Raw genomic sequence first — 57,671 nt, 5'->3', positions numbered from 1 at the left:
GGGTCTGGAGCCGGACAGCCGCTTAAGCTGCCAGGCCGCGGTGACCGATGAAGATCTGGTCGTGGAGTTCCCACGCTATACTATCAACCACGCACGCGAGCATTGATATGGGACTGAAGTGGACCGACAGCCGCGAGATCGGCGAAGCGCTGTACGACGCGAACCCGGATCTCGATCCGAAGACCGTGCGATTCACCGATATGCATCAGTGGATCTGCGATCTGGAAGATTTTGACGACGATCCAAACGCATCCAATGAAAAAATTCTGGAGGCGATTCTGTTAGTCTGGTTAGATGAAGCAGAGTAAATCACTTAACGGGCTGCCTTCTGGCGGCCCGTTTGCTAATAAGGATAAATAAAATGACCGAAGCGATGAAGATTACGCTCACCACGCAGCCAGCCGACGCGCGCTGGGGCGAGAAAGCCACCTGGAGCATCAATAACGACGGTATTACCCTGCACCTTACCGGCAAAGATGATTTAGGGCTGATCCAGCGCGCCGCGCGTAAAATTGACGGCCTGGGCATTAAGCATGTGTCTCTGGAAGGTGAAGGCTGGGACACCGACCGCAGCTGGGCGTTCTGGGCCGGTTACAAAGGCCCGAAAGGAACCCGCAAAGTTGAGTGGGCCAGCCTCGACGAAGCCGGGCAGAAAGAGCTTGAAAGCCGCCTGCAAATCATCGACTGGGTGCGCGATACCATCAACGCCCCGGCGGAAGAGTTAGGCCCGGAGCAGCTGGCGCAGCGCGCCGTTGACCTGCTGTCCGGCGTGGCGGGCGACAGCATGTCCTACCGCATCACCAAAGGTGAAGATCTGCGCGAGCAGAACTATATGGGCATCCACACCGTGGGCCGCGGTTCTGAGCGTCCTCCTGTGCTGCTGGCGCTGGACTACAACCCAACCGGCGATAAAGCCGCGCCGGTATTTGCCTGCCTGGTCGGTAAAGGCATCACCTTCGACACCGGCGGCTACAGCCTGAAGCAGAGCGCGTTCATGGACTCCATGAAGTCCGACATGGGTGGCGCGGCAACGATTACCGGCGCGCTGGCGTTCGCCATCACCCGCGGTCTTAAAAAGCGCGTGAAGCTGTACCTGTGCTGCGCGGACAACATGGTAAGCGGTAACGCCTTCAAGCTGGGCGACATCATTCGCTACCGCAACGGTAAAAACGTCGAAGTGATGAACACCGACGCCGAAGGCCGCCTGGTTCTGGCCGATGGCCTGATCGACGCGTCAGCCCAGAAGCCGGAGCTCATTATCGACATGGCAACCCTGACCGGTGCGGCGAAGACTGCCCTGGGTAACGACTACCATGCGCTGTTCAGCTTCGACGACAGGCTGGCCGCTCGCCTGCTGGCAAGCGCCGCGGCGGAAAACGAGCCGTTCTGGCGCCTGCCGCTGGCCGAGTTCCACCGCAGCCAGCTGCCGTCTAACTTTGCCGAGCTGAACAACACCGCAAGCGCGGCGTACCCGGCGGGGGCAAGCACCGCAGCAGGCTTCCTGTCCCACTTCGTCGAGAACTATCAGGAAGGCTGGCTGCACATCGACTGCTCCGCAACGTACCGTAAGGCGGCGGTTGAGCAGTGGTCCGCGGGCGCGACCGGTCTGGGCGTGCGTACCGTGGCGAACCTGCTGACGGCTGAGTAATTATTGGCCCCTCACCCCGGCCCTCTCCCCACAGGGGAGAGGGTGTTCAAATTCCCTCTCCCCTTTGGGGAGAGGGTTAGGGTGAGGGGAAAATGCATTATCTGGAACTGTTATGTCCGAAACCAAAAATGAATTAGAAACTCTGCTGGAGCAGGCGGCTACCGAGCCTGCCCACCGTCCGGCATTTTTCCGCACGCTGCTGGAATCCACCGTCTGGGTGCCGGGCACGGCGGCGGAAGGCGAGCAGGTTGTCGAAGACAGCGCGCTGGATCTGCTCCACTGGGAGAAGGACGACGGCACTTCGGTGATCCCGTTCTTTACCTCGCTGGAAGCGTTACAGGAAGCGGTCGAAGAGGAACAGGCGTTCGTGGTGATGCCGGTGCGCACGCTGTTCGAAATGACGCTGGGGCAGACGCTGTTCCTCAACGCGAAGCTGCCGACAGGAAAAGAGTTCACCCCGCGCGAAATCAGCCATCTGATTGGCGAAGAGGGTAACCCGCTCAGCACCCAGGAGGTGCTGGAAGGGGGCGAAACGCTGCTGCTCTCTGAAGTGGCCGAACCGCCCGCGCAGATGATTGACTCCCTGACCACGCTGTTTAAAACCATCAAGCCGGTAAAGCGCGCGTTTCTCTGCTCCATCAAAGAGCAGGCTGACGAACAGCCGGTGCTGCTGATTGGTATTGAAGCGGACGGGGATATCGACGACATCATTCAGGCGGCGGGAAGCGTTGCTACCGACACGCTGCCGGGCGATGAGCCCATTGATATCTGTCAGGTCAAGAAAGGCGAGAAGGGCATCAGCCACTTTATTACCGAGCACATTACTCCGTTCTACGAGCGTCGCTGGGGTGGCTTCCTCCGCGATCTCAAAACCAACCGCATTATCTGATTACAGCGGGGTGAGTTTCACCCCGTTGCTTCCAGCAGCAGTAAATCCATCAGCAGGACCAGATTCGACTCAAACGACGTCACGCCTGCGGCTTCGGCAGCGAAGTGTACCGCCTCGTCATACAGCGCGAAATGCAGATCCGCCATGCCCGCCAGCGTATTGGCGGAGGCACGGGTAAAGGCGACGACCGTCATACCCACGTTTTTGGCGATCCGCGCTTTATCCAGCACCTGCTCCGTTTCACCGCTGCGGGAGACGGCAATAAATACCTGATAGCGTGCGGCGTTGCTGAGGAAAATATTCCGGCTGTCCCCCGGCCCGGAGATAAACGCCGTTTTACCCAGCACCTGCAGTTTCTTGGTCAGGTACTCGGCAAAAAGATAGGAAAAACCGGCGCCGTAGAGAAAAAAGCTCTCTTTCTGGCGCAGCAGGCTGGAAAACTGCTGGCGTTTCTTCTGCGTAACCCACTGAAAGGTTTGCTGATAGTTGGCGATAAACTGATTAAAAAGCGCCGGTAATTCTGCATGCTGCTCGGGCTGTACGGCGATATGCGGCGTGTCTGTAAGCAGCTGCTTGCAGTGCCAGATGAACTCGCTGAAGCCGCTGAATCCCAGCTTCTGGCACAGCCGCATAATGGTCGCGGTGGAGACAAACGTCGCCTGCGCCAGCTCGCGCACCGTGATGTTGCCCACCAGCAGCGGATGCTCCGTGAGGTGGGCGAGAACGCGATACTCCGCGCGGGTCAGGGACGCCCCGCGCGTTAACAGCGTGGCCAGGCGGTTATCCATTATTTCGCCGGTTCAACCGGCAGATCCTCTCGCGCACCCCATTCGCTCCAGGCGCCGTCGTACAGCGTGACGTCATTCACGCCCAGAGTCGCCAGCGCAAGGATCGCCACGCAGGCCGTCACGCCGGAACCGCAGCTGGCGATGATCGGACGATGCAAATCAACACCCGCACGGTCAAAAATTGCCTTTAGCTCGTCGGTGGTTTTCAGCTCCCCCTCGAACACCAGATCGCCCCACGGCACGTTCAGCGCGCCCGGAATATGGCCACGCTTCAGGCCCGGACGCGGTTCATCCGCTTCGGCGTTAAAACGTGGCGCAGGGCGGGCGTCGACGATTTGCGCTGTTCTTTCGTGGCTAACAACCAGAACGTCAGTCAGTCGCTTCACCACCTGCGCGTCAAACGTCGCGTCGAAATCGCCTTCCGGCAGCGTCACGTCACCCTGCTGGAGCGGCAGCGCATCGCGCTTCCAGCCCGCAAGGCCGCCTGCCAGAATCGAAACGTTTTCCACGCCGAAAGTTTTCAGCATCCACCACGCGCGCGGTGCCGAGAAGAGGTTACCTTCATCGTAAACAACAAGGTGTTTATCTTTGCTGACGCCAAGTTCGCGCATCGCGACGGAAAACGCTTCCGGGCGTGGCAACATGTGCGGCAGGGGAGAGGTGTGATCGGAAAGGGCTTCGATATCAAAAAATACCGCGCCGGGCAGATGTCCGGCACGGTATTCACCGGGAACGTCACGATGCTCCTGGCCCGGAGGAGCCATGCGCGCGTCAATAATCTGGACTTCCGGATCGTCGCCGTGCTCAATCAGCCAGTCGGCGGCGACAAAATATGAGGTGGACATGGGTTGCCTCCATTCTTTTCCGTAAAAAAGAATTGTCGGTGTTTTTTCTGACACCGACAAGCAAACCGCGTTCAACTCGCGAGCAAGCCCCTATTTTTTCACCGTTTCGCCGTCCTGCCAGGCTTTTTGCAGCGCAGGCCAGTAGTCGCGGTTGGCTTCAATCATGTCATCCAGAATCGCTTTCGCGTGCGCCATGGTCGGCACGGTACGGTTCAGGGTAAAGGCCTGCAGCGCTTTCTCATAGCTGCCTTCGATGGTTGCCTCCACCAGCAGCTGTTCAGACGCGAGCTGCTGTTGCAGGAGGGTCTGATAGAACAGCGGCACCTTGCCCACGCGGACGGGCTCCGGTCCTTCGGAGGTGATATAGGCGGGCACTTCCACTACCGCGTCGTACGGCAGATTGGTTATCGCGCCGCGGTTTTCCACCATCACCAGATGGCGGCTCCGCAGGTTAAAGGCCAGCGAGCAGGCGACATCGACGATAAACTCACCGTGGACGCCTACGTGGAAGGCATCCGGTAAAATCCCGGTGCGCTTGTACTCTTCCGCGGCGGCGAAAAGTTTTTTCTCACGCCCGTTCATCACTTCGTTGGCGCGGGTGTACTCCGGGTCCTGATGCTCCACAATCTGGTTCGGCATCAGGTAGTACTGCAAATACGGGTTCGGCAGGTACTCCGGGAAGTTATCCATAATCGGCTTGATGTTGCGCCAGGTTTTCACCCACGACGGATCAGAATGCTGCGGATCCGTTTTGGCGGCATCTTCCGTCAGCAGGCCAAACTTCGCGATATGCTTACGCAGCTCCGGCAGCCTGTCTACGCCGTCCACCAGCACGCGGGTAAACCAGCCGAAGTGATTCAGACCAAAGTAGTCCACCTCCAGCTTGCGGCGATCCACGCCCAGAATGGCGCCCATATTACGCATCGCGGCAACCGGCATATCGCAGATGTTCAGCACGCGCGCATTCGGGCGCAGACGACGTACGCCTTCAGCGACGATAGCCGCCGGGTTGGAGTAGTTAACGATCCACGCTTTCTCATGCGCGTAGCGATCCACCAGATCGATAAGCTCCACCATCGGCAGGATCGTACGCAGCCCGTACGCCAGCCCGCCGGGGCCGCAGGTTTCCTGGCCAACCACGCCGTGACGCAGCGGGATCTTCTCATCCTGCTCGCGCATCCTGTACTGACCAACGCGCATCTGGGCAAACACAAAATGCGCGCCGCTGAAGGCCACTTCCGGGTCGCTGGTGACGGTGAATTTGATGCTCTGGCTGTGGTCGCGAATAACCTTTTCCACCACCGGCGCAATAGTGTCCTGACGCGCCTCGTCGATGTCATAAAGGCGAATCTCCGCCAGCGGGAAATCCTGCAGGCGCACCATCAGGCTTTTCACAATACCCGGCGTATAGGTGCTGCCGCCGCCGGCAATGGACAGAATGAATGGGGGTGTAAACATCTTTAGCTCCTTTCAGAGAAACGTCTCAACGGCTTCTCGCATTTTTTTGACATGCAGCCCGTAGACCACCTGAACGTTGTTGCCTTGTTTGATAACCCCTTTCGCGCCGGTCGCTTTCAGGCGCGGTTCGTCGATGATGGCGACGTCCTTCACCGTGACGCGTAAGCGGGTGTAGCAGTTATCAACGACTTCAATATTTTCCCGGCCGCCCAGACCCACCACGATGGATTCGCCCAGCCCGTCGTTATTCCCCTTCGCCTGGTACTCCTGCTTGCTGTAAAGGCGCGTCTCCTGCTCCTCATCTTCACGGCCCGGCGTTTTCATGCTGAAGCGCAGGATCAGGAAGCGGAACACCACGAAGTAAAGGGCGAACATAATCAGTCCGACCACGATGTACATCGGCCAGTTGGACTTCTCCGTGCCGAGCGGCAGGTTGTAGAGAATGAAGTCGATAACCCCGTTGGCACCGATGGCGTGAACGCCGAACAGGGAGAACAGCATCATGCCGATGCCGGTCAGCACCGCATGCACCACGAACAGCAGCGGGGCGACAAACAGGAAGGAGAACTCAATCGGCTCGGTGACGCCCACCAGCAGCGAGGTTAACGCCGCCGGGATCAGAATGGCTTTCGCAATGGCTTTACGCTCCGGCTTTGCGGTCATGTACATCGCCAGCGCGGCGGCAGGCAGGCCGAACATTTTACTGATGCCGCGCGCGTCCCACACTACGGTGCTGCTCAGCTGCTTCACGTCCGGGCAGGCCATCTCGGCGAAGTAAATGTTGCGCGCGCCCTGGTAAACCGTGCCGCACACCTCCTGCGTACCGCCCAGTTCGGTATAGAGGAACGGGGTGTAGACCAGATGATGCAGGCCCGTCGGCACCAGGATGCGCTCAAGGAAGCCGTAGATCGCCACGCCGAACGGACCGGAGCCTTTGATCGCCAGCGCCAGCGCGCTAATGCCGTGCTGAGCGTACGGCCACAGCTCACTCATCACCACGCCGAGCAGCATTGAGACGGGCAGCATCACAATGGCAACAAAGCAGTGGCCGGAATAGATCGCCATCGCGCCGTTAAACTGCACGCCGGAGTATTTGTTGTACAGATAACCGGAGAGCGCCCCGGTCAGGATCCCGGCGAACACGCCCATCTCCAGTACCTGAACGCCAAGCACCATGCTTTGACCCGCGGCTTTCATCTGGTCAGCTGGAGCCAGTTCACCCTGAAGCTTTAGCGTCACGTTCATGGCGTTGATAAACACCACAAAGGTCACCAGCCCAATCAGTGCCGCGTAGCCTTTGTCCCGCGTGGCCAGGCCAATGGGGATCCCGACGGCAAACACCAGCGCCAGGTTAACCAGCACCGACACGGCAGATTTGGCGATCAGCTGGCCAACATTCTGGATCAGCGGATGGCCGAGAAACGGCAGGTACTCGGCCAGATTACCGTTGCCCAGCACATTGCCAAAGGCGATAAACAGACCGACGATAGGTAAGATAAGTACCGGTCCGTAAAGTGATTTACCGAAATTTTGTAGGGCGTTCACGGCTCGTTTCATGGCTTTCTCTCTTATTGAACCGCGCACTCGGCGTGCGTCATGGTCATAAAACTAGCAGGCCCGGAAGGATCTTATCCAGCTATCTTCTTGTTTTAAAAACAAATGACGTGAAAGGTAACATGTTACGTTAAGGGCTGTGATCGTGGTTCCAACACCGTATGGCAGGGTGATGTCATTCTGCGAGGCGCTTTCCACAATACTAAATTGGACTTTTTGTATTAACGAAACTTGCGGATAATACTTATCCGGACGACGACCAACAGGCCTCACAGGCCAGAGACTAAGGATGAAACCGTTTCGCTTAGCCGCGATCTCTCTCGCGCTGCTCACCACGTTTACGCTTGTCGGCTGCGATAACAGCGACGACAAAACACAGGCTGCTGCGCCCGCAGCGTCAACCGCTTCAGAAAAGAAAGCACCGGAAAAACCGGACCCAAAAACGCTGGCTGCGCTGGCTGCACAGAGCCAGGGTAAGGCGCTGACGCTGCTGGATGCCTCAGAGGTACAGCTTGACGGCGCTGCGACGCTGGTGCTGACCTTTTCGGTGCCGCTGAAGCCCGATCAGGACTTCGCCAAAACCGTGCACGTGGTGGATAAGAAAAGCGGCAAGGTGGACGGTGCCTGGGAGCTGGCGCCCAATCTGAAAGAGCTGCGCCTGCGCCACCTGGAACCAAATCGTAACCTGGTCGTCACCGTCGAACGTGGTCTTGAGGCGCTGAACAGCGCGACGTTTGGCATTGATTATGAAAAAGCTATCACCACCCGGGATGTTGAACCGACGGTCGGATTTGCCAGCCGCGGTTCGCTGCTGCCGGGCAGCGTGGTGGAAGGGCTGCCGGTGATGGCGCTTAACGTTAACAGCGTGGACGTGAACTTCTACCGCATTAAGCCGGAGTCGCTGGCCTCGTTTGTCAGCCAGTGGGAGTACCGGAACTCACTGACCAACTGGGAGTCCGACACGCTGCTGAAGATGGCGGAACTGGTCTATACCGGCCGCTTTGACCTTAACCCGGCGCGCAACACCCGCGAGAAACTGCTGCTGCCGCTGAAGGATATTAAGCCGCTCCAGCAGTCGGGCGTTTACATAGCCGTCATGAATCAGGCCGGGCACTACAACTACAGCAATGCCGCGACGCTTTTCACCTTAAGTGATATTGGGCTCTCCGCCCACCGCTATCATAACCGCCTGGACATCTTCACCCAGAGCCTGGAAAACGGTGCGGCGCAGTCAGGCGTTGCCCTTACCCTTCTGAACGATAAAGGCCAGACCCTGGCCGAGGCGAACAGCGACGCGGACGGTCATGCGAAGCTGGAGACGGATAAAGAAGCTGCGCTGATCCTCGCCAGCAAAGACGGGCAGACCACGCTGCTCGATCTCAAACTTCCGGCGCTCGACCTGGCGGAGTTTGATATCGCCGGCAAGCCGGGTTATAGCAAACAATTCTTTATGTTTGGCCCGCGCGATCTCTATCGTCCGGGTGAAACGGTGCTCCTCAACGGCCTGCTGCGCGACAGCGACGGAAAACCGCTTCCCGATCAGCCTGTGAAGCTTGACGTATTGCGCCCGGACGGTCAGGTGGCGCGCACGGTTGTTGTGCAGCCCGAGAACGGACTTTACCGCTTCAACTACCCGCTTGATAGCGGCGCGCAGACCGGCATGTGGCATGTTCGCGCGAATACGGGAGACAACCAGCAGCGCATGTGGGATTTCCAAGTTGAAGATTTCATGCCTGAACGCATGGCGCTGAATCTGACGGGGCAAAAAACACCGGTTTCTCCACGGGATGACGTGGACTTTAACGTAGTGGGCTATTACCTGTATGGCGCACCGGCTAACGGCAACGCCCTGCAAGGCCAGCTTTTCCTGCGCCCGCTGCGTGAGGCGGTAACTGCGCTGCCGGGATTCCAGTTCGGTGATATTGCGGAAGAGAACCTGAGCCGTAGCCTGGACGAAGTGCAGCTTACGCTTGATGAGCAGGGGCGCGGACAGGTGACCACTGAAAGCCAGTGGAAAGAGGTGCACTCGCCGCTGCAGCTGATTTTGCAGGCCAGTCTGCTTGAGTCGGGCGGTCGCCCGGTGACGCGTCGCGCCGAGCAGGCTATCTGGCCGGCGGCCACGCTACCGGGGATCCGTCCTCAGTTCGCCAGTAAGGCCGTTTACGATTACCGTACCGATACCACCGTCAATCAGCCGATTGTCGATGAAAACGGCAACGCCAGCTTTGACATCGTTTATGCCGATGCCGGCGGGGCGAAAAAAGCGGTGTCCGGTTTGCAGGTGCGCCTGATCCGCGAGCGCCGGGACTATTTCTGGAACTGGTCAGAGAGTGAGGGCTGGCAGTCGCAGTTTGACCAGAAAGATCTTGTTGAGGGCGAGCAGGAACTTAACCTCAAGGCTGATGAAACCGGTAAAGTCACTTTCCCGGTGGAGTGGGGCTCATACCGTCTGGAAGTGAAAGCGCCTGATGACATGGTCAGCAGCGTGCGCTTCTGGGCAGGCTACAGCTGGCAGGATAACAGCGACGGCACGGGGGCGGTGCGCCCTGACCGCGTGACGATGAAGCTTGATAAGCCAGCTTATCAGCCTGGCGATACCATCAACCTGCATATTGCCGCACCGGCCGCGGGCAAAGGCTATGCCATGATTGAATCCAGCGAAGGGCCGCTGTGGTGGAAAGAGATCGACGTCCCGGCAAACGGTCTGGATCTCTCCATTCCAGTGGATAAAGCCTGGAAGCGTCACGATCTGTACCTCAGCACGCTGGTGGTACGTCCCGGCGATAAGTCCAAATCCGCCACGCCAAAGCGCGCGGTCGGGCTGCTGCATCTGCCAATGGGTGACGAAAATCGCCGCCTGAACATTGCGCTTGATAATCCGCAGAAAATGCGTCCTAACCAGACGCTTTCTGTGAAAGTGAAAGCCAGCGTGAAGGAGGGCGCGGCACCACAGAAGGTGAACGTGCTGGTTTCGGCTGTTGATAGCGGCGTGCTGAACATTACCGACTACGTTACGCCGGATCCGTGGGAAGCCTTCTTCGGACAGAAGCGTTATGGCGCGGATATTTACGATATCTACGGCCAGGTCATTGAAGGCCAGGGGCGCATGGCCGCACTGCGCTTCGGCGGTGACGGCGATGAGCTGAAGCGTGGCGGTAAGCCACCGGTTAATCACGTCACTATTATTGCCCAGCAGGCGCAGCCGGTTACGCTGGATGCTAACGGTGAAGGCACCGTTACGTTGCCGATTGGTGATTTCAACGGCGAGCTGCGTCTGATGGCGCAGGCGTGGACGGAAGACGATTTCGGCAGCAGCGAGAGCAAGATCGTTGTAGCCGCGCCAGTCATTACCGAACTTAACACGCCGCGTTTCCTGGCAAGCGGTGACACCTCCCGCCTGACGCTGGACCTGACTAACCTCACCGATCGGCCGCAAACGCTGAACGTCACGCTAACCTCAACCGGCAAGCTGTCGCTGGAAGGCGCTCAGCCAGCGCCTGTTCAGCTACCGCCTGGCGCACGCAGCACCCTGTTTATTCCGGTGCGGGCGCTGGAAGGATACGGTGATGGCGAAATTACCGCTCAGATTGCCGGGCTACAGCTTCCGGGCGAGACGTATACTCCCCAGCAGAAGAGCTGGAAAATTGGCGTGCGCCCCGCATTCCCGGCGCAAACGGTGAATACGGGCACGATGCTCAACCCTGGCGAATCCTGGACTGCCCCAGCGCAGCACATTGCCGGTTTCTCTCCTGCGACGCTACAGGGGCAGCTGCTGCTCAGCGGAAAAGCGCCACTGAACCTGGCGCGCTACATCCGTGAGCTGCAGGCTTATCCGTACGGGTGTCTGGAGCAAACCACCAGCGGCCTCTTCCCGTCGCTATACACCAATTCCGCGCAGCTCAAGGCTCTCGGCATTAAGGGGGATACTGACGACAAGCGCCGTGCGGCTATCGATCTCGGTATCTCCCGCCTGCTGCAAATGCAGCGTGACGACGGGGGGTTTGCGCTCTGGGATAAAAACGGTCCGGAAGAGTACTGGCTGACCGCGTACGTTACTGACTTCCTCGTGCGCGCAGGGGAACAGGGCTATAGCGTTCCTGCCGATGCGGTAAATAAGGCGAATAACCGCCTGCTGCGTTACTTACAGGATCCGGGCATGATGTCTGTCCGCTACAGCGACAACGCTGAGGCCAGTAAGTTTGCCGTACAGGCTTATGCCTCGCTGGTTCTGGCGCGTCAGCAAAAAGCGCCGCTCGGCGCGCTGCGTGAAGTCTGGGAGCGCCACGCTCAGGCTGCTTCCGGGCTGCCGCTGATGCAGCTGGGGATGGCCCTGAAGCTGATGGGAGATGCACCGCGCAGCCAGCAGGCGCTGGATCTGGCTATCAAAACGCCGCGTACTGACAGCCGAAGCTGGATGGCGGATTACGGTAGCCAGCTTCGCGATAATGCCCTGATGCTCTCCCTTCTGGAAGAGTACAAGCTGCTGCCGGATGCGCAAAATACACTGCTGAACGCCTTGTCGCAGGAAGCCTTTAGCCAGCGCTGGCTCTCAACCCAGGAAAGCAACGCCCTGTTCATGGCCGGACGTTCGCTGCAAACGCTCTCCGGAGCATGGCAGGCGACCACGAGCCTCTCTGAGCAGGCACAAAGTAGTGACAAACCGCGGGTAGAAAACCTGAACGGCGCCCAGCTTAGCGCGCTGCAGGTAACCAATACCGGCACTACGCCGCTGTGGGTTCGTCTGGACAGTACGGGGTATCCGGAGTATGCGCCTCAGCGAACCTCTAACGTATTGCAGATTGAACGCCACGTTCTGGCGACAGACGGCAGCAGCAAGTCACTCTCTTCCCTGAAGAGTGGTGAGCTGGTGCTGGTGTGGCTTGAAGTGAAGGCCAGCCAGAACGTGCCGGATGCGCTGGTGGTGGATCTGCTCCCGGCAGGTCTGGAACTTGAAAACCAGAATCTGGCGAGCAGCAGCGCCAGCCTCCAGGACAGCGGCAGCGAAGTGCAGAATCTGCTGAATCAGATGCAGCAGTCTGATATCCAGCATATGGAATTCCGCGACGACCGCTTTGTGGCCGCTGTGCCGGTCAATGAAGGTCAGCCGGTTACGCTGGTGTACCTGGCCCGAGCCGTCACGCCGGGAACCTACCAGGTGCCGGTTCCGATGGTGGAATCCATGTACGTTCCGCAGTGGCGGGCAACAGGGGCGGCCAGTGGCCCGCTGATCGTTGTTCCTTAAGATGCTGCCAGAACGACTGATACGCTCCCGCTGGCTATGGCTGGCGGGAGCGCTTTTCGTTTCAGTGGCGCTGATTGTCGCTGCCGACCGCCTGTGGCCGCTGCCTCTGAAAGAGGTTAACCCCTCGCGCGTGGTTGTGGATGAGCAGGGCGTACCGCTGTGGCGTTTTGCCGACAGCGAGGGCATCTGGCGCTATCCGGTTACCATTGAGGAGGTTTCACCGCGCTATCTGGAGGCCCTGATCCAGTATGAAGACCGCTGGTTCTGGGAGCATCCGGGCGTCAATCCGCTCTCTGTACTGCGCGCTGCCTGGCAGGATCTTACCTCCGGGAGAGTCGTTTCTGGCGGAAGCACGCTTACCATGCAGGTGGCGCGCCTTCTGGATCCGCATCCGCGCACTTTTGGCGGTAAAATTCGTCAGCTGTGGCGGGCAATGCAGCTGGAGTGGCATCTCTCCAAGCGTGAAATTCTCACGCTGTATCTCAACCGGGCCCCGTTTGGCGGCACCCTGCAGGGAGTGGGGGCAGCAAGCTGGACCTACCTTGGAAAGCCGCCATCACGGCTGAGCTATTCCGACGCGGCGCTGCTGGCGGTGCTGCCGCAGGCACCAAGCCGCCTGCGCCCGGACCGCTGGCCGGAACGCGCGGAGGCGGCGCGTAACAAAGTCCTCGACCGCATGATGGCTCAGGGCGTCTGGTCAGAAAAGCAGGTGAAAGAGTCCCGGGAAGAACCGGTGTGGCTGGCTCCCCGCCAGATGCCGCAGCTGGCACCGCTCTTTTCGCGCATGATGCTCGGTAAAAGCCGCGAGACAAAAATAGCCACCACGCTTGATGCCACGCTGCAGCGACAGCTTGAAGAGCTGGCGATGAACTGGAAGTCTCGCCTGCCTGCCCGCAGTTCGCTGGCAATGATCGTGGTAGATCACACGGATATGAAAGTGCGCGGCTGGGTCGGCTCGGTGGATATCAACGATGACAGCCGTTTTAGCCACGTGGATATGGTCAATGCAATTCGATCCCCGGGATCGGTTCTCAAGCCCTTCGTCTACGGCATGGCGCTGGACGATGGGCTGATCCATCCTGCCTCCTTGCTTCAGGATGTGCCAAGAAAAACCGGGGATTATCGCCCCGGCAACTTTGACAGCGGCTTTCATGGGCCGGTCAGCATGAGTGAAGCCCTCGTACGCTCCCTCAATCTGCCTGCGGTGCAGGTGCTGGAGGCGTACGGCCCTAAACGTTTTGCCGGGATGCTGGGCAATGCGGGGTTACCGCTGATTCTCCCGGCGGGCGCGCAGCCCAACCTCACCCTGATTCTGGGGGGCGCGGGCGCACGTCTGGCTGATATAGCCGCCGCGTATAGCGCCTTTGCAAGGCAGGGTAAGGCCGGAAGGCTGCGTTTACAGCCGGGCGATCCGCTAGTTGAACGTCCGCTGTTGTCGCAGGGCGCTGCGTGGATTATTCGTCGCATTCTCGCCGGAGAAGCTCAGCCCCTGCCGGACAGCGCGCTGCCGCAGGTTGCGCCGCTGGCGTGGAAAACCGGCACCAGCTACGGCTACCGGGATGCCTGGGCCATTGGGCTTAACGCCCGGTATGTCATTGGTATCTGGACCGGACGCCCGGACGGCACGCCCGTCGCGGGGCAGTTTGGTTTCGCCAGCGCGGTTCCGCTACTGAATCAGGTGAATAACCTGCTTCAGTCTCGTTCTATGGTGGATGAGGCTCGTCTGCCGCGCGATCCGCGTCCTGCCAGCGTGGGGCGGGGTGTGATTTGCTGGCCGGGCGGCCAGTCGCTGCCGGAAGGGAGCGAAAACTGTCGGCGTCGTCTGTCAACCTGGCTGCTTGAAGACAGTGAACCGCCTACGCTGCTATTGCCGGAGCAGGAGGGAATTCGCGGGATCCGTTTCCCGGTCTGGCTGAATAAAGACGGTCAACGCGTTGCGGCGGATTGCCCGGATGCGACAGAAAAAGTGCTGGATGTCTGGCCGTTGCCGCTGGAGCCATGGCTGCCCGTTGCCGAAAGACGTGCCGCTCGTCTTCCTGCCCGTTCAACGGTTTGCCCGCCGCTGGATAATCATAATTCGGCACCGCTGATGTTATCAGGCGTCAGAGAAGGAGCGGTAATTAAGCGCCTTCCGGGCGAGAAAAATATGACGCTCTTCGTTTCAACCAGCGGTGGAGAAGGGCAGCGCTGGTGGTTTTTAAACGGTGAACCGCTGGAGGGACGGCAGAGGAATTATTCACTGCAATTATATTTGCCGGGTAATTATCAATTAATTGTAATGGATGAAACAGGGCAAACGGCGACGGTGAATTTTGAATTAGATCGTTAAGCGTTACCCCTGAAGGGTTAGCTTGATAATTATCAATATTCATTCCTGAAAAAAAACGAGAATGCGTTTTTATTCTAAGGAATGAGCAATGAAAAAAAATAAAAATCCGGGAGAGGGGCTTATTCCCGCCTTATCCCGACGTCACTTTATTCAGGCAGGATCGGCGCTGGCCGCCCTGCCGTTTGTCGCCACAACCGGCAAAGCACGTGCCCAGGGCCCGGCAAAGACCAGCGCCGCGCCTGAAGAGAAAGTCGTGCAAACCTGTAGTACGTTTGACTGCGGCGGCAAGTGTGATATTCGTGCGCACGTTAGTGAAGGCGTTGTCACGCGAATTTCCACCCGCCCGGATGATGCCCTTGATCCGCAGATGCCGGTTATGCGCGCCTGCGTTCGCGGTCGCGCTTATCGGAAATTCGTTTATCACCCGGATCGGCTTAAATATCCCATGAAACGCGTAGGTAAACGTGGCGAAGGAAAATTCGAGCGTATTACCTGGGATGAAGCCACCACGCTTATTGCGGAGCGGTTAAAAACCATTACGCAACAATACGGCCCCGCCTCGCGCTATGTGCATGTGGGCACCGCAGTTTCCGGCGGCACGTTTTCTGGCGATAAGATGGTTCGTCGCCTGCTTAACCTAACCGGCGGTTATCTCGAAAGCTATCACTCGGTCAGCATGGGCAACACGGCGGCGGCAACGCCGTATACCTATGGCACTGCCGCCAGCGGCAGCTCGCTGGACACGCTGCAGGACACCAGGCTGGTCATCCTCTGGGGGCACAACCCGACAGAGACGATCTTTGGCCACAGTAACCACTATTTCCAGAAGATGAAGCAAAACGGCACCCGCTTTATCGTTGTCGATCCGCGCTATTCGGACACGGTTTCCTCCCTTGCCGATCAATGGATCCCGCTGCTTCCTTCAACCGATAACGCCCTGATGGACGCCATGATGTACGTGATCGTCACGGAGAACCTGCACGATCGCGATTTCCTTCAGCGCTATACCCTGGGCTTTGACGAAGACGCCATGCCAGAGGGCGTTCCGGCGAATGAATCCCTGATGGCTTACCTTAGCGGTGCAAAAGATGGCGTGGCGAAAACGCCGGAGTGGGCAGAGAAAATCACCCACGTGCCGGCGCAGACCATTCGTCAGCTGGCGCGCGACTACGCAACCACCAAACCCGCCGCGCTGATCCAGGGCTGGGGGCCGCAGCGCCATAACTGCGGCGAACGCACCGCGCGCGGCTCGACGATACTGGCAACGCTGACGGGTAACGTTGGGGTGAAAGGCGGCTGGGCGGCTGGCTATGGCGGCTGCGCAAACCGGAAATTTGCGGCAGGTCCAGAGATGCCGGATAACCCGGTAAAAGCCAAAATATCGGTAATGAACTGGGTGCAGGCGGCCGATGATGCTTCCAAAGTAACGGCAGAAGTCGGCCTGAAGGATGCGGATAAGCTCGACAGCAATATCCGCATCCTGTTCTCGCTGGCGGGCAACTATCTGGCTAACCAGAACCCGGATCTTCATCAGGCGGTCCGCGTGCTGGAAGATGAGTCAAAAATTGAATTTATCGTCGCAAGCGATCTGTTTATGACGCCGAGCGCCAGATATGCCGATCTTCTCCTGCCGGAAACCAGCTTTATGGAGCGCTGGAATATCGGTGAAACCTGGGGCACGGCAAGCTATCTGATCCTGTCTGAGAAGCTGATTGAACCTGAGTTTGAGCGCCGCTCAGATTACGACTGGCTGCGGGAAGTCGCTGCTAAGCTTGGCGTCGAACCCGAATTCAGCGAAGGCCGTGACGAAAAAGCGTGGATTGAACACATCTGGGAGCAGACGCGGCTGTCCATGCCGGACGAAAGCCTGCCGGACTTCGCGACGCTACAGAAAACGCGTCAGCATCTCTTCAAAAGCGCGCCGTTCGTCGCTTTTGAGGACAACATCCGCGATCCGCAAAATCATCCGTTCCCGACGCCTTCCGGAAAAATTGAGATCTTCTCGAAGCGCCTGTACGACATGCATCACCCGGAAATCCCGGCGCTGTCGCACTACGTTCCCGCCCATGAGGGCCCGGAAGACGCGCTGGCGAAAACCTTCCCGCTCCAGCTGATCACCTGGAAAGGGAAAAACCGCGCCAACTCTACCCAGTACGCCAACCCGTGGCTGATTGAAGTCCAGCAGCAAAAGCTGTGGATTAACCCGCAGGATGCGCAAAAGCGCGGTATTGCGCAGGGAGATACCGTGCGCATTCACAACGCGCGCGGCATTTGTGAGGTCCTGGCGGAGGTCACGCCGCGCATTATTCCCGGCGTTGTTGCCATGCAGGCAGGCGCCTGGTGGCAGCCGGACGAGCGGGGCATTGATAAAGGCGGCTGCGCGAACGTGCTCAGTTCAGCCCGTATTACCGCACTTGCGAAAGGAAATTCCCATCAAACCATGCTGGTGGAGGTAGCGAAAGCATGAGTCAGTTCAAACACTACGCGCCGGTGAGCGACAAGCAGCTGGGTTTCTTTATCGACTCATCCCGCTGCTCGGGCTGCAAGGCCTGCCAGGTGGCGTGCAAAGATAAAAACAACCTTGAGGTCGGGCGTCGTTTTCGTCGCGTGTACGAAGTCAACGGCGGGAATTTCATCCCGACCGGCCAGGGCGGGGTCAGCAATAACGTTTTTGCCTACACGCTCTCTGTCTCCTGCAACCACTGCGCGGATCCTATCTGCACCAAAAACTGTCCGACCACCGCAATGCACAAGCGTCCTGGCGACGGCATCGTGCGTGTCGATACGGACAAGTGCGTCGGCTGCGGATACTGTGCGTGGTCATGCCCCTATGGCGCGCCACAGCTCAACGAGCAGACCGGGCAGATGTCAAAATGCGATTTTTGCGTGGATCTGCAGGCAAAAGGCGAACAGCCTGTCTGCGTGGCAACCTGTCCCCTCGAAGCGATCAAATTCGGGCCGATTGATGAGCTTCGGGCGAAATACGGTGCGGTCTGTGACGTGAAGGGCTTGCCTGATTCCTCCATCACAAAACCGAACCTGGTGATCAAAGCACATCAGGGCGCAGAGAAAGAGGGGAAACGTCATGCATGAGTTACCGCTGTTGATTTTTACGCTGTTCCTTCAGGGGTCGGTAGGCGTTACGCTCTGGCTGGCGTTCGGGGGCGCGCATGGTTCGCCGCGTAGCGCGCTGCTGCCTGCTGCCGGGGCGTTCGTGCTGGCCTGCCTGGGGCTGCTCGCCTCGGCGCTGCACATGGGTTATCCGCTGAATGCCCTTAACGCGCTGCGCCACGTATCCAGCTCCTGGCTGAGCCGCGAGATTGTCTTTGCCAGCCTTTATCTTGCGGCGCTTGGTCTTGCGACGCTGCTGATGTTCGCGAAAAAGCCGGGCTGGAAGCCGCTTCTGGCAGTGGCGGGGCTTGTCGGGCTGGTGGATGTCTTCTGCATGGCGCAGATTTATATGCATGCGTCCGTGGTGACCTGGCAGCACGTAAATACGCTGGTGCTGTTTATTGGCTCGGTGGGCATTATCGGCTCAGCCTGCATGGCCGCTGGAACGCCTTCCCGGGCGACCCTGCGTGCGGCAGTTGCGATCGTTACGCTGCTGGTGCTTGTGCGTCTGCTGATGCAGCCCGTCTGGCTGGCTGACATTACTGCCGTGGATAACACCGTGGTGACGTTCCCGCACGCTCCGTTACGGATGCTGGAGCAGCTGCGCACGCTGCATCTGCTGAGTTGGTGCGTTTCCGTTGCCGGCGTGCTGTGCTTTGCCGCGGGCGGTCTGAAGGCAGCACGTGGTACTGTGCTGGTCGGAAGCGCGTTGCTGATTGTGGGTGAACTGATGCTGCGCTTCGTTTTCTTCAGTATTGGCTGATGGGCGGATTAACGCTTATCCCGGCGATGGACGTGACGCACGCGTGCGTTCGTCGCCGCTTTCGCCACGCCTCCTGCCGCGCCTGTACGGACGCTTGTCCCGCGCAGGCGTTCTCCGTTACGGACGCGGGCGTCCTGATTGATGACAGCCGCTGTATTGAATGTGGCGACTGCCTGTTTGTCTGTCCTGCCGGGGCCATTACCGGCATCATGCCGCGAAAGCGCTTTTTGCGTGGAGATACGCTTGTCGGGCCGTTTACTGAGCGCGCGCCCGGCGTGAATGAGCTGCTGCTCTGGCACGCGCAATACCGCGTTCGTTTTATCAGTATTGAAGCAGAGCGTTACCCTGAATGGCTGCTGGCGCTTGCCCGGCTTAATCTTGCGCTTCGCCGACGCGGTGAGGCGGCGTGGACGTTCAGGGTTATCCCGCGCAACGAGGTTAATCTCGCCCGTCGTGCGCTGATGCACGTTCCCCGTGAGGACGTTCAATCCTGTAGCGTAATGCCCGGCCTGCGTGAGCTGCGAAGGGCTTTTCCCGCGTTTAGCGAGGCAGAGATAACGCTCGATGCCGGAAAGTGCGTGCTGTGCGGGGCATGCTGGCGAAGCTGCCAGGAAAAGGCGATTCGCTTTGAGAACGCCGTGCTGAAGGTGGAATCCGGGCATTGCACCGGTTGCGGGGGGTGTGAAGCGGTTTGCCAGCATGGGGCGATAAACGTGACGCAAGCAGAGGGAACTGCAAAAACCGTTGCCAGGCCCGCATATGAGGCGGTTTGCCGGTCGTGCCACCGCCAGTTCTGGTCATTTACGCCTGATGAAAAGCAGTGCCCGCTCTGTTTTCACCATCATTACGGGATGCGAAATCAGGCCTGTTGCTAATCTTCGTCTCATTTTAAAAAAATGTTATGCATAACCATAGGCAATGGCGCTATTGCTCTTTATAATCCGCGCCACACCATACTCAGGTATGCAAAAACAACAGAACATTTCACAGAGGTTATCAATGGCTATTGAACGTACTTTTTCCATCATCAAACCAAACGCGGTGGCAAAAAACGTTATTGGCAGCATCTTCTCTCGCTTTGAATCAGCAGGGTTTAAGATCGTTGGCACCAAAATGCTGCATCTGACCGTTGAACAGGCTCGCGGTTTCTACGCCGAGCACGAAGGTCGCCCATTCTTTGACGGTCTGGTTGAGTTCATGACTTCTGGCCCAATCGTTGTTTCCGTACTGGAAGGCGAAAATGCGGTACAGCGTCACCGCGACCTGCTGGGTGCAACCAACCCGGACAACGCGCTGGCAGGCACTCTGCGCGCCGACTACGCTGACAGCTTCACCGAGAACGGCACCCACGGTTCCGACTCCGTTGAATCTGCTGCACGCGAAATCGCGTTCTTCTTCGCAGAAGGCGAAGTGTGCCCTCGCACTCGCTAATAATTTCGTAAATGCCGCGTGCAAACGTGGCATCCCTGCGCCAGACTTTGTACAATGCAACGCCCCGGACGAGCAGACCGCTTACCGGGGCGTTTCTTTTCAACCCACCAAGGGCCACAACGTGTAACAACGAGGCCGGAAAACATTATGTCTGAATTAGTGAATACCTCCGAAGTCGCCATTCCTGCGGTTCCCAATAAAAATGGAAAAATTAACCTGCTGGACCTGAACCGTCAGCAGATGCGCGAGTTCTTTAAAGAGATGGGCGAGAAGCCGTTTCGTGCCGACCAGGTCATGAAATGGATGTACCACTATTGCAGCGACAACTTTGATGATATGACGGACATCAACAAGGTGCTGCGCAATAAGCTCAAAGAAGTCGCGGAAATCCGCGCGCCGGAAGTAGTGGAAGAGCAGCGCTCGTCGGATGGCACCATTAAATGGGCCATTGCGGTGGGCGATCAGCGCGTTGAAACCGTGTATATCCCGGAAGACGATCGCGCCACGCTGTGCGTCTCTTCTCAGGTGGGCTGTGCGCTGGAGTGCAAATTCTGCTCCACGGCGCAGCAGGGCTTTAACCGTAACCTGCGGGTGTCGGAAATTATCGGCCAGGTATGGCGCGCCGCGAAAATCGTGGGCGCGGCAAAAGTGACCGGTACGCGTCCAATCACCAACGTGGTTATGATGGGGATGGGCGAACCGCTGCTGAACCTGACCAACGTGGTGCCGGCGATGGAAATCATGCTCGACGATTTCGGTTTTGGCCTGTCCAAGCGCCGCGTAACGCTCTCTACTTCAGGCGTGGTTCCCGCGCTGGACAAGCTGGGTGATATGATTGACGTCGCGCTGGCGATCTCCCTTCACGCGCCAAACGATGCGATTCGTGACGAAATTGTGCCGATCAACAAAAAGTACAATATCGAAACCTTCCTGGCCGGCGTGCGTCGCTACCTGGAGAAATCCAACGCTAACCAGGGCCGCGTGACCATCGAATACGTGATGCTGGATCATGTTAACGACGGCACCGAGCATGCTCATGAGCTGGCTGAACTGCTGAAAGATACGCCATGTAAGATCAACCTGATCCCATGGAACCCGTTCCCGGGCGCGCCGTATGGCCGCAGCTCGAACAGCCGTATCGATCGTTTCTCCAAGGTGCTGATGGAGTATGGCTTCACCACTATCGTGCGTAAAACCCGTGGTGATGATATTGATGCCGCCTGTGGCCAGCTGGCGGGTGACGTTATTGACCGTACCAAACGTACGCTGCGTAAGCGCATGCAGGGTGAGTCAATCGCGGTTAAAACCGTTTGATTATTATGCAGACACGGCGCGTTTTTTGCGCCGTGAAGCATAAATTTACTGAATAATCAGTCACAATCATCACGATTGATTAATAATTACGGTGCGTTTCATACGACTTTCGGGCAGTATGTAACGACGTAACAACAGTTTAGCGCGAAGGCCTGCCAGCGCTGTCATCTGCGGCCCGACAGTCTTATACTGTTTGTTCAAGGTTAACTGACCTGAAGTTTCGCGGTGCGGGTGGCATTGTGACTCACCGGCACCTGAACCCTTATTTTCACGTACCAGTAGTTGTAGCGAATGAATACTGAAGCCACTCACGATCAAAATGCAGCACTCTCCACTGGCGTTCGTCTTCGCAACGCCCGTGAACAACTCGGACTCAGCCAGCAAGCCGTTGCAGAACGCCTGTGCCTGAAGGTTTCCACCGTTCGCGATATTGAAGAAGATAAGGCACCAGCCGATCTGGCTTCAACGTTTCTGCGCGGTTATATCCGTTCTTACGCCAAACTGGTTCATATTCCTGAAGACGAATTACTGCCGATGATGGAGAAGCAGGCGCCCGTGCGTGCTGCAAAAGTTGCGCCTATGCAAAGCTTCTCTCTGGGTAAACGTCGTAAAAAACGCGATGGCTGGCTGATGAGCTTTACCTGGCTGGTCCTGTTCGTGGTTGTGGGCCTGACGGGCGCATGGTGGTGGCAAAACCACAAAGCGCAGCAGGAAGAGATCACCACCATGGCCGATCAGTCCTCCGCTGAGCTTAATCAAACCAACGGTGCGCAAAGCGTGCCGCTGAGCACGGAAGGGGCTGCATCTTCCAGTGAACCTCAGACGGCGGCAACGAACGCGCCTGCAAGCGAACCTGCTCCAGCGCCAGAGGCGACGGCTAACGCCGCGCCAGCGACCCAGGCACAGGATCAGAACGCGGTAGTGTCACCTTCCCAGGCAAATGTTGATACTGCACCTGCGGCAACGGCAGCTGCGGAAAATCCTGCGGCGACGCTGCCAACGGACCCGGCCGGCACGGCGGCACCTGCCGTTGACCCGAATGCGCTGGTGATGAACTTTACGGCGGATTGCTGGCTGGAAGTCACTGACGCAACGGGTAAAAAACTTTTCAGCGGCCTGCAGCGTAAAGATGGCACGTTAAATCTAACGGGGCAGGCACCCTACAAGCTTAAAATCGGCGCACCGGCAGCGGTACAGATCCAGTATCAAGGAAAACCTGTCGATCTGAGCCGCTTTATCAGAACTAACCAGGTTGCGCGTCTTACCGTTAATGCCGAACAATCAGCAGCACAGTAACAGACGGGCAATGCGGGAGATTTTACATGCATAACCAGGCTCCTATTCAACGTAGAAAATCAAAACGGATTTACGTTGGGAACGTGCCAATCGGCGATGGGGCGCCTATCGCCGTCCAGTCGATGACCAACACGCGCACCACGGATGTGGAAGCAACGGTCAATCAAATCAAAGCATTAGAACGCGTAGGCGCGGACATCGTCCGCGTCTCCGTCCCGACCATGGATGCCGCTGAAGCGTTCAAACTGATCAAGCAGCAGGTGAACGTGCCGCTGGTTGCCGATATTCACTTCGACTACCGTATCGCGCTTAAGGTCGCTGAATACGGCGTCGATTGCCTGCGTATCAACCCAGGCAACATCGGCAACGAAGAGCGTATTCGCATGGTTGTTGACTGCGCCCGCGACAAAAACATTCCAATTCGTATCGGCGTTAATGCCGGTTCGCTGGAAAAAGATCTGCAAGAAAAGTACGGTGAGCCAACGCCGCAGGCGCTGCTTGAATCCGCGATGCGTCACGTCGATCATCTGGATCGTCTTAACTTCGAGCAGTTCAAAGTGAGCGTGAAAGCCTCCGACGTTTTCCTTGCCGTTGAATCCTATCGGCTGCTGGCAAAACAGATCGATCAGCCGCTGCACCTCGGGATCACCGAAGCGGGCGGTCTGCGCAGCGGTTCGGTGAAGTCCGCCATTGGTCTTGGCCTGCTGCTTTCTGAAGGCATTGGCGACACGTTACGCGTCTCTCTGGCCGCCGATCCGGTGGAGGAGATCAAGGTAGGTTTCGATATCCTGAAATCACTGCGCATCCGCGCGCGCGGGATTAACTTCATTGCCTGCCCAACCTGTTCACGTCAGGAATTTGACGTGATTGGTACCGTGAATGCTCTGGAGCAGCGCCTGGAAGACATCATCACCCCGATGGACGTTTCCATCATTGGTTGCGTGGTAAACGGACCGGGTGAAGCGCTGGTGTCAACGCTGGGCGTTACCGGCGGTAACAAGAAAAGTGGTCTCTATGAAGATGGCGTTCGTAAAGATCGTCTGGATAATAGCGACATGATCGACCAGCTCGAAGCCCGTATTCGCGCTAAAGCGACGATGATGGATGAAGCGCAGCGCATCAGCGTTCAGCAGGTTGAAAAATAACGTGATGGGAAGCAGGCTGCTTCCCATGTATGATTGAGCCCATTCTTTGGGTTCTTTTTTGTATATAGAAAGAGAATAAACGTGGCAAAAAACATTCAAGCCATCCGCGGCATGAACGATTATCTGCCTGGCGAAACCGCCATCTGGCAGCGCATTGAAGGCACACTGAAGCAGGTGCTCGGCAGCTACGGTTACAGCGAAATTCGTTTGCCGATTGTAGAGCAGACCCCGTTATTCAAACGCGCGATCGGCGAAGTGACCGACGTGGTTGAAAAAGAGATGTATACCTTTGAGGACCGCAACGGCGACAGCCTGACCCTGCGTCCTGAAGGGACGGCGGGTTGCGTGCGCGCCGGCATCGAACATGGTCTCCTGTACAATCAGGAGCAGCGCCTGTGGTATATCGGCCCGATGTTCCGCCACGAACGTCCGCAGAAGGGCCGCTATCGTCAGTTCAACCAGCTGGGTGTGGAAGTGTTTGGTCTGCAAGGGCCGGATATCGACGCCGAGCTGATTATGCTGACAGCCCGCTGGTGGCGCGCGCTCGGTATTTCTGAGCACGTCTCCCTGGAGCTCAACTCTATCGGTTCGCTGGAAGCGCGTGCTAACTACCGCGATGCGCTGGTGGCATTCCTGGAAGCGCACAAAGAGAAGCTGGACGAAGACTGCAAGCGTCGTATGTACAGCAACCCGCTGCGCGTGCTCGATTCCAAAAACCCTGACGTGCAGGCGCTGCTGAACGATGCGCCTGCGCTGGGCGATTACCTGGACGATGATTCTCGCGAACACTTTGCCGGCCTGTGCAGGCTGCTGGAAGCGGCGGGCATCGCCTATACCGTTAACCAGCGTCTGGTGCGCGGTCTGGACTACTACAACCGTACCGTGTTTGAGTGGGTCACCACCAGCCTCGGTTCGCAGGGCACCGTTTGTGCCGGCGGCCGTTACGACGGTCTGGTTGAGCAGCTTGGTGGTCGTGCGGCACCAGCCGTTGGCTTCGCGATGGGCCTTGAGCGACTTGTTTTGCTGGTTCAGGCAGTTAATCCGGAATTTAAAGCCGATTCTGTTGTCGATATATACCTGGTGGCTTCAGGTGCGGATACGCAGCCTGCGGCGATGCAGCTTGCCGAACGCCTGCGTGATGCATTGCCGGACGTTAAGCTGATGACCAACCATGGCGGCGGCAACTTTAAAAAACAGTTTGCTCGTGCCGATAAGTGGGGCGCACGTATCGCACTGGTGCTGGGCGAGTCCGAAGTGGCTAACGGCGAGGTGGTGGTAAAAGACCTGCGCTCTGGTGAGCAAACTACGGTAACGCAGGACGGCGTTGCGGCGCACTTGCGCACTCTATTGGGCTAAGGAGAAGGACTGCGTGGAAATTTACGAGAACGAACACGACCAGGTTGATGCGGTTAAACGCTTCTTTGTTGAAAACGGCAAAGCGCTGGTTGTTGGGGTTATTTTAGGTGTAGGTGCGCTGGTTGGCTGGCGTTACTGGAACAATCATCAGGCTGACTCTGCTCGCGGTTCGTCCCTGAACTACGAAAATACCGTTAGCGCAATCCGTGCCGATCGGCCGCAAACGCTGACGGCGGCGGAGAAATTTGCCGCTGACAACAAAAATACCTACGGTGCGCTGGCCGCGCTGGAAGTGGCCCAGCAGTATGTTGATAAGAACGAACTGGACAAAGCCGCTGCGCAACTGTCTCAGGGGCTTGCTGCTGCCAGTGATGAAAACCTGAAAGCGGTAATTAATCTGCGTCTGGCTCGTATCCAGGTTCAGCAGAATAAAGCCGACGACGCGCTGAAAACGCTTGATACCATTAAAGGCGAAGGCTTTGCCGCCATCGTTGCCGATCTGCGCGGTGAAGCACTGCTGAGCAAGGGTGATAAAGCGGGCGCGCGTAAAGCGTGGCAAGCTGGCGTGGATAGTAAAGCTTCACCTGCGCTGAGCGAAATGATGCAGATGAAAATAAATAATTTGTCCGTCTGAGAGGGACCCAATGCAATTGCGTAAATTACTTCTGCCAGGACTGCTTTCTGTTACGTTATTGAGCGGTTGTTCATTGTTCAGTGGCGAAGAAGACGTTGTCAAAATGTCCCCGCTGCCGACGGTTGAAAACCAGTTTACCCCATCTACCGCGTGGGACGTTTCCGTGGGTAACGGTATCGGTGACTTCTACTCCAACCTGCACCCGGCGTTTGCTGACGGCGTGGTCTATGCGGCCGATCGCAAAGGCACCGTTAAAGCGCTGAACGCTGGTGATGGAAAAGAAGTCTGGTCCGTCAACCTGGCGGAAAAAGACGGCTGGTTCTCCCATAAGCCTGCGCTGCTTTCTGGCGGCCTGACCGTAGCCGGTGGTCACGTGTATGTGGGCAGCGAAAAAGCGCAGGTTTACGCGCTGAATGCCAGCGACGGCAGCGTTGCATGGCAGACTACCGTTGCCGGTGAATCCTTATCTCGTCCGGTTGTCAGCGACGGTCTGGTGCTCATCCATACCAGCAACGGCCAGCTTCAGGCGCTGAACGAAGCGGATGGTCTGGTAAAATGGACCGTTAACCTGGATATGCCAGCGCTCTCTCTGCGCGGTGAATCTGCGCCGGCAACGGCGTTTGGTGCTGCCATTGTGGGCGGCGATAACGGCCGCGTGAGTGCAGTCCTGATGCAGCAGGGCCAGATGATTTGGCAGCAGCGCATCTCTCAGGCGACAGGCTCCACTGAAATCGACCGACTGAGCGACGTAGACACGACGCCAGTTATCGTTGACGGTGTGGTTTACGCGCTGGCGTATAACGGCAACCTGACCGCGCTGGATTTGCGCAGCGGCCAGATCATGTGGAAACGTGAGCTGGGCTCCGTGAACGATTTCATCGTGGAAGGCAACCGCATTTATATGGTCGATCAGAACGACCGTCTGCTGGCGCTGAGCACCGAAGGTGGCGTTACGCTGTGGACGCAGAGCGATCTGCTGCACCGTCTGCTGACCGCACCGGCACTGTATAACGGCAGCCTGGTGGTGGGCGACAGCGAAGGCTATATGCACTGGGTCGATCCAGAGAACGGCCGCTTCGTGGCGCAGCAGAAAGTGGACGGCTCAGGCTTCCTGACGGATCCGGTTGTTGCTGACGGCAAGCTGCTGATTCAGGCAAAAGACGGCACGCTGTACGCGATCACGCGTTAATTACACGGCGGTTGTAGTATACTAAACGGCTCCTGTTCACTCAGGAGCCGTTTTGACATTTTTAAAAACGCTGCGAAAGCGACGTTATTTTGAATTTTATGAGGCTTCAAACATGGTACCTGTGGTCGCGCTTGTCGGGCGCCCTAACGTTGGAAAATCCACTCTTTTTAACCGTTTAACACGCACCCGTGATGCGCTGGTTGCGGATTTCCCGGGGCTGACGCGTGACCGTAAGTACGGTCGTGCAGAGGTGGAAGGACGCGAGTTCATCTGTATTGATACCGGCGGTATCGACGGTACGGAAGACGGCGTAGAAACCCGCATGGCAGAGCAGTCTCTGCTGGCGATCGAAGAGGCGGACGTGGTTCTGTTTATGGTAGATGCTCGCGCTGGCCTGATGCCTGCGGACTCTGCTATTGCCAAACATCTGCGTTCACGCGAAAAGCCAACCTTCCTGGTGGCGAACAAAACTGACGGTATTGATGCCGATCAGGCCGTTGCGGATTTCTGGTCTTTAGGCCTTGGCGATATTTACCCAATTGCGGCTTCGCATGGCCGCGGCGTCACCAGCCTGCTGGAAACCGTTCTGCTGCCGTGGGTTGACGAAGTGAACCCGCCGGAAGAGGTGGATGAAGACGCAGAATACTGGGCGCAGTTCGAAGCCGGTGAAGAGGGCGAGGAAGAGCCGGAAGACGACTTTAACCCGCAGGATCTGCCCATTAAGCTGGCTATCGTTGGCCGTCCAAACGTAGGTAAGTCTACGCTTACTAACCGTATTCTGGGTGAAGAGCGCGTGGTGGTCTACGACATGCCGGGCACCACCCGTGACAGTATCTACATCCCCATGCAGCGCGATGAACGTGAGTACGTACTTATCGACACCGCGGGCGTGCGTAAGCGCGGGAAAATCACCGACGTGGTGGAAAAATTCTCGGTTATCAAAACTCTGCAGGCGATTGAAGACGCCAACGTGGTGCTGCTAGTGATCGACGCACGTGAAGGTATCTCCGATCAGGATCTCTCTCTGCTCGGCTTTATCCTCAATAGCGGACGCTCGCTGGTTATCGTCGTCAACAAGTGGGACGGCCTGAGCAATGAAGTGCGCGAGCAGGTGAAAGAGACGCTGGACTTCCGTCTGGGCTTCATCGACTTTGCCCGCGTTCACTTCATCTCTGCCCTGCACGGCAGCGGCGTAGGTAACCTGTTTGAATCCGTACGTGAAGCCTATGACAGCTCTACCCGTCGTCAGAGCACCGCTATGCTGACCCGTATCATGAATATGGCAGCAGAAGATCACCAGCCACCGCTGGTGCGCGGCCGTCGCGTGAAGCTGAAATACGCCCACGCCGGTGGTTACAACCCGCCAATCGTGGTGATCCACGGCAACCAGGTGAAAGATCTGCCGGATTCCTACAAACGCTACCTGATGAACTACTTCCGTAAGTCGCTGGACGTGATGGGGACCCCTATCCGTATTCAGTTTAAGGAAGGGGAAAACCCGTTTGCGAATAAGCGCAACACCCTGACGCCAAACCAGATGCGTAAGCGTAAGCGTTTGATTAAGCACATTAAGAAAAGCAAATAAACGTCATCAGGCCTCACTGAGTTTGATACATTATCAAAACCCGCTAACCATGCGGGTTTTTTTGTCTGAGATAGCATAGCGAATCGCTGCCTCTTCGATGGGTTCGGGAGTTGGATGTCCGGCATGTAGGGAATGAACTTCACGCTTTGGCTGACGGTCAGGGGCCGGTGCGAGAAAGCCGGTAAGTTATGCCATCGCTAACTCGTCGCCAAATGGGTCCGCCACGAATTCAACATGCTTGTAAATGAATATGTTCCGATTGCAATCGGGCAGGAAGAATTCCCTTAATTTAAGTTAGCCCGTTAAAATCGGAGCTATTTTTATTGCGTTGTTATAAACAAAGAAGCGGTGGAGGCGCGCAGTGGCAGCGGTACGCCGCAATGACTTCCAAAAGATGCTTAATAGCTTAAAACGTAATTCAAATACCGCTGAAAATTAAATGTCATATTCACAATAATTATTTCTTGCAAGTGATTTATTTGATTGTTCGATATGAACCAAAAATGCTGAATAAAAATGATAAGCCCTTATTCGTAGTAGAATTATTTTTTTAATTAGCAGGAATTAAAGGGAGTTTATATGAAACAGCAATACACCAAAGAATTAACGCCAGAAATAAAAGCCAAGCAGGCTAACTCTCCATTTAAAACGGAAGAAATTGCCGCAATGGACGATGGAGCACGCATGATAATCGCAGAGGGAAAGAAGCTGGAATTTAAACATCCTGTGAAAGCTGACGGCGATGAAATTATCAGTATCCCGCAGGGGCATACTTACCTGGTTAAGCGTGAAAGGATTACATCCGGGGCGGATTTTCTGACAGTTACGGGAGTGTAACGCATGGGATACCGAACAGACCTTATGGGTCGAGGAATGGCCCTGACTGGAGATAAAACCTCAACCGGTGCCACCTGTATTGGTTCACTCCCGAACTGCACTGAATATGGTCGTGTAGTTGTCCGAGTTGGCGATAAAACTACGCCGTGCAAAAACTGCGGAAAGCCCGGAACCGTTGTCGATGGTGAATCCAGTGTGTTATTTCACGACGCCGCCGTTGCTGTCGATCGCTCTAACGTCATGTGTGACTGTCCGCCGGGAACAAATTACATTATCGCTCCGGTGGGTGACTGGCTGGGCGCTGGGCCGTCACCGGAACAAATCGCGCAGGAAAAATACGCTGCTACGCTGGCCGAACGCAGGGCAGAGCAGGAGAGGGAAGAAAAACGCAGGCAGGAAGAAAGGGAACGCAACCGCGTTTTTGCAAAATCCTGCCTGCGCGGCGAAGGCTGCAATGATGCCGGTGACCAGCGCGAACCCCATACTAATTTTGCCGATATGGCATTTTTCCTGGCCATGTCGGCCAGCAACCCGGCAACCGATTCAGACGTCCAGCAGCACGCGCAGACCGCCAGAAAGAAAAAGCCAGAGGATATCCCCAGACCGAAAAAGCGCAGCGCCCTTTATCGCTGGTGGAACGGCAACCATGAAGAAATGGACTATCAGGCCGCCGTTGCGGCTGCTGCTGCCGCTGCGCGGGTGCAGACGGCCACCGCAGGCGCAAGCCTGCTGGAGCTGATAAGTGGCAGGGCGCTGACCTACGGTACGTGGGCGGTGCGTGGTGCCGTCGGGCTGGGTGAGATAGCCACCGCGGGAGTGGGTGCTCCTGTGGCCGGGCTGCTGGTGGGAATGATGCCCGGCAGGCTGAACGACGGCGAACAGGATTTTATCGACCGTATGCGCCTCGCGCAGATGCGTGAAGCCCCGAGCCGCGTTCGCTATACGTGGGAGAACGACAGCCGAGGAAACCCGGTGCCGCACGGCTGGCACACACCGCCTGGCCGTGACAGTGTGCGCGTCAGAAAAATGGAGCACGACAGCAGCACGCAGGCGTACACCTTCACCACGGAGGAAGAACCGCGTATCACCATTGTGTGGACGCCGGACCGGACAGACGAGAAAAAACAGTGGAATACCGGCAGCCAGGCGCGGCCGGTGCTGCCGAACCCGGTGGTTGTTGACCCGCTGCCCGATAACATCGACATAACGGCGACCACCAGCCCGGCACCGGAGGAAAAGAGTTTCGCAGATTACATTCTGATCCTGCCGTTCCCTGACCTGCCACCGATTTATATTTATCTAAACTCAGACCACAAATACCATGCGCCGCCAAAAGGTAATCCAGCCTTACCTGCTTTCCCCGATGCTAAAAAAGCACAGGCAAAAACGCCGGTTAAAGGGGGAGGGAAACTGAGAAACCGTTGGAAAGATCCTTCGGGTAGAATTTACGAGTGGGATTCCCAGCATGGCACAATTGAAATGTATGATCGCTCTGGGCGTAATCACTTAGGCGAATTCAATCACGTTACAGGCGAGCAGACGAAGCCTGCCAACCCATCCAGAAAGGTTGAAAAATGAAGATCGTTTACACTATTGATGTTTACAGCAAAGAAACGGAAGCCTTACTTTCCGAGATAGAAGTTCCTTTTGAAAAAGCAACTGAAATGGCTGATATTTTGGGGTTAAACGCTAATGACCGAGAGGAGTTTGTATGTGGCATTGGTGTTTACAATCTAACAAAAAACCAGGCGCTTCAGTTTGAGTTATTAGTAGGTAAAACGTTTTATTCAGATGATGTTACGTTGCAGATCTCTGGAGGAGAAATTTAAGAGTCGGGTTCTTCAACCCAGTGGTGCAATGTTGCTGGTGGGTTGAAGTTGCCAGAGAGAAATTACACAGGCTAAATAGCGATATGGTGTTATACGAATGACAGTGAATGTAGAGGCGTTAATTTTTAGCGTAGGTAAATCTTATCAAGACCTGTTGACATAGTGCTAATACCATACAAAGCCCCTCCATCAGATTTTTCCGGTGACCCTGATCTGAGCCTAAATATGGTGCAGGAGGGAATATACTTATTTTTCAGGCGTGAAGGGGGTATTCTTCAGGAAATTACAGTAACCCTACTCTGACCGGAAATTAAAGGCTGGCATTTTCCTAATGAGCTGCCGTCCGGGCTCAAGAGCGAAATGTCACGTCTCTGGGTTCATGAACATATCGGACAGCCGTTAAGAAGTTCATCATCAAAAACTATTCTGAGGCGTGCTTTGGGATGGGCTGAACTTTTTGATTCAATAGCCGGAGACCTCCCAGTGAGTATGCAGCTTGATTTTGACGTAATGGACAATGCCGTATCATTGACGTTTATGCCAACGTCTGAACTAAGCTGGCAACATTGGAGATACTTACCATAACAAAACCTCAGCCAAGATACTTCGTCTTGGCTGGTGGAATCGGTCGATAGTTTTAAGTGTGCATATTAAATCTCTTGATGGGTACCAGTCAGAATGATGTACCTAAGCATGTGCACATCGATTGATTTGTATTGAAAAAGTTTCTATAAAACAATAAGTTTTGCTTTAATTTTCGTTCACATTAATAAAAGCAAATAACCTTAGCTGAACCCGTTAAAATTCGCGCCTGCCGCGGTTTGTTTCGCACTTTCACAGCGTTTGCTAACCCTGTGTGATGTCAATCACTATTCGCTTTTAACCATGTATATATCTAAGAAAGTAGACAATCGTCGAATTTTCGTCTTAAAGTCCAGGGTTCGGTACTAGACAAAACTAGCGCCTGGTTATCAAATGGTTAACCAACTTTTCGCCGCATGTAAAAAATCGATCGGATACGTAACCGCTCGGCGTACATGCTGGTGTTTACAAGCACGACACATACATTTTCGGGAGAATTATGCAATCCTCTGTTAATCAAAAAGAAAGCCGAACGTTCTTCGGCCATCCTTATCCGCTCGGTTCGCTGTTCTTTACCGAGATGTGGGAGCGTTTCTCGTTTTACGGTATTCGTCCGTTACTGATCCTCTTTATGGCCGCCACCGTCTATGACGGCGGCATGGGGCTGGCGCGTGAAAACGCCTCGGCGATTGTCGGTATCTTCGCCGGTACCATGTACCTGGCCGCGCTGCCGGGTGGCTGGCTGGCCGATAACTGGCTCGGCCAGCAGCGAGCCGTCTGGTACGGTTCGATTCTGATTGCGCTCGGCCACCTGTCGATTGCGCTCTCGGCGGTGATGGGGAACAACCTGTTCTTTATCGGCCTGATGTTTATTGTGCTGGGATCGGGCCTGTTCAAGACCTGTATCTCCGTGATGGTCGGCACCCTGTATAAAAAAGGCGATGCGCGTCGTGACGGCGGATTCTCGCTGTTCTATATGGGCATCAACATGGGCTCGTTCATTGCGCCGCTGATTTCTGGCTGGTTGATTAAAACCCACGGCTGGCACTGGGGCTTTGGTATTGGCGGCATCGGGATGCTGGTGGCGCTGATTATCTTCCGCGTGTTTGCTGTCCCGTCCATGAAGCGCTACGACAGCGAAGTGGGCCTCGATTCCACCTGGAACAGCCCGGTGGTCAAACGCAACGGCGTGGGCGCGTGGCTGCTGGCGCTGGCGGTAGGGGTGGCGGTTCTCGTCACGCTGATCGCCCAGGGGGGCATTGTGATTAACCCGGTCGCGGTGGCCAGTATGCTGGTCTATGTGATTGCGGCATCCGTTGCACTCTACTTTATTTATCTGTTCATCTTCGCGGGTCTGACCCGTAAAGAGCGCGCCAGACTGCTGGTCTGCTTTATCCTGCTGGTTTCCGCTGCGTTCTTCTGGTCCGCGTTTGAACAGAAACCGACTTCCTTTAACCTGTTTGCCAACGACTACACCAATCGCATGATCGGTGATTTCGAAATTCCGGCCGTATGGTTCCAGTCGATCAACGCCCTCTTCATCATTCTGCTGGCACCGGTATTCAGCTGGGCGTGGCCGAAGCTTGCCACCATGAACATTCGCCCAAGCAGTATCACCAAGTTTGTTATCGGTATTCTCTGTGCGGCGGCGGGCTTTGGCCTGATGATGCTGGCGGCGCAGAACGTGCTGAGCAACGGTGGGGCAGGCGTTTCTCCGTTCTGGCTGGTGGGCAGTATCCTGATGCTGACGCTCGGTGAGCTGTGCCTGAGCCCGATTGGGCTGGCGACCATGACCCTGCTGGCGCCGGAGAGAATGCGCGGCCAGATGATGGGGCTGTGGTTCTGCGCCAGCGCGCTGGGTAACCTGGCGGCGGGCCTGATTGGCGGACACGTGAAGGCCGACCAGCTGGATATGCTGCCGGATCTCTTTGCACGCTGCTCCATCGCGCTGCTGATCTGTGCCGCGGTGCTGATCGTTCTCATTGTTCCGGTACGCCGCATGCTGGAAAATGTGCAGACTAAACCGGCTACTGAAGCCTGATAACATTCAGCCTGCCGGGGCAGCGCATCTGCCCCGGCCATACTCAACAGGAGAGAGCATGACGATTACCTGCCCGGACTGCCACGCAGCGCTGGAGCCGCAAAACGGTATTGCGCACTGCGACAGCTGCAATAAAGATATTCCCCTCGAAGCGCGCTGCCCTGACTGTCACCAGCCGCTTCAGGTACTCAAAGCCTGCGGCGCGGTGGACTACTTCTGTCAGAACGGCCACGGGCTGATCTCAAAAAAACGGGTCGAATTCGTCAGGGCTGAGGCTTAATCGCACACGCAGCCTTCGCCTTTTCGCCACAGCTCGATCAGCGATTCCGGCGCTTCCTGCTCCGGAACCAGCACAATGATGTCGGCGTACTGCGCCTGATTGTGCCGGGTCCAGATTATCTGAATGCGAAAATAGCGCTGATCGCCGCTGCCCGGTGACGACGGCTGACCCGGCGGCTGCCCGCGCGGGATAGCCTGTTGCAGAATACTGACCACGCGCTGACGCTGCGCCTCGTTAAGAGTGGAAAGCGCGATGGTGCGCTGGCCGCTCAGCTTTGGAATAAAGGCGACGCCGCCTTCCCGGGCCAGCTCAACCACGGCGTCATCCGTCAGTTCCGGAACCTGCATTACAGTACTCCCACCTGTTCCCAGGCTTGTTTAATGGCCGCCCCAACGTCGCTTCCCGAGCGCTTTTCACCGTGGGCGATCGTCAGTTTTGCGAAAGCCTCAAAATCCGCATCCTGCGCCAGGCTGCGATCGCAAACCGTGTCGTACCAGGCATAGCCCGCTTTTTCCCAGGCATAACCGCCAATCGCCGTTGCGGCCAGATAAAACGCCCGGTTGGGAATGCCGGAGTTGAGGTGTACGCCGCCGTTGTCCTCGCGCGTTTTAATGAAATCTTTCATATGCCCGGGCTGCGGATCTTTGCCGAGCAGGGGATCGTTGTAGGCGGTGCCGGGTTCAGACATGGAGCGAAGCCCTTTGCCGTTGATGCCCTCCGCCAGCAGCCCTTCGCCAATCAGCCAGTCCGCTTTATCGGCGGTTTGCTTACGGTGGTACTGCTTCACCAGCGAGCCAAACACGTCGGATAACGACTCGTTCAGCGCGCCCGATTGTTCAAAGTAGATTAGCCCCGCTTCGGTCTCCGTCACGCCGTGGCTCAGCTCATGCGCCACCACGTCGATGGCAATGGTGAAGCGGTTGAAGATGTCGCCGTCGCCGTCGCCAAAGACCATCTGCTGACCGTTCCAGAAGGCGTTCTGGTATTCCCGGCCGTAGTGCACGGTGCCGGTGAGGATAAGCCCTTTGTTATCAAGCGAATCGCGCTGATATTCCTTCCAGAAGAAATCATGGGTGATGCCCAGATAATCGTACGCTTCATCCACCGCCACATCGCCGTTTGAGGGCTGGCCTTCATAGCGTACCTGGGTACCCGGCAGCTCCTGGGTCTGCTTTGCGTCGTAGATGTCACGCTCAAGCTGGCCGGCTTTATTCACGTGCGGCGCGGCAGGCTTGCCCGGCATATGCGCCATCAGGGTTTGCACATGGGTTAACGTCTGGCGGGCGCAGCGCTGCTGTGGCTCTGAACCGCTCTCGATAATACGACGAAGAATATAGGGGGGGATCACGCTGTGAATTCGGGTCATGCAGTTCTCCTGTTTTCTGGCAATGCCGAAAAAAGAATCTACTTAAGTGTAAATCATTAAACCGGGACCGGAGGTAAGTCGGACAATTCGTCTCCTTAAAAACTGGCGCAACGCTCCACCACCGTTTAGGTTTTTTAAACGCCATTAAGTGAGAGGAGCGCAATGAACAGACAGACTTCGTTGAGCATAACCGGATTTTCAATCATCGCGGTGACCTATGGTATGGCAAGGTTTTCGTGGGGCCTGATGCTGCCTGATATCCGGCAGGCCATCCCTTTCACTCCGCAGGTGGCGGGGTTTATAGCGTCCTGTAGTTATGCGGCGTATTGCCTGTCGATATTTCTGGCCTCTTACCTTATTGCGCGCGCTGGGCCTCGCCTGCCCGCCTTGCTGGCTGCCATCGCCGCTGCCGCGGGGTTATTCATTCTCGCGTCTTCGGCACAGCCGACGACGCTGGCGATAGGTTTGTTTATTGCCGGGCTGAGCTCGGGACTGGCCTCGCCGGCCCTTGCCGGGGCGGTAGATGACAGGATCGCTCCCGACCGTCAGCTCCATGTGAATACCACCATCAATGCCGGAACGAGCGGCGGGATCATCCTCTCGGTGCCCGTTCTGTTTTTCATGCCCGGCGGCTGGCGGGCAGCCTGCGTTGTGTTCGCCATGATGGCGCTGCTGTGCCTGCCGGCGCTGTGGCGGCATCTGCCGCCGTCGGCGGCGAAACTACGCACGCCTTCGCCTAAGGCATCATTTATCGCACGTAAACCCGGCATGTTTCGGCTGCTGGGGATTGCCTTTATCAGCGGTATAGCCAGCGCCGCATGGTGGAGCTTTGGCCCGGAGATACTTATGCGTCACACGGAACTGGATAGCGCAGCGACCAACGTTCTCTGGCTGATAAGCGGCGGGGCGGGGGTCGTTGCCATATTTACCGGAACTATGGCAAGGCGTATCGGCATGCGGGGGGTTTATCGTTTATCCCAGATCTTCATGGCTATCTCTCTGGCGATTCTGGCGGTAAGCCACGGTTTTTTCTGGTGGCTTATTCCGGTGGTGGCGATGAGCGGGGCGGGATATGTGATTTTGTCGGGTGTGTTGCTGGTGAAGGGGGCGGAGATTGCTCATCCTTCTCCGGCGGCTGGAGTTAGCCTGGCCTTTCTGATGCTGGCAGGCGGGCAGGTATTGGGCGCTATCCTTTTTGGCCTGCTGCTGGGGTTAACGAGCGCAGCGGCTGCGCTGGCGATTTTTTCAGGCCTGTCCTGGCTGATGCTGGCCGTCACGCCGGACGGCCATCGCTGATTACGCCTTTTTACGGGCGCGAGGTTTTTTTACCGGCGTCACGCCTTTCACTTCGCTTTCCACCCAGCCGTCTGAAAGCCGCGTGGTGAGGATATCTCCGGCTTTAACCTGCCCGGTTTGCTTCAGCACGTTGCCGTCCGTCGCGGTGGTAACGCTATAGCCGCGCGCCAGCGTGGAGAGGGGGCTGACGGCCTCCAGATGGGTAACCGCGTTGCCGAAACGCTCGCGGGTGGTGCTGAGGCGGGCGCGAATATTCTCCGCCAGACGATATTCCAGCTGCTGAATACGCGCTTGCGCACGGTAAATCGTCGGCTGCGGGTTCTGCTGGTTCAGACGCTGCGTCACGCGCTGCTGGCGTGAGCCCGCACGCTTAAGCTGGGCGTCAACCGCGACGTTCATCCGCTGACGCAGGCGCTCCAGCACGGTTTGCTGACGCGCCAGACGCAGCTGCGGATGCTGCTGTTGCAGACGATGATGAAGCTGCGTAAAGCGGCGGGTACGGTTGGCGAGGAAGTAGTCCATCGCCATCTCCAGGCGCTGTTGGCCGTTCTGGATCTGGCGCAGCAGCTCCTGCTGATTGCGGCTGACCACTTCTGCCGCCGCGGACGGCGTAGGCGCGCGTAAGTCCGCGACAAAATCGGCAATGGTCACGTCCGTTTCGTGACCGACGGCGCTCACCACCGGGATAAGGCTGGCAAAGATTGCCCGCGCCACGCGCTCGTCGTTAAAGCTCCACAGATCTTCCAGCGAGCCGCCGCCTCGCCCGACGATTAATACATCACACTCCTGGCGCGCGTTTGCCAGCTCAATCGCGCGTACGATTTGCCCCGGCGCGTCGTCACCCTGAACGGCGGTAGGATAAATAATGACGGGCAGCGAAGGGTCGCGGCGCTTAAGCACGTGCAGAATATCGTGCAGAGCCGCCCCGGTTTTCGAGGTGATAACCCCAACGCAGTGGGCAGGGGAGGGCAGCGGTTTTTTGAGCTGCTGGTCGAACAGTCCCTCGGCAGACAGCTTTGCCTTTAACTGTTCATACTTCTGCTGCAACATGCCTTCGCCGGCAGGCTGCATGCTTTCGACGATAATCTGATAGTCGCCGCGCGGCTCGTACAGGGTGATATTGGCACGCACCAGAACCTGCTGGCCGTGCTGAGGACGGAACGTCACGCGACGGTTGCTGTTGCGGAACATCGCGCAGCGCACCTGGGCGGTGTCGTCTTTTAGCGTAAAATACCAGTGGCCGGAAGCGGGCTGCGTGAAGTTAGAGATTTCACCGCTGATCCAGACCTGCCCCATTTCCTGCTCAAGCAGCAAACGCACCGTCTGATTAAGGCGGCTGACAGTATAAATTGAGGGGGATTGAGAGGATAACATGTGAGCGGGATCAAATTCTAAATCAGCAAGTTATTCAGTCGATAGTAACCTGCTGAGAGGTGAGCGCAAGCATTTTTTTCAAAAAAGTGTGGATGCAATCGGTTACGCTCTGTATAATGCCACGGCAATATTTAACCACCCAGGTCAGAGATATTGCCCATGCTACGTATCGCTAAAGAAGCACTGACGTTTGACGACGTCCTCCTCGTTCCCGCTCATTCCACCGTTCTGCCGAATACTGCCGACCTCAGCACGCAGTTGACGAAAACCATTCGTCTGAACATTCCTATGCTCTCCGCAGCAATGGATACCGTAACGGAAGCGCGTCTGGCTATCGCCCTGGCACAGGAAGGCGGCATTGGCTTTATCCACAAAAACATGTCTATCGAGCGTCAGGCGGAAGAAGTTCGCCGCGTGAAGAAACATGAATCCGGTATCGTGTCCGACCCTCAGACCGTTCTGCCAACCACCACCCTGCACGAAGTGAAAGCGCTGACCGAGCGTAACGGCTTTGCGGGTTACCCGGTTGTGACCGAAGATAACGAGCTGGTGGGCATCATTACCGGTCGTGACGTGCGTTTCGTAACTGACCTGAACCAGCCTGTCAGCGTCTACATGACGCCAAAAGAGCGTCTGGTTACCGTGCGTGAAGGCGAAACCCGCGACGTCGTGCTGGCAAAAATGCACGAAAAACGCGTTGAGAAAGCGCTGGTTGTGGATGCGAACTTCCACCTGCGCGGCATGATCACCGTTAAAGATTTCCAGAAAGCAGAACGTAAACCGAACGCCTGTAAAGACGAGCATGGCCGTCTGCGCGTAGGCGCTGCGGTTGGCGCAGGTGCCGGTAACGAAGAGCGCGTTGACGCGCTGGTTGCCGCGGGCGTAGACGTACTGCTTATTGACTCCTCTCACGGCCACTCCGAAGGCGTTCTGCAACGCATTCGCGACACCCGCGCTAAATACCCGGATCTGCAGATCATCGGCGGCAACGTGGCGACAGGCGCAGGCGCTCGCGCTCTGGCTGACGCCGGCTGCAGCGCGGTGAAAGTGGGTATTGGCCCTGGCTCCATCTGTACCACCCGTATCGTGACCGGCGTGGGCGTTCCGCAGATCACCGCGGTGTCCGACGCGGTAGAAGCGCTGGAAGGTACCGGTATTCCGGTTATCGCTGACGGCGGTATCCGCTTCTCTGGCGACATTGCAAAAGCGATCGCCGCAGGTGCTTCCGCGGTGATGGTTGGCTCCATGCTGGCCGGTACCGAAGAATCCCCGGGCGAAATCGAACTTTACCAGGGCCGTTCATACAAATCCTACCGCGGTATGGGCTCTCTCGGTGCGATGTCCAAAGGTTCCTCCGACCGTTACTTCCAGACCGATAACGCGGCTGACAAACTGGTGCCGGAAGGTATCGAAGGCCGCGTTGCCTACAAAGGCCGCCTGAAAGAGATCATTCACCAGCAGATGGGCGGCCTGCGCTCCTGTATGGGTCTGACCGGCTGTGGTACCATCGACCTGCTGCGTACTAAAGCGGAATTCGTACGCATCAGCGGTGCGGGTATCCAGGAGAGCCACGTTCACGACGTGACGATCACCAAAGAGTCCCCGAACTATCGTCTGGGCTCCTGATTTTCTTCGCCCGACCTTGTGTCGGGCGATTTATTTAATCTGTTTCACTTGCCTCGGAATTAGCGTCAATGACGGAAAACATTCATAAACATCGCATTCTCATCCTGGACTTTGGTTCTCAGTACACTCAGCTGGTGGCGCGTCGCGTGCGTGAACTGGGCGTTTACTGTGAACTGTGGGCGTGGGATGTCACGGAAGCACAGATTCGCGAATTCAATCCAAGCGGCATCATCCTGTCCGGCGGCCCGGAAAGCACCACCGAAGAGAACAGCCCGCGCGCACCGCAGTACGTGTTCGAAGCTGGCGTGCCGGTATTCGGCGTTTGCTACGGCATGCAGACCATGGCAATGCAGCTGGGCGGCCACGTAGAAGGCTCTAACGAGCGTGAGTTTGGCTATGCGCAGGTAGAAGTGGTAACCGACAGCGCGCTGGTGCGCGGTATCGAAGACTCCCTGACCGCAGACGGCAAGCCGCTGCTGGACGTATGGATGAGCCATGGCGACAAAGTTACCGCCATCCCGTCCGACTTCGTGACCGTTGCCAGCACCGAGAGCTGCCCGTTCGCCATCATGGCGAACGAAGAAAAACGCTTCTACGGCGTGCAGTTCCACCCGGAAGTAACCCACACCCGTCAGGGCATGCGCATGCTGGAGCGCTTCGTGCGCGATATCTGCCAGTGTGAAGCGCTGTGGACACCGGCAAAAATCATCGACGACGCCGTTGAGCGTATCCGCCAGCAGGTTGGCGATGACAAGGTGATCCTCGGCCTCTCCGGCGGCGTGGACTCCTCCGTTACCGCGATGCTGCTGCACCGCGCTATCGGCAAAAACCTGACCTGCGTCTTCGTGGACAACGGCCTGCTGCGTCTGAACGAAGCCCGGCAGGTGATGGACATGTTTGGCGACCACTTCGGTCTGAACATCGTTCACGTGGAAGGCGAGCAGCGCTTCCTGGACGCGCTGAAGGGCGAGAACGATCCGGAAGCGAAGCGTAAGATCATCGGCCGCGTGTTCGTTGAAGTGTTCGACGAAGAAGCGCTGAAGCTGGAAGACGTGAAGTGGCTGGCTCAGGGTACCATCTACCCTGACGTGATCGAATCCGCCGCCTCCGCAACCGGTAAAGCACACGTCATCAAATCTCACCACAACGTGGGCGGCCTGCCGAAAGAGATGAAGATGGGCCTGGTTGAGCCGCTGCGCGAGCTGTTCAAAGACGAAGTGCGCAAGATTGGTCTGGAACTGGGTCTGCCGTACGACATGCTCTACCGTCACCCGTTCCCGGGCCCGGGCCTCGGCGTACGTGTGCTGGGCGAAGTGAAGAAAGAGTACTGCGACCTGCTGCGTCGCGCGGACGCGATCTTCATTGAAGAGCTGCACAAGGCTGACCTGTACAACAAGGTTAGCCAGGCGTTCACCGTGTTCCTGCCGGTTCGCTCCGTCGGCGTGATGGGCGATGGCCGCAAGTACGACTGGGTTGTCTCCCTGCGTGCGGTTGAAACCATCGACTTCATGACCGCGCACTGGGCGCACCTGCCGTATGACTTCTTAGGCCGCGTGTCTAACCGCATCATCAACGAAGTTAACGGTATTTCCCGCGTGGTGTATGACATCAGCGGTAAGCCACCGGCGACGATTGAGTGGGAATGATTTCGCGTCTGGCAACAGCCTGCTCGTAAAAGTAGTAAAGTACCTCTAAGCCCGCGTAACTGCGGGCTTTTTTGTTTTTGACACTTATTGGCAGCCGTTAGCAACGAAACGAAAGTTACTACAATGCAATGTGGCACAGAAGGGAATTGAAATTTATACTGTAGGCCTCTCATACCATGAATCAGAAAATTGGATATTTCCATCTACAATGCGCCATGTGATTTTTTCATATTGCATAGAAACGGATTCCATATGATTTAACTTATCATTGCCTGATAATTTAACATTGGGAACGCCACAATTGACACCCGTTATTTTTACACTTTCCATTATTACGGTGTAATAACACACCTCCTGACCAGCATCATTGATATGATAAAACCTCACTTCAGCACTTTTTAATGTTTGTCCTGTGGCTGCTGCTTTGTAGAGATAGGGGCTAGAACTGTCTATTTCCTTTTCAAAATTAAATGATGAATGTTGGCGTGTTCCGGTGATCTTTCCATTGGCTGTATCGACGGGAAGGTTAACACCATGACCTATACTGATTACTTCTATAGAGCCTTCACGATCCTGAACGTCTACAGAACCTTTGATGTCTGCACCACCATCATCTTTTAGCCATAGATAGGGAGGGATAGGCATTTTATATACTCCTTGTTAATTTAATTAACTTCATTGTTATGATGTATAAAACTAGAGAGATAAGGATGTTAAATGCAATTAATGTATAATCATAACTATAGTAAATATCTTCGGGCGCTGGGTTGTTGCTCAACAAATAGGAAATTTTAATGGCTGTTTCATTACTTATTAAAGGATGTTCAGTTAAGTAACAAACATCTAACCATGACACAATAGTGAATATCACGATGAGTAGAATCATTCTAAAGGAACTAAGAGCAATTTTTTTGATAACCACCAATAAGTACCTCAATTGTTCCATAGGATTCTAAATCAAGACCTTTTATCTTTTCTTTCTTTGTTCTTAACAGTGCATCTCTTAGCCTATTGTAATCTGATTGGCAAGGTAGCGTTATACACCCCTCTGAAATCTGACCCGGATGTAACCTAAATCCACCTCTGGCTACGCTTTCGTAAAATGTTGAATTATCCAGATTCCCATCATCACGAAATAATGCGAACCATTCAGAATGATCAACATGATAACTAAAAATGCTTTTATACGTATCTACTCCCCAGGCTCTAAACCTGTTAGCCATACTTCCTTTAGGCCTGTCTACTATATAATATTTACCCTTTGGTAAAGGGCCAACGTTAGGAATGATACTGCATGCGCCTTTGTTTCTGTATGCACCGTTGCCAGAAAAAGCCATAAAGACACCAACTCCATCAAATGAAAGTGGTGAGTAATCAGCATCATTTATTATAAACTTTCCATGCAAAGTCATGTATCTCCCTTTCCTTTTTAGATACTTAAGAAAAATATCTGCAAATAGTGCGTTTATTAAAAATAATAAACTATACAAAAAGTGCGCATTTAAATATTTTACTCTGAAAAAGGTTGGCCTTCCTTTAGGAAATAGATCTATATCAATTTCGCAGCTATACCTGATAGTAGATCCTTTTAAGGGATGCGGTCATAATTGCAAGGCCAGAACAATTACTATAAAAACATAGCGTGAATTATCACAGATAATTCCGATATCGTGTACAGCGTAAAGCCAGGAAGCAGGACTAAGCCGATATGATTGACGAGTGGTTATTATGGAGCTCGAAAGATCAGTAGTTCAAAATGAGGTGATAAGAAAGAATATGGAAGTAGATCGAAAGAAGGCTGTAGCTTCTTTATTGAAGGATATGGAATCCATTGCTGACCGAATGCGTGAGTTGATTGTCAAAATGCCTTCGCATGATTTGAACGGGTGCATCTACGTTCAGCACATGATGAAAACATCGGGAAACCAAATTGGGGGCGAAAAGCAAGACCAGGAAACGTCCAGATTTATGAAGATGCGGTAAGAATGGCCAATCCTGCGCGTAAGGTCAATCTTGAACGGGAAAAACAAATCCGCTTTGGTCGCAAGAGCAAAAAGATTGGCCATCGTTGTCCATGTGGCAGCGGTATGAAATATAAGAGAAGGCATGGTCGGTAAAATGAGCCAGCACGGGTGACCAGAATGTGCCATAAGTTCAAAGTGGGATGAGAGGTGATTTTATGAAATAAACTGATTTTCATATTAAATCAAAAATTAATTTCACGTTGTGCGAGAGTCTTCTCAGCATGAGCCTGAACTGAATAAACGTCGAGGAGCAGAAAAAAATCTCTGCATGGTATAGATTGTGGTATCGAGAAAGATCGATTTACTAACTAATTGTTATATAGATTAATTTTATTTTAATTGATAATCGACAGGAATAAGCCACCAGGCCTGTATCGTCATAAACAGGTAAAACTGAATAAAGCCCTCTGTTTACAGAGGGCTTTTTTTCTGACCGATATTCGTCCCGGAAGGGAGTTACTGGCGTATCTGCCGCGATTCACGGCAGCCGATACTGCGCCGCCATGCGCCTGGGGCCTGACCGTACTGACGCTTAAAGCTGCGGTTGAAGGACTGCTGAGAGTCAAAGCCCAGCGCGATCGCCACGTTCAAAATCGGTTCATCGCTTTGGGCTAAACGCTCGACCGATTTTTGCAGCTTTTGCGCGCGAATATAGTCAGCGAGAGGGGAGCCGGTATGTTCCTTGAAGATGCGCTGGAGGTGCCATTTCGAATAGCCGGCTCGCCTGGAGACGGTTTCAATGTCCAGGCGGCTGTCAAGGTTGTTGTCGATCCAGTCAAGTAAATCGTGAATGAATGCACCGGTATTCATCTTGCTTCCCCCTACGCCACGCGTCAAAAAGCATCTTTGTTTGTTGCATTTAAAGGTGGCCCTTTTTTCCACTAATTGCAAGTTTTATTGTTACATTTAAATCCCTGCTCGAAACAGGTTATTTACCTTTGACGCAAATAGCACATAAAGTGCAACAATTATTCTTGCACTTAATTAAGCGCCTTCCTACAATCGCCGCGATAGTGTATTCGCAACTGTTACAGTTTTGTGGCGATGAACGACACAAATGGCCTTAAGCCAGCCCGGACAAAGGAAGTGGCGCGGCACCTCCCGCTGCGTCTTGCCCGGCGGCTACAATAACCGGAATAAAAATAATGAGCCTGCAAAAAACCTGGGGTAACTTTCATCTGCAAACGCTGGGCGCGATTTTACTCGCCGCGCTGCTGGTCGGGTGCGATGACAGCGTCGCGCAAAATGCCGCGCCGCAAGCGCCCGTCGTCAGCGCTGCTGATGTGGTCGTAAAATCCATAAGCCAGTGGGACAGCTTCAACGGTCGCATTGAGGCGGTGGAGAGCGTTCAGCTGCGCCCGCGCGTCTCCGGCTACATTGATAAAGTGAACTACACCGACGGCCAGGAGGTGAAAAAGGGCGATGTGCTGTTCACTATTGATGACAGAACCTATCGCGCCGCGCTGGAACAGGCGCAGGCGACGCTGGCGAGAGCCAAAACGCAGGCCAGCCTGGCGCGAAGCGAGGCTAACCGCACCGATAAATTAGTCAATACCAACGTGGTATCCCGTGAAGAGTGGGAGCAGCGCCGTTCCGCAGCCACCCAGGCGCAGGCCGACATTCGCGCAGCGCAGGCGGCGGTTGACGCCGCGCAGCTTAACCTGGACTTCACCAAAGTGACCGCGCCCATCGATGGGCGCGCCAGCCGCGCATTGATCACCAGCGGCAATCTGGTCACCGCCGGCGACAGCGCCAGCGTGCTCACCACCCTGGTCTCGCTGAAGACGGTTTACGTTTACTTCGACGTGGACGAGTCAACCTACCTTCACTATCAAAACCTGGCCCGCAGCGGGCAGGGGGCGTCCAGTAATCACCTGGCGCTGCCGGTGGAGATTGGCCTTACCGGCGAGGAGGGCTATCCCCATCAGGGCAAAGTGGATTTTCTTGATAACCAGCTCACGCCGAGTACCGGAACAATCCGCATGCGCGCGCTGTTAGATAACGCGCAGCGTCAGTTCACGCCGGGACTCTTTGCCCGCGTGCGCCTGCCGGGCAGTGCGGAATTTAAAGCCACGCTTGTAGACGATAAGGCGGTGCTGACCGATCAGGATCGTAAATATGTTTATATTGTTGATAAAGAAGGGAAAGCACAGCGTCGCGATATCACGCCGGGTCGTCTGGCCGACGGTTTACGCATCGTACAGCAGGGGCTGAATCCCGGGGATAAAGTCATCGTCGATGGTTTACAAAAGGTGTTTATGCCGGGCATGCCGGTTAACGCGAAAACCGTCGCCATGACCGCCAGCGCCGCCCTCAACTGATCCCTTACCTGAGAATCCAACCCATGGACTTTTCCCGTTTTTTCATCGACAGGCCGATTTTTGCCGCCGTACTGTCGATTCTGATTTTTATCACAGGATTAATCGCCATCCCGCTGCTGCCGGTCAGCGAATATCCTGACGTCGTACCGCCAAGCGTGCAGGTGCGCGCGGAGTACCCCGGCGCCAACCCGAAGGTGATCGCGGAGACCGTGGCAACGCCGCTGGAAGAGGCGATCAACGGCGTTGAGAACATGATGTACATGAAGTCCGTCGCGGGATCGGACGGCGTGCTGGTCACCACCGTCACCTTCCGTCCGGGGACGGATCCCGATCAGGCGCAGGTTCAGGTGCAAAACCGGGTATCGCAGGCCGAGGCGCGCCTGCCGGAGGACGTGCGGCGTCTGGGCATCACCACGCAGAAACAATCGCCAACGCTGACGCTGGTGGTGCATCTGTTTTCGCCAGGCGGCAAGTACGACTCGCTGTACATGCGAAACTACGCCACGCTGAAGGTGAAGGACGAGCTGGCGCGCCTGCCCGGCGTGGGGCAGATTCAGATTTTCGGCTCGGGCGAATACGCAATGCGCGTCTGGCTGGACCCAAACAAGGTGGCGGCGCGCGGGCTGACGGCATCGGACGTGGTGACGGCGATGCAGGAGCAGAACGTTCAGGTTTCCGCCGGGCAGCTTGGCGCCGAGCCGCTGCCGAAAGAGAGCGATTTCCTGATCTCCATTAACGCCCAGGGCCGTCTGCATACCGAAGAGGAGTTTGGCAATATTGTCCTGAAAACGACGCAGGACGGTACGGTCGTCCGCCTGCGCGACGTGGCGCGAGTAGAGATGGGTTCCGGCAGCTATGCGCTGCGTTCGCAGCTCAACAATAAAGACGCGGTCGGGATTGGTATTTTCCAGTCGCCGGGGGCGAACGCCATCGATCTGTCTAACGCGGTGCGTGCAAAAATGGACGAACTGTCCACGCGTTTCCCGGACGATATGAAGTGGGCGGCACCTTACGACCCGACGGTATTTGTGCGCGATTCTATCCGCGCGGTCGTGCAAACGCTGCTGGAAGCGGTGGTGCTGGTGGTGCTGGTGGTTATCCTGTTCCTGCAAACCTGGCGCGCGTCGATCATTCCGCTGATCGCGGTGCCGGTATCGGTGGTGGGCACGTTCAGCATTCTCTACCTGCTGGGCTTTTCGCTTAATACCCTGAGCCTGTTCGGGCTGGTGCTGGCGATTGGTATCGTGGTGGACGATGCCATCGTGGTGGTGGAAAACGTCGAGCGAAACATCGAAGAGGGGCTCGCCCCGCTTGCGGCGGCGCATCAGGCGATGCGTGAAGTTTCCGGGCCGATTATCGCCATCGCACTGGTGCTGTGCGCGGTGTTCGTTCCCATGGCGTTCCTCTCCGGCGTGACCGGTCAGTTTTACAAACAGTTTGCGGTCACGATAGCCATATCAACGGTGATTTCGGCCATTAACTCGCTGACGCTCTCGCCGGCGCTGGCTGCCCTGCTGTTGAAGCCGCACGGCGCACCGAAAGATTTCCCGACCAGGCTTATCGATCGTCTGTTCGGCTGGATCTTCCGTCCGTTTAACCGCTTTTTCCACCGCAGCTCGACCGGCTATCAGGGGCTGGTGGGTAAAACGCTCGGCCGACGCGGCGCGGTGTTTGCGGTTTATTTGCTGCTGCTTTGTGCTGCCGGCGTGATGTTTAAAGCCGTACCCGGCGGGTTTATTCCGACGCAGGATAAGCTGTACCTGATTGGCGGCGTGAAAATGCCGGAAGGCTCGTCGCTGGCGCGTACCGATGCGGTGATCCGCAAAATGAGCGAAATCGGTATGAATACCGAAGGCGTGGATTATGCGGTCGCGTTTCCCGGCCTGAATGCGCTCCAGTTTACCAACACGCCGAACACCGGGACGGTATTTTTTGGCCTGAAGCCGTTCGACCAGCGTAAACACTCTGCGGCGGAAATTAACGCGGAGATCAACGCGAAAATCGCGCAAATCCAGCAGGGCTTCGGCTTCTCGATTCTGCCGCCGCCGATTTTAGGGCTGGGTCAGGGGTCGGGCTATTCCCTGTACATTCAGGATCGCGCCGGTCTGGGCTATGGCGCGCTGCAAAACGCGGTGAACACCATGTCCGGTGCAATCATGCAGACGCCGGGGATGCATTTCCCCATCTCAACCTACCAGGCTAACGTTCCGCAGCTGGACGTTCAGGTCGACCGCGATAAGGCGAAAGCGCAGGGCGTGTCGCTCACCGATCTGTTCGGCACGCTGCAAACCTACCTGGGCTCGTCCTATGTGAACGACTTTAACCAGTTTGGCCGCACCTGGCGCGTAATGGCCCAGGCCGACGGGCAGTTCCGCGACAGCGTGGAGGATATTGCGAACTTACGCACCCGCAATAACCAGGGCGAAATGGTGCCGATTGGCAGTATGGTCACCATCAGCACCACCTACGGGCCGGACCCGGTGATCCGCTACAACGGCTACCCGGCGGCGGATCTCATTGGCGATGCCGATCCTCGCGTGCTCTCTTCCGCGCAGGCGATGACGCAGCTGGACGCAATGTCTAAGCAGATACTGCCGAACGGGATGAATATCGAATGGACGGACCTGAGCTTCCAGCAGGCCACGCAGGGTAATACGGCGCTGATCGTCTTCCCGGTCGCGGTTCTGCTGGCGTTCCTGGTGCTGGCGGCGCTGTATGAAAGCTGGACGCTGCCGCTGGCGGTGATCCTTATCGTTCCGATGACGATGCTTTCCGCGCTGTTTGGCGTCTGGCTGACCGGGGGCGATAACAACGTGTTTGTGCAGGTGGGTCTGGTCGTGCTTATGGGGCTGGCCTGTAAGAACGCGATACTTATCGTGGAGTTTGCCCGCGAGCTGGAAATCCAGGGGAAAGGTATCATGGAGGCCGCGCTGGAGGCGTGCCGCCTGCGTTTACGCCCGATTGTGATGACCTCTATCGCCTTTATTGCCGGGACGATCCCCCTCATCCTCGGCCACGGCGCGGGTGCCGAGGTGCGCGGCGTCACCGGGATCACGGTGTTCTCCGGCATGCTGGGCGTGACCCTGTTTGGCCTGTTCCTGACGCCGGTGTTTTACGTGACGCTGCGTAAGTTCGTGACGCGCGGTAAAGCGGAAAGAGACGTGCTGCCTGCGTAGGACGTCGCAGACAATAAAAAACCGCCTTCACAGTGAAGGCGGTTTTTTTTCGCAATCCGTAAAGGATTAAGGCGTTTTTTTATGCTGCGTGCAGATTTCCGGGACCGGATCGCACCCGCTGGTGTCGGCTTTTTTCACCTCTTCCAGCGCGCTGGCGACGGTATGGCGCGCCAGAACCGCCAGCGAAGCCTGCTCCGCTTCATCAGCAATGGATTTGAAGTACCAGCAGGCGTTGGCGCTCACCACGCAGCGTGCCGGAACGTCAGGACGGGACGCCCACAGCTTTTTATCTTCAGTAACGGAAAGGTAGATATCGCGCAGGGTAATCTCGTCCGCCGGGCGGCCAAGGTGTATAGAGCCGTTGCGGCCAAGCGTGGAGACGATAATGCCGTCACGGGCGAGCGGAACCATGAGTTTACGGATGAAGCTCGGATTCGCTTCCAGGCCGTAGGCCAGGATTGCGCTCGTCGAACGTTCACCCGACTGCTCCGCCATCGCTACGCTGAGAACCATCTGCAAAGCTGTCGGGAAGCGGTAATCTAGCATTTTTCTGTCCTGGGTCGCGGTGAATCTTGTTCTTTTTGGCACCGCAGAGGTGAATAATCAATAAGTAACAATATAACAAATACGGTAATCTTATTGAAGCAATCTGCGGCATGCGTGAATTAACGCTGCCGTACCGGCAAACGTCAGGCCGGGTAGCGCCGCGTTTCCGTTCATGCAAGCGCGGGATGCGGGAAGTCAACGGTCACCATCAGGCCACCTTCTGCTGACGTACTCAGATTGACTCTGCCGTTGTGCTGCTGGGTAACGGCTTTGACGATGGCAAGCCCTAAGCCGCTCCCGCTTTGGGTTTGATTAGGATCGCGGAAAAACCTGTCGAACACCCGCTCGCGCAATTCAACCGGAATGCCGGGGCCCGCGTCTGAGACGCGCAGCCGGGCGGATGTCGTTGTCGATTGCAGCTGTACCTCAATTCGCCCTCCCTCAGGGCTGTACTTCACGGCATTTTCAATCAAATTGTCGATCAGCGACACCAGACGTTCCCGGATGCCCGCAACCCGGATTTCATCGTCGGCGAAGAACTCAAGCTCAATCCCGCGCGCCGACGCCAGTGGCTCCAGCGCAGCCATTCGCTCCTGAATAAGCGTTGTCAGCGGCACAGGCTCCGTTACCGTGTCGATGTGCGCTTCGCTGTGCTTCATCAGCAGAAGCTGATTGACGAGACGAGCGGCACGGCTATTGCTGCGAACAATGCCTGCAAGCAGCTCCTGCTGGCTTTCGCTGATGACCCAGGACTGCAGCGCCTCGACGTTGATCCGCATCGCGGCCAGCGGCGTACGCAGCTCGTGCGCGGCATCGGCAATAAACACCCTTTCCCTTTCGGCGCTTTCCCGCACCCTGGCGAGAAAGTCATTAATTGCGTCCACCGTCTGGCGCAGCTCCCTGTGCCTGGGAACGGCTTTTAAGGGAGAGAGATCGTCTGGCGTGCGCAATGAAATTTCATTCACTACCCTGTTCCAGGGGCGCATCGCGATGCGGATTGACAGCCACGCGGGAAACAGAAGGAAAGGGATGCATACCAGCAGCGGCATGACGTAATAGCCGCGCGAGTTCAGGTAGATAAAGAAATTCCAGCTACCGGCCGGGGTGAAAAGGGTGACCTCCACGTCGGAGCGCGCGGATTTGAGCGTGCGGCTCGTCCAGGTATGGTCTCCAGTCCGGACGCGCTGCATTTCCCCCAGGCGGCTATTTTTCACCTCCGTTGGCGCGCCATGCGAAGAAAAAATAATCTCATTATGCTTGCGAACGATCAGGTTGATGGCCAGCTCCGGATCTTCACCGCCGCCATACCCCTCCCGCAGCGCCTTGCTGAACGCGGCCAGCACCTCTTTACGCGCCTGCGGCCTATCCTCCATGCTCTCAACCAGGGAAAAGAGGGTTTCGTAAGTCTCACTGCCCGTGAGTATTGGAGGGCTGCGCAGGTCCTCCAGCAAAATGAAGGTTAAAAAAAGACACCACAGCAGCGTAAGCAGCAGCATCTGGGCGACCATCATTCGCCTGACCAGCGTAGGAAGCCTGAGGCGGTACCAAAAATTACGCATCAGCCCGCCGCCTTCTGAACCGGTACGATATCAATGACGTACCCTACGCCCCGCACCGTTCGCACAAAGCCATCGCCAATTTTTCGCCGCAGGTTACCCATATGCACGTCGAGCGCGTTGCTGAGATTTTCTTTCGTGCCGAATATCCTCTCTTCCAGATACCGCCGCGTAAGCACGCGGTCAGCGCGCAGCATTAGCGTTTCGAGCAGCGCGTATTCACTTGCCGTCAACTCAACGTGGCGCGCGCTCACCGTCACGCGACGCGTCGGTACGTGGAGAGATAAGCCGCGAATGTCGATCGCCTCATTCTCAAAACCGTAGCTGCGCCGCGCCAGGGCTCTCACGCGCGCCAGCAGCTCGGCGAGCACAAAAGGTTTGACCAGATAGTCGTCCGCGCCCGCGTCCAGCCCGCACAGGCGGTCCTGCAGCGTGCCTCGCGCCGTCAGGATAATGACGGGGATCCCCCGGAGCTGCTGACGCAGGCGCGCCATCAGGCTCATGCCATCGCCATCGGGCAGCCCCAGGTCGAGCAGGATAAGCTCCGGCACGCAGAGATCGAGCTGATGCAGCGCATCCTCTTTCCGGCGTACCCATATGACATCAAATCCTTGATCTGCAAGGGCGATACGTACGCCGTTGCCGAGATCCAGGTCATCTTCAATTAGTAGAATTTTCACAAAGGTAACGGTATCAGCAGTGGATGAAGAACAGCTTAAGAAAAAAACGGTATCAGGAAATCATTCAGCTTTACAGAACCAGCACGTGCTTCAGCGTTTCTTCATTTTCGGCTCATAAGAACCTTAGGGAGGGTATTCAGAATGAGCGCGCTGGCGTTTAACACCGCCTGAATCGTAACTATCTGAATCCAAAAGGGCTTCTTTAATGAGAAACAGCAAACTGCGTCACAGGTTCCCCCGTTCACTCATCGGTCGCAGCGCGAAAAGCATCCTGTCGGGGGCCGTCCTGGCGTTACTGGCTACCCCGACGCTGGCGGCCGGGCAGCGCCAGGGCAACGTGTTAACCCTGGGGGGCGGCGTGGATGTTGCGCCACGCTATTCCGGTTCGGATAAGAGCCGCGTTGCTGCGGCCCAGGTGGTTGATTACGCGATGGAAAATGGGTTCTTTATCAGCACTACCCGCGGGCTCGGCTACGGCAACCGCGTCGGCAACCTGGATTACAGCGCTGCGCTGAGCTATCGCGCGGGACGTAAGGATCGCGACGTAAGCAGCGATTCAATCGCCTCCGGCAGCGACTACCTGCGGGGGATGGGTGACGTCAAAGGCTCAGCCGTCGTTGTGCCGGGGCTGGGGTACAGGGTAACTGACTGGCTTAACGTGCAGCTGCAGGCTGAGGTCCCGGTTTCGGAAAGAGACAACGGTGAGGCTGTGCACTTCGGCATTGCCAGCCCGCTCTACACCTCTCCTGAAAACTCATTGACGCTGGCGCTGACCGGCAGCTGGGGATCCAGCAAGTACATGCAAACGTACTACGGGGTCAGCCCAGCCCAGTCGGCCGCATCGGGATTTGCCCGACATGATGCCGGCTCGGGAATATACGCCTATTCGCTGAACCTGGACTGGACCCATAAGCTCACCTCCCGCTGGAGCGTGCTTGCCGCTGCCGGCGTTACGCAGCTGACGGGAGAGGCGGGCGATAGCCCAGTCGTTCAGAAAAAAACGTCGCCCACGGGAAGCCTGAAGGTGACGTACAGCTTCTGACCGGTGTTGCAGGCGAAGGAGCGGTAGCCTACTTTCCTTCGCCCAGCCGATATGCCAGCGCAACTACCAGCGACTGCACCAGGCACAGCGTCGCCGACTGAGAGCGAAACGCATCTACCTGCGCCTCTTTCACCACGAAACAGAGGTCGCTGAACGTCGCCAGCGGGCTGATCTGGCTGTCGGTGATCACAATCTGGCGCGCGCCGACGCTGGCGGCGGTTTCGCTGACCATCACCGTTTCTTCCGCGTACGGCGAGAAGCTGATCGACACCACAATGTCGCGCGCCTTGATGCGGCTAATCTGCTCGCGCAGCATCCCGCCCATGCCGTCGAGCAGAATAGGGCGGCACTCAAGGTGGCTCAGGGCATAGGTCAGATAGGCCGCGACGCTAAAGGAGCGGCGCAGTCCGGCGATATAGATGGTGTCGGCGTCGGCCAGCAGCTGAACGGCGCGCTCCAGCATCTCCGGTTCGGCACGGGCGGCGAGCTGCTGTAGCGCCTGGGCATTTGAGCGGGCGAACTCCTGTAAAATATCGAGCGGCGTTTCCGGCACGGCTTCGCTCTCCATTTCGCGGAACAGCCGCGCACGGTCGCTGTAGCTGGCGGTCTCCTCCACCAGGTTCATGCGAAACAGCTGTTTCATTTCGTTAAAGCCGGTGAAGTCAAAGGCGTTGGCGAAGCGGATCAGCGTTGACGGCGGCACGTCGGCGCGCTCGGCAATGACGGCAACCGTATCAAAGGCCACGCTGTTGGTGTTATCCAGTACATAGCGGGAGACCTGCTGCAGCCTCTTGCTCAGGCTATCGTAGCGATCGCGGATTTGCTGCTGCAGTTCGTTCAGGCTGGTTGCTGTCGTCATGTTATCCCCCAAATACAGTTTTATGATTCTAAACGCAAAGCCGCGTCTTTTAAATGTCGGCCATCCATCTGGCAGCAAAAATGAAACAGAAGCTTCAGCCATTTCCTCGCCCGAAATGCCTTAATAGCGCACGCGGCGTCAGTGTTGCTGGCTATTAACATAAAAATCCATCCTTGATCACAATAATCATCATTTATTTTATTTCAACTTAAAATGGAATATTTGTTTCATATATAGTGTGAGTACAAAGCGTTCAGGTAACGGTCACGTATCAACAGCGAGAGGTTAAGGATGGAGACGGTAGCGAATTTTATTCACGGCGAATGTGTCACCGGTTCAGGCCAGCGCGTTCAGGCGATCTTCAACCCGGCCACCGGCGAGCAGATCCGCCAGGTGGTGATGAGTACGGCGCAGGAGGCGGAGCAGGCGGTTGCCGCCGCGCAGCAGGCCTTTCCCGCGTGGGCACGTCAGGCTCCGCTTAAGCGCGCGCGCGTGATGTTCCGCTTTAAGACGCTGCTGGAGGAGAACATGGCGCGCCTGGCCCGCCTCATCAGCGAAGAGCACGGCAAGGTCTACTCCGACGCGGTGGGGGAACTGACCCGCGGTCTGGAAGTGGTGGAATTTGCCTGCGGCATCCCGCATCTGCAAAAGGGGGAACACTCTGCGAACGTGGGTACCGGCGTCGACAGCCACTCGCTGATGCAGCCGCTCGGGGTCTGCGCGGGGATCGCGCCGTTTAACTTCCCGGCGATGGTGCCGATGTGGATGTTCCCGATTGCGCTGGCAACCGGGAATACCTTCGTGCTGAAGCCGTCGGAAAAAGACCCTTCGCTCGCGCTGGCGCTGGCGCAGCTGCTGAAAGAGGCCGGCCTGCCGGACGGCGTGTTCAACGTGGTGCAGGGGGATAAGGAGTCCGTTGACGTGCTCCTGACCGACCCGCGCGTGCAGGCGGTGAGCTTTGTCGGCTCCACGCCGGTTGCGGAATACATTTACCAGACCGCCTCCGCCCACGGTAAGCGCTGTCAGGCGCTGGGTGGGGCGAAAAATCACTGTATTTTAATGCCGGATGCCGACATGGAGATGGCGGCCAACGCCATTATGGGAGCGGCCTACGGCGCGGCGGGGGAACGCTGCATGGCGCTTTCGGTGGTGCTGGCGGTGGGCGATAAAACCGCCGACGACCTCTGCGCCCGGCTGGAAAAACAGATTGCCGCGCTGCGCGTTGGGCCGGGCCTGGACCAGACGCCGGAAAACGAAATGGGGCCGCTTATCTCCTCCGCCCACCGCAGCAAGGTGCTGGGCTACATCGACAGCGGCGAGGCGCAGGGGGCGAATCTGCGCGTGGACGGCCGCGGCTTTAGCGTGCAGGGTCACGAGAGGGGCTATTTCGTCGGGCCGACGCTGTTCGATAACGTCACCCCGGAGATGACGATCTATAAGGAAGAAATTTTTGGCCCGGTGCTTTCTGTGGTGCGCGTAGCAGATTACGCCAGCGCGGTGGATCTGATTAACCGCCATGAATATGGTAATGGCTCGGCCATTTTCACCCGCGACGGCGGCTGCGCGCGCCGCTTCTGCGAAGAGGTGCAGGCGGGCATGGTGGGCGTCAACGTGCCGATCCCGGTGCCGATGGCGTTCCACAGCTTCGGCGGCTGGAAGCGTTCCATCTTTGGCGCGCTCAACGTCCACGGCAACGACGGCGTGCGCTTCTACACCCGCATGAAAACCATCACCGCGCGCTGGCCGGAAATGCAGCAGGAGACAGGCGCCGCGTTTTCCATGCCGACGCTGGGCTGACAGGAGGTGTTATGCAAACCGAACGTATGACCATGGCCCAGGCGCTGGTCCGCTTCCTTAATCAACAGTACGTCAGCGTTGACGGCAGCGAAACGCCCTTCGTGGAGGGCGTGGCCACTATCTTCGGACACGGTAACGTGCTGGGTATCGGCCAGGCGCTGGAGCAGGATCCGGGCCATCTGCAGGTAATGCAGGGCTGCAACGAGCAGGGCATCGCCCATATGGCGACGGGGTTCGCCAAACAGCACCGCCGACAGCGCATTTTTGCCGTCACCTCCTCCGTCGGGCCGGGCGCCGCCAATATGGTGACCGCCGCGGCAACCGCTACGGCGAACCGAATCCCGCTGCTGCTGCTGCCGGGGGATATCTACGCCAGCCGCCAGCCGGACCCGGTGCTGCAGCAGATCGAGCAGTATCACGATCTCAGCATCAGCACCAACGACTGCTTCCGTCCGGTCTCCCGCTACTGGGACCGCATCAACCGCCCCGAGCAGCTGATGAGCGCCATGCTAAATGCGATGCGAACGCTTACTGACCCCGCAAATACGGGGACGGTGACCATTTGCCTGCCGCAGGACGTGCAGGGGGAAGCCTGGGATTACCCGCTGAGCTTCTTCGCGCGCCGCGTGCACCACGTTGAGCGTCGACCGCCCGATCCGCATCGTCTGGCCCAGGCGCGGGCGTTAATTGCCCGCAAGCAACGTCCGCTGGTGGTGTGCGGCGGCGGCGTGCGCTATTCCGGCGCGCATGCGGCGTTTCGCGAATTCGTCGAGACGCTGCAACTGCCGTTCGCCGAAACCCAGGCCGGAAAGGGGGCGCTGGTAAGTGACCACCCGCTTAATCTGGGCGGGGTGGGCGTGACGGGCGGAATGGCCGCTAACCGGCTTGCGCCGCAGGCGGACCTGGTGATTGGCGTCGGCACGCGCCTCACGGACTTTACCACCGGCTCCAAGGCGCTCTTTTCCCATCCGGACGTCGAGTTTCTGCTGCTGAACGTGGCCGAATTTGACGCGCTGAAGCTCGACGCCACCGCGCTGGTGGCCGATGCCCAAACCGGGCTGCAGGCCCTGACCCATGCGCTTAAGGATTACCGCAGCGGATGGGGAGAGGAGATTGCTGAGGCGAAAGTCGCCTGGCGCGACGAGTGCCGCCGCCTGTGGGATCGCCAGTGGCATCCGGCAGATGCGCCCGAGGTGGCGGGGCACCTGGACGCGCAGCTGGCGGAATACGGCGAGACGCTCAACACCCGGCTGACCCAGACGCGGGTGCTGGGGCTGATTAATCAGCATGTTGAGGATAACGCCATCGTGGTGGGCGCGGCCGGTTCGCTGCCGGGGGATTTGCAGCGCCTCTGGCAGGTCAAAACGCCCGACACCTATCACCTTGAGTACGGCTACTCCTGCATGGGCTACGAGATAGCGGCAGCGATTGGCGCGAAGCTTGCGAGCCCCGAACAGCCGGTATACGCCATGGTGGGGGATGGCTCCTACATGATGCTGCACTCCGAGCTGCAAACCGCGGTGCAGGAGGGCGTTAAGGTCACCGTTCTGCTGTTTGATAACGCCAGCTTCGGCTGCATTAACAACCTGCAGATGGGGCACGGCATGGGGAGCTTTGGCACCGAAAACCGCCACCGTAACCCGGAAACCGGGCGGCTCGACGGGCCGCTGGTGAAGGTCGACTTTGCACAAAACGCGGAAAGCTACGGCTGCCGCGCGTGGCGGGTACACGATGAGCCAGGCCTGCTGGCGGCGCTGGAGGCGTCCCGCGCGCACCCTGGCCCGACGCTGCTGGACATTAAGGTGCTGCCGAAGACCATGACCCACGATTACGACGCCTGGTGGCGAACCGGTGATGCGCAGGTGGCGGCCTCCTCAGCGGTGCGCGAGGCCGCGGAGCAGACGCAGGCGCAGGTGAAAAAAGCGCGTCAGTATTAAATTTTCATGTCGTAACGAAATTTTCATTTCATTTCCCCTCACCCTAACCCTCTCCCCAAAGGGGAGAGGGGATGGTTCGGTGCGGCCTTTTCTCCCTCACCCACCTGGGGAGAGGGGATGGTTCGGTGCGGCCTTTTCTCCCTCGCCCACCTGGGGAGAGGGGATGGTTCGGTGCGGCCTTTTCTCCCTCGCCCACCTGGGGTGAGGGGACGGCTCGGGGCTGTCTTTTCTCCCTCGCCCCTTTGGGGAGAGGGCCGGGGTGAGGGGAAGATGTACGCC

Annotated in this window: 46 protein-coding genes and 1 pseudogene (1 of these 47 running past the window's edge); 33 read left to right on the top strand and 14 right to left on the bottom strand. The window is 56.9% G+C overall.

The window, feature by feature from the left end:
- The 4 genes from fdx to sseB all read left to right on the top strand — a co-directional run.
- A protein-coding gene (gene fdx, locus IM304_RS19725; RefSeq protein ID WP_061709977.1) for an ISC system 2Fe-2S type ferredoxin crosses the window boundary here: on the top strand, positions 1-106 show its 3' portion. The gene continues 230 nt to the left of window position 1, outside the view; the window shows 106 of its 336 coding nt (coding positions 231-336); the start codon falls outside the window, past its left edge; its stop codon occupies positions 104-106.
- 1 nt (position 107) lies between these two features.
- Positions 108-308, top strand: coding sequence for a Fe-S cluster assembly protein IscX (gene iscX, locus IM304_RS19720; protein WP_003860650.1), 201 nt, complete (start codon positions 108-110; stop codon positions 306-308).
- A gap of 53 nt (positions 309-361) precedes the next feature.
- A complete protein-coding gene (pepB, locus tag IM304_RS19715; RefSeq protein WP_193355486.1) occupies positions 362-1,648 on the top strand; it encodes an aminopeptidase PepB in 1,287 nt (428 codons plus the stop codon).
- A 112-nt stretch (positions 1,649-1,760) separates the two neighbouring features.
- The gene (gene sseB, locus IM304_RS19710) at positions 1,761-2,537 is read left to right on the top strand and encodes an enhanced serine sensitivity protein SseB (RefSeq protein WP_148420653.1); all 777 of its coding nucleotides are present in this window, start codon (positions 1,761-1,763) and stop codon (positions 2,535-2,537) included.
- 17 nt (positions 2,538-2,554) lie between these two features.
- Here sseB and IM304_RS19705 read toward each other — a convergent pair whose 3' ends face one another.
- From IM304_RS19705 to IM304_RS19690, 4 genes are all read right to left on the bottom strand, one after another.
- Positions 2,555-3,325 (bottom strand): MurR/RpiR family transcriptional regulator, encoded by a 771-nt coding sequence (locus IM304_RS19705; RefSeq protein ID WP_193355487.1) that lies wholly within the window; start codon positions 3,323-3,325, stop codon positions 2,555-2,557.
- Positions 3,325-4,170 (bottom strand): 3-mercaptopyruvate sulfurtransferase, encoded by an 846-nt coding sequence (gene sseA, locus IM304_RS19700; RefSeq protein WP_193355488.1) that lies wholly within the window; start codon positions 4,168-4,170, stop codon positions 3,325-3,327. Before sseA ends, IM304_RS19705 begins: the two co-directional genes overlap by 1 nt.
- A gap of 90 nt (positions 4,171-4,260) precedes the next feature.
- Positions 4,261-5,628: a 6-phospho-alpha-glucosidase gene (locus IM304_RS19695; protein WP_193355489.1), complete on the bottom strand. Its 1,368-nt coding sequence runs from the start codon at positions 5,626-5,628 to the stop codon at positions 4,261-4,263.
- A 12-nt stretch (positions 5,629-5,640) separates the two neighbouring features.
- A complete protein-coding gene (locus IM304_RS19690; protein ID WP_193355490.1) occupies positions 5,641-7,185 on the bottom strand; it encodes a PTS transporter subunit EIIC in 1,545 nt (514 codons plus the stop codon).
- A 286-nt stretch (positions 7,186-7,471) separates the two neighbouring features.
- Here IM304_RS19690 and IM304_RS19685 point away from each other — a divergent pair, with 286 nt between their 5' ends.
- From IM304_RS19685 to IM304_RS19595, 20 genes and pseudogenes are all read left to right on the top strand, one after another.
- On the top strand, positions 7,472-12,424 hold the full coding sequence (locus IM304_RS19685) for an alpha-2-macroglobulin (RefSeq protein ID WP_193355491.1): 4,953 nt from the start codon (positions 7,472-7,474) through the stop codon (positions 12,422-12,424).
- A 1-nt stretch (position 12,425) separates the two neighbouring features.
- Positions 12,426-14,753, top strand: coding sequence for a peptidoglycan glycosyltransferase PbpC (pbpC, locus tag IM304_RS19680; protein WP_193355492.1), 2,328 nt, complete (start codon positions 12,426-12,428; stop codon positions 14,751-14,753).
- An 88-nt stretch (positions 14,754-14,841) separates the two neighbouring features.
- Positions 14,842-17,220: a DMSO/selenate family reductase complex A subunit gene (locus tag IM304_RS19675; RefSeq protein ID WP_193355493.1), complete on the top strand. Its 2,379-nt coding sequence runs from the start codon at positions 14,842-14,844 to the stop codon at positions 17,218-17,220.
- Positions 17,217-17,846 carry a DMSO/selenate family reductase complex B subunit gene (locus IM304_RS19670; RefSeq protein ID WP_148420661.1) on the top strand — a complete coding sequence of 210 codons (630 nt, stop codon included), beginning with the start codon at positions 17,217-17,219 and terminating at the stop codon, positions 17,844-17,846. The genes IM304_RS19675 and IM304_RS19670 overlap by 4 nt, the downstream gene beginning before the upstream one ends.
- Complete coding sequence (locus tag IM304_RS19665) at positions 17,839-18,627, top strand: DmsC/YnfH family molybdoenzyme membrane anchor subunit (RefSeq protein ID WP_193355494.1); 789 nt, start codon at positions 17,839-17,841, stop codon at positions 18,625-18,627. Before IM304_RS19670 ends, IM304_RS19665 begins: the two co-directional genes overlap by 8 nt.
- Positions 18,627-19,502: a 4Fe-4S binding protein gene (locus IM304_RS19660; RefSeq protein WP_193355495.1), complete on the top strand. Its 876-nt coding sequence runs from the start codon at positions 18,627-18,629 to the stop codon at positions 19,500-19,502. Before IM304_RS19665 ends, IM304_RS19660 begins: the two co-directional genes overlap by 1 nt.
- A 124-nt stretch (positions 19,503-19,626) precedes the next feature.
- On the top strand, positions 19,627-20,058 hold the full coding sequence (gene ndk, locus IM304_RS19655) for a nucleoside-diphosphate kinase (RefSeq protein ID WP_045326029.1): 432 nt from the start codon (positions 19,627-19,629) through the stop codon (positions 20,056-20,058).
- Between the two features lie 147 nt (positions 20,059-20,205).
- Entirely contained in the window at positions 20,206-21,372 is a 1,167-nt protein-coding gene (locus IM304_RS19650; protein WP_003860623.1) for a bifunctional tRNA (adenosine(37)-C2)-methyltransferase TrmG/ribosomal RNA large subunit methyltransferase RlmN, read from the top strand.
- Positions 21,373-21,663: 291 nt separating this feature from the next.
- Positions 21,664-22,668, top strand: coding sequence for a cytoskeleton protein RodZ (rodZ, locus tag IM304_RS19645; RefSeq protein ID WP_193355496.1), 1,005 nt, complete (start codon positions 21,664-21,666; stop codon positions 22,666-22,668).
- Positions 22,669-22,694: 26 nt separating this feature from the next.
- Positions 22,695-23,813 carry a flavodoxin-dependent (E)-4-hydroxy-3-methylbut-2-enyl-diphosphate synthase gene (gene ispG / locus IM304_RS19640; protein ID WP_148420665.1) on the top strand — a complete coding sequence of 373 codons (1,119 nt, stop codon included), beginning with the start codon at positions 22,695-22,697 and terminating at the stop codon, positions 23,811-23,813.
- 81 nt (positions 23,814-23,894) lie between these two features.
- The gene (gene hisS / locus IM304_RS19635) at positions 23,895-25,169 is read left to right on the top strand and encodes a histidine--tRNA ligase (RefSeq protein WP_148420666.1); all 1,275 of its coding nucleotides are present in this window, start codon (positions 23,895-23,897) and stop codon (positions 25,167-25,169) included.
- Between the two features lie 13 nt (positions 25,170-25,182).
- The gene (locus tag IM304_RS19630) at positions 25,183-25,803 is read left to right on the top strand and encodes a YfgM family protein (RefSeq protein WP_148420667.1); all 621 of its coding nucleotides are present in this window, start codon (positions 25,183-25,185) and stop codon (positions 25,801-25,803) included.
- A 10-nt stretch (positions 25,804-25,813) separates the two neighbouring features.
- Positions 25,814-26,992: an outer membrane protein assembly factor BamB gene (bamB, locus tag IM304_RS19625; RefSeq protein WP_148420668.1), complete on the top strand. Its 1,179-nt coding sequence runs from the start codon at positions 25,814-25,816 to the stop codon at positions 26,990-26,992.
- A gap of 112 nt (positions 26,993-27,104) precedes the next feature.
- Complete coding sequence (gene der / locus IM304_RS19620) at positions 27,105-28,577, top strand: ribosome biogenesis GTPase Der (protein WP_022648998.1); 1,473 nt, start codon at positions 27,105-27,107, stop codon at positions 28,575-28,577.
- 579 nt (positions 28,578-29,156) lie between these two features.
- Positions 29,157-29,414, top strand: coding sequence for a hypothetical protein (locus IM304_RS19615; RefSeq protein ID WP_193355497.1), 258 nt, complete (start codon positions 29,157-29,159; stop codon positions 29,412-29,414).
- 36 nt (positions 29,415-29,450) lie between these two features.
- Positions 29,451-30,992 (top strand): colicin E3/pyocin S6 family cytotoxin, encoded by a 1,542-nt coding sequence (locus tag IM304_RS19610; protein WP_227009629.1) that lies wholly within the window; start codon positions 29,451-29,453, stop codon positions 30,990-30,992.
- Positions 30,989-31,243 carry a hypothetical protein gene (locus IM304_RS19605; RefSeq protein WP_193355499.1) on the top strand — a complete coding sequence of 85 codons (255 nt, stop codon included), beginning with the start codon at positions 30,989-30,991 and terminating at the stop codon, positions 31,241-31,243. Before IM304_RS19610 ends, IM304_RS19605 begins: the two co-directional genes overlap by 4 nt.
- Before the next feature lie 162 nt (positions 31,244-31,405).
- A pseudogene (locus IM304_RS22360) lies at positions 31,406-31,828 on the top strand (DUF6392 family protein).
- A gap of 496 nt (positions 31,829-32,324) precedes the next feature.
- Positions 32,325-33,866, top strand: a complete 1,542-nt coding sequence (locus tag IM304_RS19600; protein WP_193355500.1) for a peptide MFS transporter — start codon at positions 32,325-32,327, stop codon at positions 33,864-33,866.
- 58 nt (positions 33,867-33,924) lie between these two features.
- Positions 33,925-34,146: a zinc ribbon domain-containing protein gene (locus tag IM304_RS19595; RefSeq protein WP_148420670.1), complete on the top strand. Its 222-nt coding sequence runs from the start codon at positions 33,925-33,927 to the stop codon at positions 34,144-34,146.
- Here IM304_RS19595 and IM304_RS19590 read toward each other — a convergent pair.
- Positions 34,143-34,493 (bottom strand): protealysin inhibitor emfourin, encoded by a 351-nt coding sequence (locus IM304_RS19590; protein WP_148420671.1) that lies wholly within the window; start codon positions 34,491-34,493, stop codon positions 34,143-34,145. The genes IM304_RS19595 and IM304_RS19590 overlap by 4 nt on opposite strands.
- Positions 34,493-35,512: a M4 family metallopeptidase gene (locus tag IM304_RS19585; RefSeq protein ID WP_148420672.1), complete on the bottom strand. Its 1,020-nt coding sequence runs from the start codon at positions 35,510-35,512 to the stop codon at positions 34,493-34,495. Before IM304_RS19585 ends, IM304_RS19590 begins: the two co-directional genes overlap by 1 nt.
- 162 nt (positions 35,513-35,674) lie before the next feature.
- Between IM304_RS19585 and IM304_RS19580 the strand changes: the two genes are divergently transcribed.
- Positions 35,675-36,808: an MFS transporter gene (locus tag IM304_RS19580; RefSeq protein ID WP_193355501.1), complete on the top strand. Its 1,134-nt coding sequence runs from the start codon at positions 35,675-35,677 to the stop codon at positions 36,806-36,808.
- Here the strand turns inward: IM304_RS19580 and xseA are convergent, their stop codons facing one another.
- Positions 36,809-38,182 (bottom strand): exodeoxyribonuclease VII large subunit, encoded by a 1,374-nt coding sequence (gene xseA, locus IM304_RS19575; RefSeq protein ID WP_193355502.1) that lies wholly within the window; start codon positions 38,180-38,182, stop codon positions 36,809-36,811.
- 159 nt (positions 38,183-38,341) lie between these two features.
- Between xseA and guaB the strand changes: the two genes are divergently transcribed.
- Positions 38,342-39,808, top strand: coding sequence for an IMP dehydrogenase (gene guaB, locus IM304_RS19570; RefSeq protein ID WP_148420675.1), 1,467 nt, complete (start codon positions 38,342-38,344; stop codon positions 39,806-39,808).
- Between the two features lie 68 nt (positions 39,809-39,876).
- Positions 39,877-41,454, top strand: a complete 1,578-nt coding sequence (guaA, locus tag IM304_RS19565) for a glutamine-hydrolyzing GMP synthase (protein ID WP_062933291.1) — start codon at positions 39,877-39,879, stop codon at positions 41,452-41,454.
- Between the two features lie 153 nt (positions 41,455-41,607).
- Here guaA and IM304_RS19560 read toward each other — a convergent pair whose 3' ends face one another.
- Together IM304_RS19560 and IM304_RS19555 are read right to left on the bottom strand one after the other, a co-directional pair.
- Entirely contained in the window at positions 41,608-42,099 is a 492-nt protein-coding gene (locus tag IM304_RS19560; RefSeq protein WP_193355503.1) for a type VI secretion system tube protein TssD, read from the bottom strand.
- A gap of 251 nt (positions 42,100-42,350) precedes the next feature.
- Positions 42,351-42,866, bottom strand: coding sequence for a DUF2778 domain-containing protein (locus IM304_RS19555; RefSeq protein WP_193355504.1), 516 nt, complete (start codon positions 42,864-42,866; stop codon positions 42,351-42,353).
- A gap of 573 nt (positions 42,867-43,439) precedes the next feature.
- On the opposite strand from IM304_RS19555, the gene IM304_RS22450 reads away from it, so the two are divergent.
- Positions 43,440-43,571 carry an SEC-C metal-binding domain-containing protein gene (locus IM304_RS22450; protein ID WP_227009632.1) on the top strand — a complete coding sequence of 44 codons (132 nt, stop codon included), beginning with the start codon at positions 43,440-43,442 and terminating at the stop codon, positions 43,569-43,571.
- Between the two features lie 363 nt (positions 43,572-43,934).
- On the opposite strand, the gene IM304_RS19545 is transcribed toward IM304_RS22450, so the two are convergent.
- Complete coding sequence (locus tag IM304_RS19545) at positions 43,935-44,288, bottom strand: helix-turn-helix domain-containing protein (RefSeq protein WP_193355506.1); 354 nt, start codon at positions 44,286-44,288, stop codon at positions 43,935-43,937.
- A 335-nt stretch (positions 44,289-44,623) separates the two neighbouring features.
- Here IM304_RS19545 and IM304_RS19540 point away from each other — a divergent pair, with 335 nt between their 5' ends.
- Both IM304_RS19540 and oqxB read left to right on the top strand, forming a co-directional pair.
- Positions 44,624-45,799 (top strand): efflux RND transporter periplasmic adaptor subunit, encoded by a 1,176-nt coding sequence (locus IM304_RS19540; RefSeq protein WP_193355507.1) that lies wholly within the window; start codon positions 44,624-44,626, stop codon positions 45,797-45,799.
- Between the two features lie 23 nt (positions 45,800-45,822).
- The gene (gene oqxB / locus IM304_RS19535) at positions 45,823-48,975 is read left to right on the top strand and encodes a multidrug efflux RND transporter permease subunit OqxB (protein WP_148420679.1); all 3,153 of its coding nucleotides are present in this window, start codon (positions 45,823-45,825) and stop codon (positions 48,973-48,975) included.
- 66 nt (positions 48,976-49,041) lie between these two features.
- On the opposite strand, the gene IM304_RS19530 is transcribed toward oqxB, so the two are convergent.
- The 3 genes from IM304_RS19530 to IM304_RS19520 all read right to left on the bottom strand — a co-directional run bounded on the left by IM304_RS19530 (position 49,042) and on the right by IM304_RS19520 (position 51,757).
- Positions 49,042-49,521, bottom strand: a complete 480-nt coding sequence (locus tag IM304_RS19530; protein ID WP_193355508.1) for an Rrf2 family transcriptional regulator — start codon at positions 49,519-49,521, stop codon at positions 49,042-49,044.
- A gap of 170 nt (positions 49,522-49,691) precedes the next feature.
- Positions 49,692-51,080: a HAMP domain-containing sensor histidine kinase gene (locus IM304_RS19525; protein WP_193355509.1), complete on the bottom strand. Its 1,389-nt coding sequence runs from the start codon at positions 51,078-51,080 to the stop codon at positions 49,692-49,694.
- The gene (locus tag IM304_RS19520; protein ID WP_193355510.1) at positions 51,080-51,757 is read right to left on the bottom strand and encodes a response regulator; all 678 of its coding nucleotides are present in this window, start codon (positions 51,755-51,757) and stop codon (positions 51,080-51,082) included. Before IM304_RS19520 ends, IM304_RS19525 begins: the two co-directional genes overlap by 1 nt.
- Before the next feature lie 205 nt (positions 51,758-51,962).
- On the opposite strand from IM304_RS19520, the gene IM304_RS19515 reads away from it, so the two are divergent.
- Complete coding sequence (locus IM304_RS19515) at positions 51,963-52,799, top strand: MipA/OmpV family protein (RefSeq protein ID WP_193355511.1); 837 nt, start codon at positions 51,963-51,965, stop codon at positions 52,797-52,799.
- A 28-nt stretch (positions 52,800-52,827) separates the two neighbouring features.
- Here IM304_RS19515 and IM304_RS19510 read toward each other — a convergent pair whose 3' ends face one another.
- Entirely contained in the window at positions 52,828-53,658 is an 831-nt protein-coding gene (locus IM304_RS19510; protein ID WP_008502123.1) for a MurR/RpiR family transcriptional regulator, read from the bottom strand.
- Between the two features lie 291 nt (positions 53,659-53,949).
- On the opposite strand from IM304_RS19510, the gene IM304_RS19505 reads away from it, so the two are divergent.
- Together IM304_RS19505 and iolD are read left to right on the top strand one after the other, a co-directional pair.
- Complete coding sequence (locus IM304_RS19505; protein WP_193355512.1) at positions 53,950-55,455, top strand: CoA-acylating methylmalonate-semialdehyde dehydrogenase; 1,506 nt, start codon at positions 53,950-53,952, stop codon at positions 55,453-55,455.
- Positions 55,456-55,466: 11 nt separating this feature from the next.
- Positions 55,467-57,392 carry a 3D-(3,5/4)-trihydroxycyclohexane-1,2-dione acylhydrolase (decyclizing) gene (iolD, locus tag IM304_RS19500; protein WP_193355513.1) on the top strand — a complete coding sequence of 642 codons (1,926 nt, stop codon included), beginning with the start codon at positions 55,467-55,469 and terminating at the stop codon, positions 57,390-57,392.
- The last annotated feature ends 279 nt before the right edge of the window (positions 57,393-57,671 follow it).

Source organism: Enterobacter cloacae complex sp. P40C2 (assembly GCF_014930695.1).
Lineage (GTDB): Bacteria > Pseudomonadota > Gammaproteobacteria > Enterobacterales > Enterobacteriaceae > Enterobacter > Enterobacter pasteurii.
This window is presented reverse-complemented; position numbering and strand designations above follow the sequence as displayed.

What these genes read in the sequence shown, in the direction of transcription:
- IM304_RS19695 (WP_193355489.1), bottom strand. Translation starts at nt 5,628, where the DNA reads ATGTTTACACCCCCATTCATTCTGTCCATTGCCGGCGGCGGCAGCACC.
- pepB (WP_193355486.1), top strand. Translation starts at nt 362, where the DNA reads ATGACCGAAGCGATGAAGATTACGCTCACCACGCAGCCAGCCGACGCG.
- iolD (WP_193355513.1), top strand. Translation starts at nt 55,467, where the DNA reads ATGCAAACCGAACGTATGACCATGGCCCAGGCGCTGGTCCGCTTCCTT.
- oqxB (WP_148420679.1), top strand. Translation starts at nt 45,823, where the DNA reads ATGGACTTTTCCCGTTTTTTCATCGACAGGCCGATTTTTGCCGCCGTA.
- IM304_RS22450 (WP_227009632.1), top strand. Translation starts at nt 43,440, where the DNA reads ATGGCCAATCCTGCGCGTAAGGTCAATCTTGAACGGGAAAAACAAATC.
- IM304_RS19670 (WP_148420661.1), top strand. Translation starts at nt 17,217, where the DNA reads ATGAGTCAGTTCAAACACTACGCGCCGGTGAGCGACAAGCAGCTGGGT.
- IM304_RS19525 (WP_193355509.1), bottom strand. Translation starts at nt 51,080, where the DNA reads ATGCGTAATTTTTGGTACCGCCTCAGGCTTCCTACGCTGGTCAGGCGA.
- IM304_RS19615 (WP_193355497.1), top strand. Translation starts at nt 29,157, where the DNA reads ATGAAACAGCAATACACCAAAGAATTAACGCCAGAAATAAAAGCCAAG.
- IM304_RS19555 (WP_193355504.1), bottom strand. Translation starts at nt 42,866, where the DNA reads ATGACTTTGCATGGAAAGTTTATAATAAATGATGCTGATTACTCACCA.
- guaA (WP_062933291.1), top strand. Translation starts at nt 39,877, where the DNA reads ATGACGGAAAACATTCATAAACATCGCATTCTCATCCTGGACTTTGGT.
- IM304_RS19590 (WP_148420671.1), bottom strand. Translation starts at nt 34,493, where the DNA reads ATGCAGGTTCCGGAACTGACGGATGACGCCGTGGTTGAGCTGGCCCGG.
- IM304_RS19595 (WP_148420670.1), top strand. Translation starts at nt 33,925, where the DNA reads ATGACGATTACCTGCCCGGACTGCCACGCAGCGCTGGAGCCGCAAAAC.
- rodZ (WP_193355496.1), top strand. Translation starts at nt 21,664, where the DNA reads ATGAATACTGAAGCCACTCACGATCAAAATGCAGCACTCTCCACTGGC.
- IM304_RS19660 (WP_193355495.1), top strand. Translation starts at nt 18,627, where the DNA reads ATGGGCGGATTAACGCTTATCCCGGCGATGGACGTGACGCACGCGTGC.
- IM304_RS19690 (WP_193355490.1), bottom strand. Translation starts at nt 7,185, where the DNA reads ATGAAACGAGCCGTGAACGCCCTACAAAATTTCGGTAAATCACTTTAC.
- IM304_RS19610 (WP_227009629.1), top strand. Translation starts at nt 29,451, where the DNA reads ATGGCCCTGACTGGAGATAAAACCTCAACCGGTGCCACCTGTATTGGT.
- sseB (WP_148420653.1), top strand. Translation starts at nt 1,761, where the DNA reads ATGTCCGAAACCAAAAATGAATTAGAAACTCTGCTGGAGCAGGCGGCT.
- iscX (WP_003860650.1), top strand. Translation starts at nt 108, where the DNA reads ATGGGACTGAAGTGGACCGACAGCCGCGAGATCGGCGAAGCGCTGTAC.
- IM304_RS19675 (WP_193355493.1), top strand. Translation starts at nt 14,842, where the DNA reads ATGAAAAAAAATAAAAATCCGGGAGAGGGGCTTATTCCCGCCTTATCC.
- IM304_RS19515 (WP_193355511.1), top strand. Translation starts at nt 51,963, where the DNA reads ATGAGAAACAGCAAACTGCGTCACAGGTTCCCCCGTTCACTCATCGGT.
- IM304_RS19605 (WP_193355499.1), top strand. Translation starts at nt 30,989, where the DNA reads ATGAAGATCGTTTACACTATTGATGTTTACAGCAAAGAAACGGAAGCC.
- bamB (WP_148420668.1), top strand. Translation starts at nt 25,814, where the DNA reads ATGCAATTGCGTAAATTACTTCTGCCAGGACTGCTTTCTGTTACGTTA.
- IM304_RS19540 (WP_193355507.1), top strand. Translation starts at nt 44,624, where the DNA reads ATGAGCCTGCAAAAAACCTGGGGTAACTTTCATCTGCAAACGCTGGGC.
- ndk (WP_045326029.1), top strand. Translation starts at nt 19,627, where the DNA reads ATGGCTATTGAACGTACTTTTTCCATCATCAAACCAAACGCGGTGGCA.
- IM304_RS19585 (WP_148420672.1), bottom strand. Translation starts at nt 35,512, where the DNA reads ATGACCCGAATTCACAGCGTGATCCCCCCCTATATTCTTCGTCGTATT.
- ispG (WP_148420665.1), top strand. Translation starts at nt 22,695, where the DNA reads ATGCATAACCAGGCTCCTATTCAACGTAGAAAATCAAAACGGATTTAC.
- guaB (WP_148420675.1), top strand. Translation starts at nt 38,342, where the DNA reads ATGCTACGTATCGCTAAAGAAGCACTGACGTTTGACGACGTCCTCCTC.
- IM304_RS19705 (WP_193355487.1), bottom strand. Translation starts at nt 3,325, where the DNA reads ATGGATAACCGCCTGGCCACGCTGTTAACGCGCGGGGCGTCCCTGACC.
- sseA (WP_193355488.1), bottom strand. Translation starts at nt 4,170, where the DNA reads ATGTCCACCTCATATTTTGTCGCCGCCGACTGGCTGATTGAGCACGGC.
- IM304_RS19560 (WP_193355503.1), bottom strand. Translation starts at nt 42,099, where the DNA reads ATGCCTATCCCTCCCTATCTATGGCTAAAAGATGATGGTGGTGCAGAC.
- IM304_RS19650 (WP_003860623.1), top strand. Translation starts at nt 20,206, where the DNA reads ATGTCTGAATTAGTGAATACCTCCGAAGTCGCCATTCCTGCGGTTCCC.
- IM304_RS19600 (WP_193355500.1), top strand. Translation starts at nt 32,325, where the DNA reads ATGCAATCCTCTGTTAATCAAAAAGAAAGCCGAACGTTCTTCGGCCAT.
- pbpC (WP_193355492.1), top strand. Translation starts at nt 12,426, where the DNA reads ATGCTGCCAGAACGACTGATACGCTCCCGCTGGCTATGGCTGGCGGGA.
- xseA (WP_193355502.1), bottom strand. Translation starts at nt 38,182, where the DNA reads ATGTTATCCTCTCAATCCCCCTCAATTTATACTGTCAGCCGCCTTAAT.
- IM304_RS19510 (WP_008502123.1), bottom strand. Translation starts at nt 53,658, where the DNA reads ATGACGACAGCAACCAGCCTGAACGAACTGCAGCAGCAAATCCGCGAT.
- IM304_RS19530 (WP_193355508.1), bottom strand. Translation starts at nt 49,521, where the DNA reads ATGCTAGATTACCGCTTCCCGACAGCTTTGCAGATGGTTCTCAGCGTA.
- IM304_RS19505 (WP_193355512.1), top strand. Translation starts at nt 53,950, where the DNA reads ATGGAGACGGTAGCGAATTTTATTCACGGCGAATGTGTCACCGGTTCA.
- IM304_RS19545 (WP_193355506.1), bottom strand. Translation starts at nt 44,288, where the DNA reads ATGAATACCGGTGCATTCATTCACGATTTACTTGACTGGATCGACAAC.
- IM304_RS19665 (WP_193355494.1), top strand. Translation starts at nt 17,839, where the DNA reads ATGCATGAGTTACCGCTGTTGATTTTTACGCTGTTCCTTCAGGGGTCG.
- IM304_RS19685 (WP_193355491.1), top strand. Translation starts at nt 7,472, where the DNA reads ATGAAACCGTTTCGCTTAGCCGCGATCTCTCTCGCGCTGCTCACCACG.
- IM304_RS19580 (WP_193355501.1), top strand. Translation starts at nt 35,675, where the DNA reads ATGAACAGACAGACTTCGTTGAGCATAACCGGATTTTCAATCATCGCG.
- der (WP_022648998.1), top strand. Translation starts at nt 27,105, where the DNA reads ATGGTACCTGTGGTCGCGCTTGTCGGGCGCCCTAACGTTGGAAAATCC.